This window comes from Streptomyces sp. NPDC057638, from assembly GCF_042800315.1.
In the GTDB taxonomy this organism is placed as follows: Bacteria; Actinomycetota; Actinomycetes; order Streptomycetales; family Streptomycetaceae; genus Streptomyces.
This window is the reverse complement of record NZ_JBHVHF010000014.1, coordinates 1-57,671: the sequence shown is the minus strand read 5'-3', so window position 1 is coordinate 57,671 and position 57,671 is coordinate 1. Positions and strand designations below refer to the sequence as shown.

Genomic DNA, 57,671 nt, shown 5'->3' with positions numbered 1-57,671 from the left:
CCCGACACCGCCGACTCCAGCGTCGTCTATATCGAGGGCGTCACCAGCGATCTCTATCTGGAGAAGGCCAATGACGTCCACAAGTACACGGTCATGTACGAACATCTGCGCGCCCAGGGTCTGAATGTGGACCAGACGCGGGGATTCATCGAGGAGATCGCGAAACAGTACGCACAGTGAACGGGCGTCCCGCGGGACGGCTACGGCGGGCCGGGTGATTCCCGGACCCTTGCGCGGCGGGATACGGCGAACGTGCGAGGAGTCCGCGGAGACGGCGCCGAAGACGCAGGCGCGAATGTCCGGTAAACGGTGTGACGCGCGAGGCGGTCGCGGCAAAGGGGCGGCAAGGTACACCTTTCGCCATACGACACGGAAGAGCCTCAAGGCATAAGCCATCCGACCGAGTGAATGCCACCTTCAAGAAACGGTCATGGCGAGTAGCGTCGATCACATCACCGAGCACGTTGGCACCTGTGCCAACGCTCGATCCGCGCCGCGAAGGAGCGACCATGGCCATCATTCAGGGAGCCACGGACATGTGGACGAAATCCTCGTACTCCGGAGGGAACGGCGCCTGCGTGGAGGTGAGGTCACCCGATGTCCAGGAGATCGCGGTCCGCGACTCCAAGAACCCCGCCGGTCCCTCGATCGCGTTCCTCCCCGGCGTCTGGACCGCCTTCGTGAGCGAGGTCCGGCGCACGGCCGGGTAACGACCGCGCGGACGCTCCCGCGTCCCTGCCCGGCAGAGCCCTCTCGACTGGTCCGCCGTCCCGGCCGAGAGGGCTCGGGCATGTCCGCCCGGATCTCCGGTTCTCCGGCTTCTGCGGCTCTCCGGCCGCGCCTCCCCGCCGGTCTTGCCCTCGTGCCTGCTGAAGGTCCCGGTCCCGCCCTCGTACGCTCTGAGCGCCCCGGCGGCCGCCACGGCGCTCTCCGGGCGCCGGAAGGGCGGGGCCACTGACGAAAGTGCCCGCTCATCGTGGGTCGGGCCACGGGGGCCGGACAACGGGCCCGTAGGTCAAGAAGAGGCAAAATGGTTCTGCTTCCTGACCATGGTTCACATACTTGACCATCGGATGTCTTGACCCGCCCCCGGGAGGAGCGGTTCAATCCCCGCAGTCCCCGCTCCCGCACGGGGGCGCCGCTGATCGAACGGGCTTCGGACGAGCTGACGAGAGTGCTCCGGACGTTCACCAGGCGGACCCCAGGAGGGGGCACATGAACAGTCTCGACTGGACCGTGCTCATCGGCTACTTCGGCGTCATGGTCCTGATCGGCCTCTGGTCACACCGGCGCGTCGACAGTGTCAGCGACTTCTTCACCGCCGGCGGCAAGATGCCCTGGTGGCTCTCGGGCATCTCCCACCACATGTCCGGCTACAGCGCCGTGATGTTCACGGGCTACGCGGGCATCGCCTACACCTACGGCGTCACGTCCTTCGTCACCTGGTCGCTCCCCATCGCCATCGGCATCCTCATCGGCGCGAAGCTCTTCGCGCCCCGGCTGAACCGACTGCGTTCACGACTCCGTGTCGCCTCCCCGCTGGAGTATCTGAAGAACCGGTACAACCTGCGGACCCAGCAGGCGCTCGCCTGGTCCGGGGTGCTGCTGAAGATCGTCGACGTGGGCGCCAAGTGGGCCGCCATCGCCACTCTGCTCTCCGTCTTCACCGGGATCTCCCTCAACCAGGGCATCCTCATCACCGGTGTGATCACCGGCGTCTACTGCACGGTCGGCGGGCTCTGGGCCGACGCGCTCACCGAGCTGGGGCAGTTCGTCATCCAGCTCTTCGCCGGACTGGCGATGCTCCTCGCGGTCATGAACGAGCTGGACGGCTTCAGCACCCTGTGGACCGTCTGGGACGAACCCCGGCTCCAGGGCCACGGCGAGCCCACGGCCGGTCCCTTCACGGTGACCTTCCTGCTCGCGTACCTGTTCATCAAGACCTTCGAGTACAACGGCGGCATGTGGAACCAGGCGCAGCGCTATATGGCGACCGCGACGCCCCGGGAGGCCACCCGCTCGGCGCGGCTGTCGGCGTTCCTGTGGTTCTTCTGGCCGTTGGTGCTCTTCTTCCCGATGTGGTGCGCGCCGCTGCTGGTCGACCCCCGGAAGCCGGACGCCTCCGACGCGTACGCCCTGATGAGCGCAGAGCTCCTGCCGCACGGCCTGCTCGGGCTGGTCATCGTCGGGTTCTTCTCCCACACGATGGCCATGTGCTCCTCGGACGCCAACGCCATCGCCGCCGTCTTCACCCGGGACATCGCGCCCGCCCTGTCGAAGAAGGCGCGGGGCTGGAACGAGCGGGCCGGGCTGCTGGCGGCGCGGTGGTCGACCATCGCCTTCCTGGCGCTGTCGATGGCCATCGCGACCCAGGTCAACTCGCCCGCGTTCAAGGACATCATCACCGTGGTGATCAAGTGGGTGGCCGGTCTGATGGGGCCGATCGCGATCCCGTTCATGCTGGGGATGCTGCGGCCGTTCCGCAGGTCGGGCCCCACGGCGGCGCTGACCAGCTGGGCCGCCGGGCTGCTGGCCTTCTTCTTCCTCAACTACGAGCTGGACGGGACCGCCAGGACCGATGTCGCCCTCCAGTACCAGGTCTCGGTGCCGCTGGCGATCTCCCTGGTGCTGTACATCGTGATCGGGCTGATCAAGCCGGAGGACACCCCCGAGCGGGACGCGCTGATCGAGAAGATCAACGGGGACGGGGACGGGGAGGGCTCCCGGGGCGGTCGTACGGGTGGCGCGGTCGCCAGGGCGCCACGGCAGCGCGGGGCGCGGCGGGCGGCGCGGGGGGACCGGAGGTAGGGCGCTGGACCGGGGGGTCCGGGCCCGCCTTCCCGGGCAGGGGCGGGCGGGCCCGGGGCACGGCCGCTGTGGCCGGGCAGACGGGGCCCGGGGCACACCTGCTGGATCGGTGAGGCGGGCCAGGGGCACGGCTCGCGTGGCCGGTCAGGCGGAGTGGACGACGGTGATCCCCTCGGGGACGCGGAGCCGTTCCAGGAGATATCCCTCCGGGAGGACGAGGACGGTGAGCCGGGGAAAGGCGCTGAGCCACTCCAGAGGCCGTGTGATCATGCTGTGCCGGAGCCAGAGATGGGTGAGCCGCTCCGGGTCGGCGTGGGCGATCAGGTCCTCGGGCGTGCACCCCCGCCCGCGCTGGGCCCTGCCCACCTGGAGCCGGTTGTAGCGGCCCATTTCCCGCAGGACGCGCAGATGCTCCGCGTTGTGGGCGGTGAAGTAGAGGTCCCTGATATCGAGATGGGCCAGGATCTCCGCCGCGTACGGGCGGGTGTCGAAGCGGTGCCAGGACCAGGCGAGCTGGCGGCGGACCATCAGATCGGGATGGTGGCGGAACCGGGTCAGCAGGGCGAGGGCCGCGTCACCGCCGATATGCACGGCGGTGATGACGACGTTCAGCGCCTGGTCCCGGCTGAGTCCGTCCGGGCCGGGCAGCAGGCCCAGCACCCGTGGTCCGCCGAAGTCGCCGAGCGTGATCGCGAAGTGCTTGTCGCGGGGCGGGACCAGCGGGGCGAGGAGGTCCAGTACCCGTCGGCGGGTCCCGGGCGCTATCTCCGTCGCGTGCTCCAGACAGCTCGCCGCCAGCAGCACCCCGCGGAGCTGTCGCTGGTGCGCCGCCGGGATGACGGGGTCGACCCCCTGGTTCATCAAGCACGCCAGGTCCGTGGCGTCGACGCCGCCGACCAGCCCCGCCAGGATCCGCTCCCGCTCCGCCGGGCGGCCCAGGGCCACCGCCATCCGTACGACGTCCTCCCACTGGTCGTGGTGCGCGTGGTCCAGCAGAAGCGGGAAGTCGCCCTCCTCCACGATGGCCTTGGCGCCCAGATAGTCCTGGAAGGTGCGGTGGACGAAGTCGACCCGTCCCACGGCGGGTTCGCGCACCAGGCCCGAACGTTCGAGGAGATGGCGCAGCACCCGGTCGGGGGCGGCGGTGACATGCGCCATCGAGACCAGGGCCCGCTCGATCTGGGTCAGGGCGTCGGCGCGCTCCATCTCGGCCCGGTCATTGCGGATCAGCCAGTGAGCGAGCTTCTGGAGGAGCAGGATCTGGGTCTCGGAGGAGAGCCGCAGATCGGGTTCGCCCCAGACACCGCGTTCGACGTCGCGGCGCTCCAGCAGCATCCGCAGAGCGGCCTCGTAGAGGTCCTTCCGGCCGTGCGGGAGAAAGCCACGGCGCTCGCGGTGCAGGGCGCAGAGCAGCCCGCACATCAGCGGGTTGTCGGCGAGGCGGCCCAGGTCGGAGCTGGTGCGTACGGCGTCGAGGAGGGCGGTGACGAGCGCCGGGTCGGCATCGGCCGCGCGGTGCCAGCGCGCCACGAAGTGGGTCACGTCCTGGCGGGACATCGGCGCGAGCGTCAGCTCGTGGAAGCCCTCGGCGGCCAGCCAGTGCTCCTCGACGGCGGACGGCCGGGCGGTGACCAGCCAGAGGTTGCCGGGGAACTCGGCCAGCAGTTCGCGCAGCCAGCGGCGGGTCTCGTCCCGTTCGCGCCGGGGGATCTCGTCGATACCGTCGATGAGCAGCAGCGCGCGGCCCGCGCGCAGCACCCGGTCGGCCCAGCCGTCGGGCTGCGCCCCGGCGACCGCGCTGCGGACCGTGTGGAGGAAGGCGTCGGGGGTGGGCGGGGCCCCGTCCCGTATGACCCGGCGCAGCGGCAGTACGAAGGGGACCCGGCCGATCAGCGGGGTCAGCTGGTCGGTGAGTTCGGCGTACTCCTGGCGGGCGGTGGTGACGGCCAGCCACTGGACCAGGGTGGTCTTGCCGGAGCCCGCGCCGCCGCGCAGCAGGACCCGGTCCCGGCCGGAGAGGACCTGTTCGGCGGGGAGTGTGCTCTGGTCGGCGGGGATGTTCGGGCGGGACTCGTCGGCGGGGAGAGGTGCGGGGCGCTGGTGGGTGGCCTCCAGCGATACGTAGGCCGAGTCGAGGCACCATTCACGGGCGTGGTTGAGGTCGAGGCCGTAGATGGTCAGCTCGCTGTGCTTACGGGCGATGTGCTCGGCGTACCGCCGCTCGAACCGGGCGTCCTCGGCGGGCTGACGCGGTATCCGCTCCAGCAGCAGATCGGTGGTGGCCACCAGCTGGTCGAGGAGCCGGGTCTGCTCGGTGAGGGTGCGGGCGACGAAGGTGGAGCGCTGGGTGAAGAAGGTCAGGATGTGCAGACAGGCGGTGTGCAGCAGCGGGTCGTAGCGGGCCTCGGCGGCGGCCGAGAGATGGCGGGGACGGGCGAGGGCCGCCGCCAGGGCCCCGGGACCCAGGCGTACGGCCTGGACATCGTCCATGTCGAGGTCGCCGAGGCTGTGGAGGGCGGCCGTCAGCGCGTCGGTCAGCTCACGGCGCACCTCGGGGTCCGGGGCCTCGTGCGGGCCGAGCGCGGCCGCCGCGCGGGCGACCAGTTCGGCGGCGAGGGCGCGCAGTCCGCGTTCGTCGAGCGTGCGCCGCTCGCCCCGGAAGGAGACCAGGCCGCCGATGCGTACCGGACGCTCCACCAGGGCCGCGCCGGGCTCGCCCCGCACGAACAACTTCCTGACCAGCGGCGCGACGGCGCTGGACGCGAGCCGGGCGGCGAGGGTGGTGGTCGGGTCCACGAGGTGCTCCGGGGCTGCGGCGGGGTGGGCGTAGCTCTGTTGTAGTCGATGATTGTTGTCGTCGATGATCTGTTGTCGTCGGTGATCTGTTGTCGTCGGTGATTGTTGTCGTCGACGGCGGCGCGGGGCGGGGCCACCCGGGCAGGCGGCGGGCGGGACCCGGCACGCGGATGACGCCCGCCCGGGGGCGGCGGGATCCCGGGCACCGGCTGGCGCTTCCCGGACCTCGGATCGCCTCACGCGCGGGGGTAGCGCGCCAGCCAGCCCGGGGCGGAGGCCGTAGGGCCGTGGAGGGCGGGGCCCTGGGTCATCTCCATCGCGAAGTCGTCGCAGAGCTCCAGGATGGTGGCGCGTCCCTCCAGTTCGCAGAGCCAGGCCGGGGGGAGTGCGGTCTCGCCGTGGAGGGCGCCGAGCAGGGCGCCGGTGACCGTGGCGGTGGTGGCGGAGGGGCCGTCGTGGTTGACGGCCAGCCGCAGCCCGTGGCGTATGTCCTGTCCGGCGAGCGCGCAGTAGACGGCGACGGAGAGGGTCTCCTCCGCGTGCCAGTCCCCGGCGAGCGCGGAGACCCGGCCGGCGTCGGGAGCCCCCGTACGCGCCGTGTGCAGGGCCCGGCCGAGGGCGTCGCTCACGGGCTGGTGGCCGGGGCGGGCGGCCAGCGCGCCCAGGGCCGCGCGCACGGCGTCGTCGAGGCCCTCACCGCGCGCCACCGCGTGGACGATGACCGCGAGCGCCCCCGCCGACAGATACGCGGTGGGGTGGCCGTGGGTCTGTGCCGCGCACTCCAGGGCCAGCTGGCACACCAGCGCGGGCTCCCAGCCCACCAGCAGCCCGAACGGGGCGGAGCGCGCGAGGGCTCCGGAGTCCCGCGCACCAGGGTTCTTGGGGTTCTCCAGCGTGCCCATGACGGTGTCGCCGAGGCCGAGGAGGTTGGTGCGCTGGGGGTCGCGGCGGGCGTAGAGCCACTCCTGGCGGGCGAGCCAGCCGTCGTCCGCGCGGCGCTCGTCGGGGCCCCAGTCGCGCTGGGTGGTGGCCCAGCGCAGATAGGCGCGGTGGACGTCGGTGGGCGGATGCCAGGCGCCGGTGTCCCGGCGGACCTGGGCGCGGATCAGACCGTCCACCGTGAAGAGAGTGAGCTGGGTGGCCGCGGTGACGGCGCCCCGGCGGCCGTGCGCGGGTACGAGGTCGGTGAGCCCCTCCGGGCCGTGCGCCGTGCGTATCTGCGCCAGGGTGAGCGCGGTGACCCCGGCGCCGAGGGCGTCACCGAGGGCACCGCCGAGCATCGATCCGCGCACCCGGGCGCGGAAGTCCTGTTGCTCGGCGCGTCCCCAGACGGCCGTGGCTGCTGCGCTCACCGCGTGCCCCTCCCTGGACATGGAGCTGACCTCAACCTCTGTCCTGATCCGAACCCGCTGCCCGGTCCGCGTGCGCGCATGCCCGTGTGACCCTCGTGTGCCGTCCCTCCGCCGGAGTGTGGCCATGTCCATGGCCAGGGACCCCCTGCCGGGGCAGCACTGTAATCGAACGGGGAATGTGTCCATCCGCCGCGTGTCGGACAATCGCGCCCCATCGCGGTCCGGTTCGGCCCGTTGGTGTGTGGTGGGGCAGGTGCGGGGTGGGTGGGTGCGCGAGGGCGGGACGGGTGCCCGGCGGGGAGCGGGCTCGGTCAGGGGGTGGTGTGCGGCGCGGGTCGTGCTCTCGGGGCACGTGAGCTCAGCGGGATCCATCAGGAGCGCCCGGTCGGGAGCGGGTCGATATCTGGTGGCGCAGTTCGCGGGCGGCGTCCTCGCGACCCAGGTCGTCCAGCCGCTGTGCGTCGGCGAGGGCCGCCTCCGGCTGGCCCAGGCCCAGCAGGATCAGCCCCCGGGCCTGGTAGGCCCAGACGCAGCCCGGGTCCACGGCCACGAGGGAGTCGAGGATGTCCAGCGCCTCCGCCGTACGCCCCAGGCCCTCCATCGCCCAGGCCCGGCCGACCTCGGCGAACCGGTGGTCCGGCGCGTGGGTGAGGGCCTCCTCGTAGTCCGCGAGCGCCTCCGCGTACCGCTCGGCGAGCAGATGGGCGTTGCCGCGCTGGGTCAGGGCCCACTCCTTGGCGTCGTCGACCTCCACCAGACGGTCGAGGTCGGCGAAGTGGGCGCGCTCGTCGCCGCGTTCCCGGTGGAGTTCGGAGCGGCGCAGCAGGGCCCAGGAGTAGTGCGGGCGTATCTCCAGGGCACGGTCGAGGTCGGCCAGCGCCTCGGGGGTCCGGCCCAGCGCGTGGTGGGCCATGGCGCGGCTGCCGAGCGCCCAGGAGTAGTCGGGCCGGAGCGCCAGCGCGCGGTCGTAGCGGTCGATGGCCTCCTCGTGGCGGCCGAGGCGGCGCAGCAGTTCCCCGTGTTCCGCGATGGCCCAGGAGTCGTGGGGGTCCAGGTCGTAGAGGCGGTCGAGGTCGGCGAGGGCCTGGTCGTGGTCGTGGCGGGCGCGGTGGACCTGGGCGCGGCGCAGCAGGGCCCAGCGGTAGCGCGGATCGAGGGCGAGGGCCTGGTCGAGGTCGGCGAGGGCCTCCTCGTCACGGCCCAGGGCGTGGTGGGAGTGGCCCCGGCTGGCGAGGGCCCGCTGGAGGGTCGGGTCGAGGGTGAGGGCGCGGGTGAAGTGGGGCAGGGCCGCCGCGTACTCCCCGAGGAGGCGGCGGGCCTCCCCCAGGCCGTGGTGGGCGGGGGCGTGGTCGGGGTCGAGACCGGCGGCGCGGCCGAAGTCGGCGAGCGCGCGCCCGGGTTCCCCGCCGCTGATGTGGGCATGGCCGCGCACCACGTAGGCGGTGACGCGGGTGGTGTCGTCCAGCTCGGCGCGGCGCAGGATCAGGCCGAGCAGTTCGATCCCGCCGTGGCCCTCGTCCGCCAGGGCGGCGCGGCAGCGGTCACCGAAGGAGATGAGCGCGGCGTTGTCGGCGGCGGCGCCCGCGTCGGCCACGGCACGGGCCCAGAGGCGGGCCGCTCCCGCCGTGCCCGTCGCACACGCCTCGACACCCCGGCTCAGCGCCGGGGCGAGGGCGGCGGCGGGGCGGGCGCAGAGCCGGTGGTAGATCTCCTCGATCCGTGGTTCGCGCCAGCTCTCCTGGGACCAGGCGTCGGACGGGTCGAGCCCCTCACCCGCGCGGGTGCTCCACCCGGCGAACGCGTCCGCGAGCCGGGTGTGGGCGGCGGCCCAGCGCTGGGGGGAGTTGTTGCGCAGCAGCCGGAGCATGGGGTCGCGGACCACGTCGTGGTAGAGCGTGCGGCCGCCCCGGTCACTGACGAACGGGAGCGTGCGCACCCAGCCGAAGAGTTCGGCGGTCTCGGGGCCCCCGGCCGCCGCGCGGAAGATGTCCTCGTTGAGCCGGCGGGGCAGGGCGCCGTCGAGGGCGGCGGCGCGGCGGACGGGGTCCGACTCCCATCGGAGGAAACGTTCGACGGCGGTGGCGCTGGGGTCGTCCACCCCGCCGGGGCGGCCCGCGTTCTCGGCGAGGGTGGAGACGAGGACGGGCAGCCGGCCGGAGAGCCGCAGCACGTCCCGGACCACCTCCTCGTCCACCACGCGTTTGGCGGTGAGGAGCCGGCGGGCCTCCTCCTCGGTGAAGGGTGCCAGCCGCAGCTCGGTCACCAGTTCCGCGTAGTCGCCCCAGACATGGGGGTCGAGGGGGCGCTGGCCGGAGGTGGTGACGATCAGATGGCCGGGGACCGGCCCGTACCGCCCGGTCATCAGGAGGTCGCGGAGCCAGGGGTCGAGGAAGGGGCCGGTGCGTTCGTAGGTGTCGAGGAAGAGGGCGATCCAGGGCGCCTGGGCGGCGACGCGCTCCAGTTCGGCGACGAACACCGGGGTGAGCACGCGCACCGGGTCGAGGACGAGCTGGACGTCCTCCGGTTTGCCGAACCGTCTGCTGAGCGCGTTTCTCATGGAGTCGGTGGCCGCGGCGATCCGGGCGGGGTCCATGGCTCCCGCGACCGCTCCCCCGCCGGGCAGCAGCCCGAGGGCGACCAGCCCGGCGGTGGTGGCGAGGGTGGCACCGGTGCTCGGCTCCTCCGGCCCGCTCTGTTCCTCCGCGAGGACGGCCGACTCGGCCTCGTGGCGGCGCTGGCGGTAGGTGGCCAGCATCCGCTCCAGCGCCTTGAGGGTGATGCCCTGTCCGGCGAACTGGGCGGCGACCTCCTCCAGCGTCTCCGGCACCCCGGTCACCGACTCGTCGACCGTCACCGCGAGGGCGCGCCGTTCCCGGGCGGTGTGGGCGAGCCGTCGCACCAGCGACGACTTGCCCACCCCCGCCGCGCCATGGATATGGAAGACGAAGCGGTGCCCGGGGTCCTCGGGCGAGGTGTCCAGGTTGGCGCCGAAGAGCGCCAGCTCGGCACGGCGGCCGACGAACCCGGCTAACTGCCGCTCCCGCAGCAGCTCCTGCATCGATCGCGCCATGGCACTCTCCCTCCGGACCGGTGCCCTACTCCGTGACCAGCGGCAGCAGCTCGGGCAGCTGGCCGTCCGACTCCCGGGCGGTGCGCTGCCGTTCCTCGGGTACCTCGCCGTAGAGCGTGGTGCGGGCGCGGGCGGGGCGGCCCGCCAGCTCGGCGATGGCGACGAGGTCCTTGATGGAGCGGTACGAGCCGTAGCGCGAGCCCGCCATCCGGGAGATGGTCTCCTCCATCAGTGTGCCGCCGAGGTCGTTGGCGCCGGAGCGGAGCATCTCGGCGGCGCCCTCGGCGCCGAGCTTGACCCAGCTGGTCTGGATGTTGGTGATGTGCGGGTGGAGCAGGAGGCGGGCCATGGCCGTCACCGCGCGGTTGTCCCGGACGGTGGGGCCGGGACGGGCGATCCCGGCGAGATAGACCGGCGCGTTGGTGTGGATGAACGGCAGGGTCACGAACTCGGTGAATCCGCCCGTCTCCTGCTGGATGCGCGCCAGCGTACGGAAGTGACCCAGCCAGTGGCGGGGCTGGTCCACATGCCCGTACATCATCGTGGACGAGGTGCGCAGACCGAGCTGGTGGGCGGTGGTGATGACCTCGATCCAGGTCGCCGCGGGCAGCTTGCCCTTGGTGAGGATCCAGCGGACCTCGTCGTCGAGGATCTCGGCGGCGGTGCCGGGCAGGGAGTCGAGCCCCGCCTCCCGGGCGGCGGTGAGCCATTCGCGGATCGACATCCCGGTGCGGGAGGCGCCGTTGACGACCTCCATGGGTGAGAAGGCGTGCACATGGATGCCGGGTACCCGCTCCTTGACGGCACGCGCGATGTCGAAGTACGCCGTGCCGGGCAGATCGGGGTGGATGCCGCCCTGCATGCACACCTCGACCGCGCCGACCTCCCATGCCTGCGCGGCGCGGTCGGCGACCTGGTCCAGGGAGAGGGTGTAGGCGTCGGCGTCGGTACGGCGCTGGGCGAAGGCACAGAAACGGCAGCCGGTGTAGCAGACATTGGTGAAGTTGATGTTGCGCGTGACGACATAGGTGACGTCGTCGCCGACGACGGACTTGCGCAGGTCGTCGGCGATGCCGGTGAGGGCGTCGAGGGCGGGCCCGTCGGCGTGCAGCAGGGCGAGCGCCTCGTCGTCGCTGAGCCGGGTGGGGTCGGCGGCGGCCTGCCGCAGCGCCTGCCGGACGTCGGTGTCGATCCTGGAGGGCGCCATACCGGGGGCGGCGGCCTCCCGCAGCGCCTCCCAGTCGCCGTAGACATGGTCGAAGTCCTCCCGGCGGTCCCCGGTGCGGCCCTCGGTGTCGATGGTGCGGTGCAGATCGGTGCGGCCGCTGGCGCCGAAGGACTCGTCGGGCTCCTGCCAGGGCAGGCCCTGGGGCAGGGCGCCGGGCCGGGCCAGTCCGGTCTCCGGGTCGGCCAGCGCCCGGACATGGGGCAGCAGCCTCGGGTCGAGCCAGGGTTCGCCGCGCTGGACGAACTCCGGGTAGACGCAGAGCCGCTCCTCCAGCCGGAACCCCGCCTCGGCCGACCGCTCGGCCAGGACGTCGATCTGGGGCCAGGGCCGCTCGGGATTGACATGGTCGGGCGTCAGCGGGGAGACGCCGCCCCAGTCGTCGACCCCCGCGGCGATCAGCCGCCCGTACTCCGCGTCCACCAGGTTGGGCGGCGCCTGGAGGCAGGCGGAGGGGCCCATGATGTGCCGGGCGACGGCGACGGTGGCGACCAGCTCGTCCAGCTCGGCGTCGGGCATGGCGCGCATCGCCGTGTCCGGCTTGGCGCGGAAGTTCTGCAGGATCAGCTCCTGGATGCCGTGATAGGCGCGCGCCACACGGCGCAGCGCGAACAGGGACTCGGCGCGCTCCTCATAGGTCTCGCCGATGCCGATCAGCAGTCCGCTGGTGAACGGGACGGAGCTGCGCCCGGCGTCCTCCAGCACCCGCAGCCGCACGGCCGGTTCCTTGTCCGGGGAGCCGTAGTGCGGACCGCCGGGCTCGCTCCACAGCCGGGTCGCGGTGGTCTCCAGCATCATGCCCATGGAGGGGGCGACGGGCTTGAGCCGCTGGAAGTCGGTCCAGGTCATCACGCCGGGATTGAGATGGGGCAGCAGGCCCGTCTCCTCCAGGATCCGGATCGCCATCGCCCGCACATACGCGATGGTGTCGTCATAGCCCTCGGCGGCGAGCCACTCGCGCGCCTCGGGCCAGCGGTCCTCCGGCTTGTCCCCGAGGGTGATCAGCGCCTCTTTGCAGCCCATCTCGGCGCCGCGCCGGGCGATGGCGAGGACCTCGTCGGGCGACATGAACATCCCGTGTCCGGCGCGGCGGAGCTTGCCGGGGACCGTCGCGAAGGTGCAGTAATGGCAGGTGTCCCGGCACAGACGGGTGAGCGGGATGAAGACGCTCTTGGAGTAGGTGATGACGCCAGGGCGGCCCGCGGCGGCCAGACCGGCGTCCCGCACCCGGGCGGCCGAGGCGCACAGATCCTCCAGGTCGGCGCCGCGTGCCCGCAGCAGGACGGCGGCCTCGGTGACGTCGAGGGCCACGCCATCCCGGGCCCGCTTGAGGGCGCGGCGCATGGCGTTCTCGGTCGGGCGGGCGGACGTGTGATCGGTCATGGAGCCGAGCATACGAGCTGATCCAGTCGGCCCTCACAGCCTGTGGATAACCCGCCATGACCAACCGGCCACGACGGTCGGGCGATGGCCGGAGTGCTGTGACCCCTTACGGAGAAACGTTTCAGCTGTGCGCGTCGAAGCCGTTGCCATGACGGGACGTGGAAGGGGCCGCACCGCGCCGGGTTCCCCCATGACCCCGGGCACCCCGCCCGATATCTCCGCACTCATTCACCCCATGTGGCGCTCTTCACCATTCTTTGCACCCCTCTGTCCTTCCGCTGAGCCCGGCCCTCGTCCCGCGAGAGGCCGGCCGTCGCTCTCTCCTTCAGTCTCTTCGTACCGCGTTCACACATCACGCGGCCGGAGGGGCGCCCACGGCGGGACGGCTGAGCGCGGACACCCTGGGAGACAGGGGTCCCGATCGCCGGGCGCCGGATCCGTTGCTTTCGAAAAATGCCACATGACAGCATGCGAACCATGGGTAACGACGGGGGCGGAACGGCGGATCACGAGCGGCCGGTGCGGCTGGCGGACCTCACGGGCGGGAACGGATCCGCGGCGGATTCCGCGCCGCCGGGAACCCCAGCGGGATCCGGCCTGTCAGACGACCGGCTCGCCGCCGCACGGGGCCGGTTCGCCGCCCTCCTCACGGAGTTCCGCCGTACGCCGGTGCTCGTGCCGATCGATCCGTACGGCAGTCTGTGGACCGCCCAGCACGGCGGGATCCGCTGGATCTGCGCCTTCTCCGGCGAGGTGGCGCTCGCCCGCTTCGCTTACGCACAGGGGGACGCGGAGCGCGAGTGGGCGTACGAGACGTTCCTCGGCGCGCGGCTGCTGGATGTGATCGCGCCCGCGTTCGGCGGACCCACGGGCGTGGCGCTGGACGCGGGCAGCGAGGGCGGGATGCTCTTCCCGCCGCTGGCGGGGATCGTGCCGGACGCGGCGGCGGCCGACGGGGGCGAGCCCGAGTAGACAGCCGCGCCGTCGGCCCGCGGCCTCACCGGCCACGCGCCCCCAGGGCGGCGCCCACGCCGGGCACCCGTCACCAGGGATCGGAACCGCGCGTTCGTCCGGCCGCGCAACGGGTCAGGCGTCAGCCCTCGCCAGAGCGTCACTCCACGGACGTCGTCGCCCGCGCGTCACCCCCAGGATGTCGCCACCGGAGCGTCACCCCCAGGACGTCGCCACCGGAGCGTCACCCCCAGGACGTCGACCTGGCCGGCGCGGAGATCGGCGGGGTGCCAAGAACGCCGCCCTCCGTCCAGGGCGCGGCCTCTGGTGGTACGGAGGGTACGGAGAGTGCGGGCGGCGGTCACCCACGGGGGACGGGCACCCAGACGGTGTGCCCACCCGTCGCCCATGGGGGCGCCGCCGCCCCGTCCTCCCCGGCGGAGGGCGAGGGCCCGCCACGCCTCGCGCACCCCCGCGGGGAGCACCACCCGCTACCAGGGCGCGCGGAACGCCGCCCCGCCGGGCGGGCGGAGCACCGCTCCACCGCCTACTCCGCCGGGCTCCACTCCGCCACCAGGGGGGCGAGGTCGTCCAGTGTCCGCAGCGCCGCCTCGCCCTCGGTCGGCAGGCTCACCACCACTTCCGTCACCCCCAGCCGCGCGTAGTGCTCCAGCTTCCCTGGTGTCGGGTTGACCGCGTACGGCACGACCTGGGGCGCCGTGGAACCGCGTCCGGCCGCCTCCCAGGCCGCGCGCAGGGCGGTGAGGGAGGCGGCGAGGCCGGAGCCGCCGATGGGGAGCCAGCCGTCGGCGTGGGCGGCGATGTCGGCGAAGAGACGCGGGCCCGCGCCGCCGCCGAAGAGGACGCGCGGGGCGCCGTTGACCGGCTTGGGATGCGCGTAGGAGGCGCGTACGGAGCCGAACGCGCCGTCGTAGGCGGTGGGTTCGGGCGCCCAGAGGGCGCGCATCAGCTGGAGGCTGTCGGCGACCTGGGCGCGCCGGGTGGCCCAGCGCACGCCGTGGTCCTCGGCCTCCTCGCGGTTCCAGCCGTGCCCGACGCCGAGGGTGAGACGGCCGCCGGAGAGGTGGTCGAGGGTGGCGACGCGCTTGGCCAGGTCGACGGGGTCGTGCTGGGCGACGAGGGTGACGCCCGTGCCGAGGGCGATCCGCTCGGTGACCGCCGCCGCTTGGGCGAGCGCGACGAAGGGGTCCAGGAGGCGCCCGTACTCCGGCGGCAGCGCGCCGCCGCCGGGAAAGGGGCTCGACCGCTCCACCGGGATATGGCTGTGCTCGGGGAGGTACAGGCCCGCGAAGCCACGGTCCTCAAGCTCCCGCGCCAACCGCACCGGCGTGATGGTCTCGTCCGTCAGGAAGATGGTCGTGGAGATGCGCATGGGGCTTCCTCCGCAGGGGAGCGCGTCGGCGCGTACGAATGGGACCCGTTCCGGGTGCGGGCGCTGAGGCTCGCGGCAGCGGCACGAGAGGTGCGGCACAGGGAAACGTACGCGGCGCCACAGGACACGACAACGTCATCAGAACGCCATCTTGGCCAACCTTCTCCCTTGCGGCGCGGTCAACGGGCCAGTACCAGGGTCAGGACGGACGCGCGCGCCGCGTCCCGCACCGGTACCCCGTCACCATGGCACCGCCCGGCGCGTGTTCCCGCTCCCCCCTCCCTCGTTACGGGAGCCGGGGCCGCGTCTCGCTCCGCCCGCTCGCCGTACCGGCCCCGCGCGCCACCGTACGACCGCGGGACGGGCCCGCGGGCCGTGGGAGTGCGGGACCGCAGGAGTGCACGACGGCAGGACCGCCACACCACCGCAGGGCCGTAACCGCAACCACCGCACCGCCAGACGACCGCCACGACCGCCACGGCACCGCCGTACGACCACCGCGCCACCACGACCACCGCGTCACCACGGCCCCCTCCCGGCGCGCGCCCGCGGGCCCCCGGCGGCCGTCCCGGCGGCGCGCCACCGAGCCATCCAGCCAGCCATCGAGGAGTCACTCCCATGAGCAACGAGGCCGCTTCCGCCATCCCCCGCCGTGGACTGCTCGCGACCGGAGCCGCCGCCGCGATGACACTGGGAGGCGTGAGCTTCGCGAACGCGGCACCGCGCGACAGCGGCGAGGTCACCAGAGTGGTGACCGGCACCCTGCCTCCGGGCGCGCCGGACTACGTCTATCTCCCCGTGGAGGTCCCGCGCGGGGTGCGCGAGATACACGTCTCCTATAGCTACGAGCGGCCCGCCGTCCCCGTCGGCACGCTGGGCAACGCACTGGACATCGGGATCTTCGACGAGCGCGGCACGGACCTCGGGGGTGAGGGGTTCCGGGGCTGGTCGGGGGGCGCGCGCTCGGAGTTCTTCGTCCGCGCGGACGACGCCACGCCCGGCTATGTCCCCGGCCCCGTGTCGGAGGGGACCTGGCACATCGTCCTGGGCCCGTACACCGTGGCGCCCCAAGGGCTCGGCTACGCGGTGACCGTGACCCTCCGGTTCGGCGAGTCCGGCGAGACGCCCGAGCCCGTCTACCCGCCGGAGCGCGCGCGGGGGCGCGGGCGCGCCTGGTACCGGGGTGACTGCCATCTGCACTCCTGGTACTCCGACGGACGGCGCACCCCCGCCGAGATCGGCGCGCTGGCCCGCGCGGCCGGGCTGGACTTCATCAACACCTCCGAACACAACACCCATGCGGCGCATCCGCACTGGGCGGCCGTCGCGGGCCCGGACCTGCTGGTGCTGACCGGGGAGGAGATCACCACGCGCAACGGGCACGTGGTCGCGCTGGGAACGGACCCGGGCACGTTCGTGGACTGGCGCTACCGGGCCGGGGAGAACCGGTTCGGCCGGTTCGCGCGGGAGATCCGGCGCGCCGGGGGCCTGGTCGTGCCCGCCCATCCGCACGCCACCTGTCTGGGCTGCAACTGGAAGTTCGGCCTCGGCGAGGCGGACGTCGTGGAGGTCTGGAACGGCTCCTGGGGCACCGACGACGAGGTCGCGGTCCAGGCGTGGGACGCGACGCTGGCCCGGGGCGGCTGGATCCCCGCGATGGGCAGCAGCGACACCCACCGCCACCCCGACCCCGTCGGCACCCCGCAGACCGTCGTCCTCGCCGAGACACTGAGCCGTGCGGCGATCCTGGAGGGCCTGCGCCGGGGCCGCAGCTACGTCGCCGAGTCCCGGGCCGTCACGCTCGCGCTCACGGCCTCGGACGGCCGCGGCCGGACCCGTGGCATGGGCGGGCGCCTCACCGTGGACGCCGACACGCCCGTGACGGTACGCGCGGAGGTCTCGGGGGCGCCGGGGACGGTGCTGCGGCTGCTGACGGACCAGGGTGTGGTGCGTACGGAGGCGGTGGGCGCGACCGGGCACGCGGTGGCGACCTGGGCGACGACGCCGCAGAACGCGGCGTACACCCGGGTGGAGGTGCGGCGGGCGGGCGCGATGGTCGCGCTGAGCAACCCGGTCTTCCTGCGGCCTGGAGAGTCCTGACCCACGGAGGCGCCGACCCACGGCAGCCGTGACCCGCGAGAAGCGTGGAAGCCGTGATCCGCGAACGTCCTGGTCCACGCGGACCCCGGCCCGGGAGGCTCTGATCCGCGAACGTCCTGGTCCACGGAGGCTCTGGCCCGGGAGGCCCTGATCCGCGAGCCTCCTGGTCCACGGACGCTCTGGCCCGGGAGGCCCTGGCCCGGGACGTCCTGGTCCACGGACGCTCCGGCCCGGGACGCCAGGGGCCGTTCCACCGCCGGGGACCGGGTCCGGTGCGGACGCGGTCCCCGGCTGGTGCCCGGCGGGGCCTCGCGGGGCCCCCACAGCCCCACAGGGCCCCACCGGGCCTCGAAGGGGCCCACGCGGAGGCTGGCAGCCCCCCAGGACCCCTGAGGTCAGTCGGCGAGGGTGAGCGAGGGGGTCTCGCGGGTGAGGACCTCGCCCCGGAAGAAGGCGGGGCTGCGGCGCCCCATCACCAGCATGATCACCAGGCCGAGCCCCAGCAGCCCCACGCCGATGGCGAAGACGGAGCCGACGCCGAAGACGGCGGAGCCGCTGCCGTAGGCCGGGTCCCACATGTCGTACAGCGTCTTGCCGAAGACGGCGGCCAGCAGCAGTCCGCCCACCACCGGGAAGACGCCCTTGAAGAGCAGGTCACGCCCGGAGCGGGTCAGCTCGCGGCGGAAGTACCAGGCGCAGGCGAGCGCCGTCAGCGAGTAGTAGAAGCAGATCATCAGGCCGAGCGCGTAGATCGTGTCGACCAGGACGTTCTCGCTGACCAGGGTCATCACCGTGTAGAAGACGCCGGTCGCGATACCCGCGACCACGGTGGCGCGTCCGGGGGTCTTGAAGCGGGGGTGGACCCGGGCGTACGAGGGCGGAAGGGCCTCGTACGTCGACATCGCCAGCACCGTGCGCGCCACCGGGATGAACGTGGTCTGGAGGCTCGCGGCGGCCGAGGCGAGCACGGCGACGAAGAGGAGGACTCCCAGGCCGGGGCCCATGACCGGCCCGGCGAGGGCGGCGAAGACGTTGTCCGAGGTCTCCGGGTTGGCCAGGCCGAGGCCCTTGTCGCCGGAGCCGACGGCCATCTGCGCGGCGATGCCGGTGGCGAGATAGGCGCCGACGAGGACGACCATCGCGACCAGGGCGGCGCGTCCGGGGGTCCTGTCGCTGCCGGTGGTCTCCTCGTTGGCGGCGAGCGAGGCGTCCCAGCCCCAGTACATGAAGATCGAGAGCGACAGGCCCGCGGTGAAGGCCGCGAAGGACTCCACGGCGAACGGGTTCAGCCACTCCGCCGAGAAGGAGAGCGAGGTGTCGAAGGAGTCCGCCTTGCCCAGCGCCATGGCGACGAAGATCCCCAGCACCAGGAGCTGGAGGCCGACGAGGGCGTACTGGACGCCCTTGGTGGCGGTCATGCCCCGGTAGCTGATCGCGGTGGCGGCGGCGATCAGGACGAGGACGGTCAGGATGTGGACGGCCTTGTTGTCGTCGAGGGCGGCGATGGACTCGCTGCCGGTGATCTCCCCGGCGAGCAGCCAGAAGAACGAGGTGGCCACGCCCGCGAGGTTGGAGAGCACGATGATCGTGGCGATCACCAGCCCCCAGCCGCACATCCAGCCGAGCCGGGGGCCGAACGCCTTCACGGTCCAGGTGAAGGAGGTGCCGCAGTCCGGCATGACCCGGTTGAGCTCACGGTAGGCGAAGGCCACCAGGAGCATCGGCAGAAAGCCCGCGAGGAAGATCGCGGGCATCTGGAGCCCGACCTCGCCCGCGGTGGAGCCGAGGGTGGAGGTCAGGCAGTAGACCGGGGCGACGGTGGAGATGCCGATGACCGCGCTGCCCGTGAGCCCGACGGAGTTCCCGCCCAGCCCCTTGGCGCGTACGGCGCGGGACGGACGGACACCGCCGTCGGGGGCGCCCCGGCCCGCGTCTCCGGCCTGCGGCCGCATATCCACCTGAGTCATGAACAGGACGTTAAATGCTGCGGTTTCCACATCTAGCGGGAAAGCTGCCGATTGCCGGACCTTGGATTCCACAAGAAGAAACGGAAAATCCCTGCGCATGTAAACCTACGATGGATTCCGGGCGCTTGTTACAAGGGATGCCGCCCTTTCCAGCAGGTGCGATAACCGCAGCGGAGCCCGTTTTGCCCCATTTCAAAATTTCCCGACGCCGTCGTCGGACCCGATGGGCCCGGCCCGCCGCACCCTCGTCACCGACCGGCACCCGGCCCGCCGCCGTACCCGGTACGCGCGGCGGTACGGGGGTGAGCGGTACGCGGCGGACTGACACCGCCGCGCGCCCGCGCGTACGCCCCCACCGAGCGTCCCTCCCGCACGGCGCGCGGCCAGCACCGCACAACCCCGGCCCCCCGTACCGCACGCCCCCCTGCCCCGCGCCCAGACACGCGCCACCGCCCGCGACGCCCCCAGAGGACGCGCCCCGCGCCCGCTATCCCGCCCACACCACCGCCTGGGTCTCGCTGTAGGCGCGCAGGGCGTACGCACCCACATCACGCCCCACCCCGCTCATCTTGAAGCCGCCGAACGGCGCCTCCATGTTCCGGCCGACCGTGTTGACGCCCACTCCGCCCGAGCGCAGCGCGGCGGCGACCCGGAAGGCGCGCGCGGAGTCCCGCGACCAGACATAGCTCATCAGCCCGTAGTCGCTGTCGTTGGCGAGCGCCACGGCCTCCTCCTCGTCGTCACAGACCAGGACGGCCACCACCGGGCCGAAGATCTCCTCCCGGACGATCCGCATCCCGCTCCCGCACCCCGTGAAGAGCGTGGGCGCCACATAGAAGCCGCGTTCCAGACCCGGCCGCTCCCCACCCGCCACCAGGGTCGCGCCCTCCGCGCGTCCCAGCTCCACATAGGACTCGACCCGCTCCCGGTGGGCGGCGGAGATCACCGGCCCCACGACGGTTCCCGGCACGGCGGGATCGCCGACCGGCAGCCGCCGCAGATAGGCGGTGAGCCGCGCGACGAGGTCGTCGTGGACGGCGCGCTGGACGATGACCCGGGTCGGTGCCGTACAGATCTGGCCGCTGTAGAAGGAGAAGGTCGTCCCGATGCCCCGGACCGCCGCGTCCAGGTCCGCGTCCTCGAAGACGAGGGCCGCGCCCTTGCCGCCCAGCTCCATCAGCTGGCGCCGCATCGCCCGGCCGCAGACCCCGCCGATCCGCCGGCCGACCGCCGTCGAACCGGTGAAGCTGACCATGTCCACGTCCGGGCAGTCGACGGCGGCCTCGCCCACGGCGGGCGAGGAGCCGCTCACCACATTGACCACCCCCGGCGGAACGCCCGCCTCCGAGAGCGCCTCGGCCATCCGGTAGACGGAGAGCGGATCCTGCGGCGCGGGCTTGACGACCACGGTGTTGCCCATGGCGAGCGCGGGGGCCACCTTGCCCGCCGCGTTGGCCCACGGGTTGTTGTACGAGGTCACACAGGTGACCACACCCACCGGGCGGCGCACGGCCAGCGCGCCGAGCAGGGCGCCCCACCCCATCGGCCCGGCGGCGGTGAGCTGCGGCGGCAGCGGCTCCTCCACGGACTCCAGCGCACCGCGCGCGTACCGGCGGAACCGGGCCGCCGCGACACCCACGTGCAGGGCCCGCGCCGTCGCGGTCGTCGCGCCGCTCTCGGCCCGCGCCAGCGCGGTGTACGGATCGGCCCGGCGCTCGATGACATCGGCCGCCGCGTCGAGGATCCGGGCGCGTTCCTCGGGCCGGGTGCGCGACCAGGCGGGGAACGCCGCACGGGCGGCGGCCGCGGCGGCGTACACCTGCTCGCGGCCGGCCTCGGGCGCCAGCCCGACAGGCCGTTCGGTCGCGGGGTCGATCACCTCGTAGTGGCCACCGTCGGGTTCGGTCCACTCGCCGCCGATGAGCAGGGACTGCGGGTCCATCGTCCGCGCACCACCTCGCGCTCGTCCCGCGCTCATGCCGCGCGCCCCTCGCGGGGGCGGCGGACGCGGGAGCCGGAAGAAGGGTTCACAAGGCATCCAGGGACGGAAGGAGACCACCCCTCGGAAGCCATCAGGGCACGGAGGCGACCCGGACTCGAAAGCCACGCGGGCGGGGAAGCGGTCCGGACGAGGGAGCGGCCCCGGCATGGACGCAGTCCAGACGCGACCACGACCGGGTCACGCGCATCACCGGGTCGCGGCACCCTGGCCGCCCGGACCCGGACCCGGACCCGGACCCGGAACCAGGCGGCCACGGACGGGAACCGTGTCATCGCGTGGCCACCGGGCCCGCTCACCGTGTGGCCACCGGGCCCGCTCACTCCATGAACCTCGCGCCCGCTCACCGTGTGGACACCGTCCTCGTGTCGCGGCCCGAGCGGAGCACACGCCCCGGCACCGCGCCCGTCGCCACGTCGTCCCGCAGCGTCTCCACCCCGTTCACCCGCACGGACACCACCCCCACCGCCTTGGCGTCCAGCCGTGGGCTCTCCCCCGGCAGGTCGTACACCAGCGTCGCCGCGCCCGCGTCGATCCGCTCCGGGTCGAAGAGCACCAGGTCCGCGTGGTGACCGGGGCGGATCCGCCCCCGCTCCCGCAGCCCGAAGAGCCGCGCGGGATCGTCGGTGAGCATCCGGACGGCCTCCTCCAGGGGCACCAGCCGACGCCCCCGCAGACAGTCGCCCAGGAAGCGTGTGGTGTAGGGCGCGCCGCACATGCGGTCGAGGTGGGCGCCCGCGTCGGAGCCGCCGAGGAGGACGTCCTCGTGGCGCCAGGTGCGCCGGCGCAGTTCCCAGGAGGCGGGGTCGTTGTCGCGGGGCATCGGCCACAGCACGGTCCGCAGCCCGTCGTCGGCGCAGATCTCCACCAGGCAGTGGAAGGGCTCCTGACCGCGCTCGGCGGCGATGCCGGAGACCACGCGCCCCTTCAGGCCCTCGTTCGCGGCACTGTAGGTGTCGCCGATGACATAGCGGCCGAAGTCGGCGAGGCGCCGGAAGATCCCGGCCTCCTCGGAGGAGGCGCGTCGCAGCATCTCCGTACGGACGGCGGGGTCGCGCAGCCGGGCGATCCGCTCCGGCACGGGCAGCGCCAGGATCTCGCCCCAGCCGGGCAGCAGGTTGAGCGCGCAGAAGGTGCCGAGGGACATGTTCATGGGCGTGAGGATCGGCATGGTGAGCGCGACGACCCGGCCCCCGGCCGCCCGGGCCCGCGCGCCGGCCTGGAGCTGGCGGGGGACGCGGGTCGGCTCGGCGGCGTCGATGGTGAGGACGTTCCAGTTGAGCGGGCGGCCCGCGACGGCGGACATCCGGGCCAGCAGGTCGATCTCCGCGTCGCCGAACCGGTCCAGACAGCCCGCGAGGATCGCCTCCAGCTGGGTGCCCTCGTGCTCGCCGACGGCACGGCACAGGGCGAGCAGTTCCTCGGGGCGGGCGTGCCGGGAGGCGACGGGCCGCCCGTCGCCGTCGGCGTGGGTGGTGGACTGGGTGGTGGACAGTCCCCAGGCGCCCGCCGCCATGGCGTCGTGCAGGAGGTCGACCATGCGCCGCAGTTGCCCGGGGGTGGGCTGGCCGCCGACGGCGTCCTCGCCCATGACGTACCGCCGCAGGGCGCAGTGGCCCACCATGAATCCGGCGTTGACGGCGATCCGCCCCTCCAGGGCGTCGAGGTACTCCCCGAAGGAATGCCAGTTCCAGGGCGCGCCCTCCTCCAGCGCGACCAGGGACATGCCCTCCACCCGGGCCATCATCCGCCGGGTGTAGTCGGCGTCCTGGGGGCGCTCGGGGTTGAGCGGGGCGAGGGTGAAGCCGCAGTTGCCCCCGGCGACGGTGGTGACGCCGTGGTTCATCGAGGGCGTGGCGTAGGGGTCCCAGAAGAGCTGGGCGTCGTAGTGGGTGTGCGGATCGACGAACCCGGGCGCCAGCACCAGCCCGTCGGCGTCCTCGCTCGTCGCCGCGGACTCCCCGACACCACCGGGCGGCCCGATGACGGCGATCCGCCCGCCCGTGATCCCGACGTCGGCCACGCGGGCGGGCGCTCCCGTGCCGTCCACGACGGTCGCCGAGCGGATGAGGTGGTCGAGCATGGTGTTCCCTTCCCTGTCTCCTGGTGGCGCGACACCCAGACACACACAGACACACACAGACGTCCCGGCATCCCCGGCGACCCTCCTGGTGACGCGGTACGCGCGGGCCCTGGTGACGTGGTGACGCGGGGCGGCCCCGGTGACGCGGCGGCACGAGAGCGGCCCCCGGCGACACGGTCCGTGTGCGGCCCCCGGGGACGCGTCTCCCGCGCGCGACTCAGGTGACGCGCCCCGTGTACGCGACCACGTGACGCGGCCCGTGTACGCGACCAGGTGACGCGCCATCCGCGCGCGCCCCGCCCGACCGCCGTGCCCCCCTCACACCCCGCGCCCCCTCACACTCCCCGCTCGACCGCCGCGTCCCGGAAGCGCCGGGTCCGGTGGACCGGCTCGGTGTCGAGGACCGGGATGACCCGCTCGCCGATCAGCCGCAGCGAGGTGAGGGTGGCCTCGTGCCCGATGTCGACGGGGACGCCGAAGACCACCTGGTCGGCCCCGGCCTGCTCCCACCGCTTGCACTGCTGGAGCACCTCGCCGGGATCACCGCAGATCAGCAGCTCCTCGGCGATCAGCAGCTCCACGACCTCCTCGGTGTACTCGGGGATCAGCTCGGGCCAGCGCGGGATGCCCTCGGGACGGGGGAAGGTGTCGTGGTAGCGGAAGACCAGCGACTGGAGGTAGTTCAGCCCGGCGCCCGCGGCGATCCGGACCGCCTCATCATGGGTCTCGGCGCAGATCGCGGTCGTGGTGACCATGAGGTTGTCGTTGACGAAGTCCCCGACGGGCTCGGCCTCGCGCACCGCCGTCTTGTAGGCGTCCAGCGCCCACGTCATGTCGGAGACCTTGGCGACGCTGAAGCCGAGGACGCCGAGTCCCTTGCGGCCCGCCATGGCGTACGAGGGCGGTGACCCCGCCGCGTACCACATGGCCGGGTGGGACCCTCCGTACGGTTTCGGCAGGATCTTGCGCGGTGGCAGCGACCAGTGGGTGCCCTGGAAGCCGGGGTACTCGTCCGCCAGCCACATCCGGGGGAACTCGGCGATCGTCTCCTCCCACATCGCCTTGGTCGCGTTCATATCGGTGATGCCTGGGAGGAAGCCGAGGATCTCATGGCTGCCCGCGCCCCGCCCGGAGCCGAACTCGAAGCGGCCCTCGGAGAGGTGGTCGAGCATGGCGACCTTCTCGGCCACCTTGACCGGGTGGTTGACGGCGGCGAGCGGGTTGAAGATGCCCGCGCCCAGGTGGATCCGGTCGGTGGCATGGGCGAGGTAGCCGAGGAAGACATCGCTGGCGGAGAGGTGGGAGTACTCCTCCAGGAAGTGGTGTTCGGTGGCCCAGGCGTACTTGAAGCCGCAGCGGTCGGCCTGGATGACGTACTCCGCCTCCCGCATCAGCGCCGTGTGCTCGGCGCGCGGATCGGACCCGGCCCGACGGCCGACGTACCCCTGCACGAAGATCCCGAACTCCACCGGGCCACCGCCCTTCCCCGCGTCACACTTCTGACGGAGCTGACGCATCGTCAGATCTCGACGGGGACGACTGTTTCACCGCAGGGGTACGCCGTCAATAGCTGACGAGCCGTCAGCTATTCCTCAGATCAGGGTGGTCCCGGCCAGCCAGCCGCCGTCGATGACGAAGGGCTGACCGGTGATGTACGAGGAGTCATCGCTGGCCAGGAAGACGGCGAGCCGGGCGACCTCCTCCGGCAGCCCCGCCCGGCCCATCGGGACCAGGCGCTTGTAGAAGCTCGCCAGCTCCCGGCCGGAGCCCGGCGGGCCCTTCTCGACCGAGGTGTCCACCAGGGAGTAGTCGGCCATGGGGGTGTCGATCGCCCCCGGGCAGATGGCGTTGACCCGGATGCCCTTCTTCGCCAGCTCCAGGGCGGCCACCTGGGTCAGTCCGATGATGGCGTGCTTGGTGGCGCCGTAGGAGGAGGTCCCGGCGACCCCGAGTATCCCGGTGACCGAGGAGATGTTGATGATGGAACCCCCGGTCGCGATCTCGGGCGCGACGGCCCGGATACCGAGGAAGGTCCCGATCTGGTTCACCCGGGTGACTAACTCGAACTCCTCCACCGGAGTGTTCACGATCTCGTTGTACCGCAGGATCCCGGCATTGTTGACCAGGCAGTCGATGGCACCGAACCGCTCCTTGGCGGCGGCCACCGCGGTCCGCCACTCCTCCTCGCTGGTCACATCGAGATGGTGGTAGGCGGCGTTGTCGCCGATCTCCTCCGCGACCTTGGCGCCCTCGTCGTCCAGGACGTCGGTGAGGACGACCCGGGCGCCCTCGGCGGCGAAGATCCGGGCCTCCTGCTCGCCCTGACCACGCGCCGCGCCGGTGATGAAGGCGACCTTGCCCGCGAGCCTGCCGGTCTCGGCTGCTGCGCCTGCTGCGTCTGACATGGGAAAACGCTCCTTCATAAGGTGAGGTGGGGGGCGACCTCGGCGGCGAAGGCGGCCATCTGGTCGAGCAGTTCGGTACGGTCACGGCTCCGGAACCGCACCTGGATCTGGTGCGCGCCCATCTCCGCGTACTCCCGCAGGGAGGCCGCGATCTCCTCCGGAGCGCCGGTCAGGGTCCGCCGCCCGACCGGCCAGGAGGGCGCGCCGACGTACAGGGGTTCGGCGATGGCCCCGATCACCAGGGGCCGCCCGGCGCCCGCACGCTCCCGCAGGGCGTGGAGCGTGGCGATCCGACCGGGCAGCCGGGAACGGGGGTCGCCCTGGGGGAGCCAGCCGTCGCCCCGGAGCGCCGCCCGGCGCAGCGCGGCGGGCGAGGACCCGCCGACCCACACCGGCACGGACGGCTGTACGGGGCGGGGCCGCTGCCCCAGTCCGGCGAAGGAGAACCGCTCCCCGTGGAACTCGGGGAACTCCTCCGGCCCGAGCGCCGCCCGCAGCGCGTCGATGGACTCGTCGAGCAGGGGACCGCGCCCGGCGAAGTCGGCGCCGAGCGCGTGGAACTCCTCCGCCACGTGCCCGGCACCGACCCCGAGGACCAGCCGGCCACCGGAGAGGTGGTCCAGCGTGGCGTACTGCTTGGCGGTGACGAGGGGATGGCGCAGCCCGACGACGGCGACATGGCTGAGCAGCCGCACCCGGGCGGTGACCGCCGCGAGATAGGCGAGGGTGGCGACCGGGTCGTACCAGACGGTCGACATGGTCCCGGCGAGCCGCCGGGGCACCGCGACATGGTCACAGACCGCGATGTAGTCGAAGCCGCCCCGGTCCGCCGCGCGGGCGACCTCGACCAGGTCATCCGGGACCGCCGTGACCTCCCAGCGCTCGGCGTAGAGCCCGCTCTGGGACTGGACGGGAAGCTGGATGCCATAGGCGAGCCGCCCCCCGGTCGGTACCCGTGTGCGCACGTTGGTCCTCCTGACGGGGGCCTGGCGTCCTGTCCCATGGCGTTCGGAGAGCGGTGGTCAGCCGCCTTCCGGGGCGGCGGTGGTCAGCCGCCTCCCGAGGCACGAGGGCCTCTCGTTCGGATCTCGCTGGGCTCGCGCGCCCCGCACCGCTCCCTCATCCAGCCTGATCGAGACGGAAGGCCCCAGGGCCCGCCTGATCCATCAGAGAGGCCCTGGTGCGGGTGGCTCGGTTCCGTAGCGCTCGGCGGCTCGGTGGTCCCCTCGCCCTGAGGTGGTGCCCTCACACATCCCGCCCGGGATGTCGTCCTCACCACCCCGTGCGGGATGTGGTCCTCACGATCCCCTCCGGGGCCGCGCTCTCGCGATCCCGCCCGCCTGGCGGGCGGAGGGCGTTTCTTCCCAAGGCCCCGGGGCCGGCGGCCTTGTCGTGACGGCTCCCGGGGGTGTCCCGGCATCCCGCCGTCATCGTGATACCTGATACCTCGTCAGGCAAGGGCCGGGGCGGCACACGGGCACACCGCCCACGCGTCCGGGCGGCGCACGGGCACACCGCCGGGCACCACGCCGGATGCCCGGGCGGGCACCGCGCCGGGCACCCACCCCACCCCCACCATCCGGCCGCGCGCCCATCTCCGGCCCACCCGCGGGCCATGACTCCCCCACTCGCGCACCACACCCCCACGGGATCCGCTTCTCCATGAGGGGCCACCCCAACCCGCCGACCACCCGCCCCATACACGCCTTTCCTCCCTGAATCGACCTGCCCTCTATGTTCCAGATATACGGAGATAAAGGGCTCGCTCGATGGCCGAATCCCAGAGGGTGTTCTCTGCCTCCTTGGCCGGGATACCCCGCCCCGACAGACTCAGCCGACCCGACGGCCCCAGGGCGCTCGAAGGTCTCCATCGATCCGGACCGAGCGGCCTGGATGGCTCGGTCGCTTCGCGGAGCGCTCCACTCCGCGCCTCCGCTCCCCGGCAACGGCCCATCTCGGCCGAACAGACGGGCGAAACAAGACAGCCATGCCAAGGCTCCCCCAGACCCCTTGGAAAACCGGGCGCCCGTGTGCTGATGTTCCCGCCCCCTCACCGGTACGGGACGCCGGCCGAGGGCCATCGACAAGGGACACACATCGAACCAACACCACAGAGGCATCGGAGGGATGCGACATCATGCGGCAGAACCACAGTCCCCAAACCAGCGGCCCGAGAACGCGATCCGGCCATGACGACGGCCCTGGCGTCCCCGTCGTGCGGGCGGACACCCTGGTGATCGACTCGGCGGGGCGGCGCGTCGCCGACGGCCTGGAACTGACCGTCGGTGCGGGAGAGGCGGTCGCGATCACCGGCCCGCCGGGAAGCGGAAAAACGGCACTCCTCAACTGCCTCGCCGGACTGGCCCGCCCCACTTCGGGCTATGTCGAGATCGCGGGAGGGCGAGTGAGCACGATGGCCGAGGACCAGGCGGCCCTCTACCGGCTGACCCACATCGGCATGGTCTACCAGTCCGACGAGCTGATCCCCGAACTGAGCGTGACGGAGAACCTCGCGTTGCCCGCGATGTTCGCCGGACACACCCGGGCCCGTGACCGGGCCCCCCATCTGCTGACCCTGCTCGGCCTCGACGGACTCGGAGACCGGGCCCCCGTCGACCTCTCCCATGACCAGTGCCGCCGGGTGGCCATCGCCCGCGCCCTGGTGTGCGACCCGGCCGTGGTACTGGCCGACAACCCCACGGGCGCCTTGCCCGAACCGGACGCCGACCTCGTGACGTCCGCCCTGGTGGCCGCCTGCCGCACCCGTGGCACGGCCCTGGTGCTGGCCACCGAGGCCCCCGCCACGGCGGCCCGGCTGGACCGCACCCTGTTCCTCCAGCACGGACTGCTCACCCCGTACCAGCCCTGATCCACGCCCTACCGCGCCGGGGTGCCGCCACGCCCCGGACGACCCCCGCCTGAGCGCCCACGCCGTCCGGGCTCCCGCGCCGCCCCACCCGGACACCGGGTCAGGGCGCCGGACCACGGCATCGGCCCAGGACGCGAGCCGGAGACGACCGGCACCCCCGCCCCGGCCCCGACCGGCCCACCGCCCCCGGCTCCCCTCCGGGGCGCCAGGCCCGGGCACCTCCTGGCCCCTGGCGCCGGAGCCGCGCGATCCCCTCCGTACCGGAACCTCCGGCGGCGCGGACCGCCCCCGCGTTCAGCGGCCGTTCATTCAGCCCACCTCAAGACCCAGCGTCGTCGCCAGCACCACCGCCTGCTGAAGGTCGATACGGGCCCCGGCGAGCCGGACCGTACGCGGGTCCAGGGCCGAGAGGTCGCTGCCGCGCAGATCCGCCCCGCTGAGGTCGGCCCGCTCCAGCTGGGCGCCCGAGAGGTCCACGGAGGTCAGACCGGCCCCCGCCAGATCCGCGCCCGTGAGGTCGCACTCCCGCAGCCGGACTCCGTCGAAGGACACCCCCCGCAGACCGGCGCCGGACAGGGTGGTGAAGGACCAGTCCCCGCCCGTCACCTTCAGCAGGCTGATGTCACAGCCCTGGAAGGTGCTGCCGACCGCCTTGCACTGGTCGAAGTGCGTGTCGAAGAAGACACAGCGATTGAAGACGCAGTTGGTGAACGCCGCGTTCCGGTGGCGTGAGGCGTTGAACCGGACGCCCGAGAAGGTGCACCCGTCGAACACCGCCCCCTCGTTCTCCACCTCCGTCCAGTCCAGGTCGTAGAAGACGGAACGGATGAACCGCTCGCCGGTCAGCACCCGCCCGTACCAGTCCTCATCCCGGATCTCCTCGTCACGGACCTCCTCATGACGGATCTCCTCGTCACGGACCTCCTCATGACGGATTCCCTCGTCATGGATCTGCTCGTCACGGGCCTGCCCGATACCCGTCTCCTCGATACGCGTCTCCTTCCGGGACCCCTCGCCCCCGGCCTCCCGGCCCTGGCCCCACCAGCCGGGACCTCCTCCCTGATCGCCGCTCCGGTGACCGCCTCCCCCGTGGGCGGCCCCCGGAGCAGCCCCCTGAGCGGCCCGCCCCGCCACTTCCGGGGAGTCACGGGACTCACGGGACTCATGGGAGGAGGACCCGCCTGCCGCACGCCCACGCCGGTTCGCCATGTCCCCATGGAACACCCCGCCACTGACAATCGCCCCTGACCTGCGAGTCAGCCGGCCCGAGCGCCAGCCGGACGAACCAGACGGAACCACCGGACCGGGCAGCGGTCAGCGGTCAGCCACCACAGCCCCTCCGCCGCCGGCCCCCGCCCGCAAGCCCCTCCGCCAGCAGCACCACGCCCTCACCCCGCCCACAGCCCCTCCGCCGTCAGCCCCAGCAGCTCGATCGCGTTCCCCCGTACGATCGCCTCCACCACCTCCGGCGCCAGGTGCGCCATCTGCTCCTCGCCCACCTGGCGCGAGTGCGGCCAGGTGGAGTCCGAGTGGGGGTAGTCGGTCTCGTACAGCACGTTCCCCGCGCCGATGGCGTCGAGGTTGCGCAGGCCGAAGGCGTCGTCGAAGAAGCAGCCGTAGACATGGCCCGCGAACAGTTCGGACGGCGGGCGCAGCACCTTGTCGGCGACACCGCCCCAGGCCCGGTTCTCGCGCCAGACGACGTCCGCGCGCTCCAGGATGTAGGGGATCCAGCCGATCTGGCCCTCCGCGTACATGATCCGGAGGCGGGGAAAGCGTTCGAACTTCCCGCTCATCAGCCAGTCGACCATCGAGAAGCAGCAGTTGGCGAAGGTGATGGTGGAGCCGACGGCGGGCGGCGCGTCGGCGGAGGTGGAGGGCATCCGGGAGGACGAGCCGATATGCATGGCGATGACCGTGCCGGTCTCGTCGCACGCCCGCAGGAAGGGGTCCCAGTCGTCGCCGTGGATCGACGGCAGCCCGAGGAAGGGCGGGATCTCGGAGAACGCCACCGCTCGCACGCCCCGCGCCGCGTTCCGCCGTACCTCCGCCGCCGCCAGGCCGGCGTCCCACAGGGGGACCAGCGTCAGCGGTATCAGCCGCCCCTGGGCCTGGGGCCCGCACCACTCCTCCACCATCCAGTCGTTGTACGCGCGGACCGCGAGCAACCCGAGTTCGCGGTCCTTGGCCTCGGTGAAGGTCTGGCCGCAGAAGCGCGGGAAGGTGGGGAAGCAGAGCGCGGACTGCACATGGTTGGCGTCCATGTCGGCGAGCCGCTCGGGGACGCTGTAGGAGCCGGGCCGCATCTGCTCGTAGGTGATGACCTCCAGCCGGATCTCGTCGCGGTCGTGGCCGACGGCGGTGTCGAGCCGGGTCAGAGGCCGCCGCAGCCCCTCGTACAGCCACCAGTCACCGACCGGCCCGTCATCGCCCTTCTCGCCCATGACCGGGGTGAACCTGCCACCGAGGAAGGTCAGTTCCTTCAGGGGCGCGCGGACGATCCGGGGCGCGACGTCCCGGTACTTCGACGGGAGCCGGTCCCGCCAGACATGGGGCGGCTCCACCGTGTGGTCATCCACCGAGATGATCTTCGGGAAGGTCTCCATGCGGTCACCGTAGCGCCGATCTGACGGTTCGTCAGTAACGCGGGACGCGGTGCGCGGCGCCACCGCTCCGGACCGCGGTACGAGGAGTCCGGGCCCGCCCCCGTACACCGACCCGCCCCGCCCTCGCCCCCACCCCCACTCCCCTGCGCGCGACCCGGCCACGCGCGCCCCGGAGCCAATGACCGGCCACGCGCCCCTCGGCCCCACCCCCGCGCCCGCCCCCGCCCCCGCCCCCGCCACGCACCGAACCCCCGACCCTCCACACAAGCAACCCAAACCGCCCTCCACCCGTCTCCCCGGGTGCCTATACATCGCGCGTATACACCGTGTGTATAGTTCGAGAGCGCCCTCCGGCCACCCATACGGACGCGGCGCGGCCCGCCATGCCCAGCACCCACCCAGGGGGATCCGCCATGCCCAGCAGAGCCCGAAAAGCGAGCCTTGTCGCCCTCGTCGCCCTCGCGGCGGCGTCGGGCCTCGTCCTCAGCAGCTGCGGCCAGGACCGGATCGAGCCCGCCGACGCCCGCGCGCAGGCCATCGAGGACGGCAAGCGGATCGACGACACGGCCGAGCCCGGCACCGGCACGGGCTCAGGCACGGACAACGCCACCACCGGCACCGGCACCGGCACCGGCACCACGGGCGCTCCCGCCACCACCCCCCGCGGCGGCGCCCGCTCCCTCCCCCTCGGCCAGCTCCCCCTGAACCAGATCCCGGTCGACTGCGAGAAGGCCAAGTGCATCGCGCTGACCTTCGACGCCGGACCCGGCAAGGACACGCCCCAACTGCTCGACACGCTGCGGCGGGAGAAGGTCCCGGCCACCTTCTTCCTGCTGGGCAAGAACCATGTGATCAAGTACCCATCGGTGGTGAAACGTATCTTCACCGAGGGGCACGAAGTCGCCAACCACACCTGGTCACATCCGCGCCTCGACAAGCTCAAGCCCGCCGAGATCCGCGAGGAGCTCTCCCGCACGCAAGATGCCATCGCAAAGATCACCGGCGAGAAGCCGACCCTGATGCGCCCGCCGCAGGGCCGGATCAACGATGACGTCACCGCCGTCAGCAAGGAACTGGGGCTGGCCCAGATCCTGTGGAGCGCCACCGCCAAGGACTACTCCACCACCGACTCCGACCTGATCAGGGAGCGGATCGTCAAGCAGGCGAGCAAGGACGGCATCATCCTGCTGCACGACATCTACGACGGAACCGTCCCCGCCGTCCCCGGCATCATCAGCGAGCTGAAGGAGCGCGGCTACACCTTCGTCACCGTCTCCCAACTGCTCGCTCCCGCAAAGGCCGAGCCGGGCGCGATCTACAAACCCTGAACCGGCGCGACCACTTCCGTAGCCCGGCGGAAGGAACGCGGAAGGAACTCGGACGAAGATCGACAGCCGCGTTATCCCCCACCCCCGCAGGGGCAAGGGCCGATGTGGAAGTGCCCCGTTGCTGACGGGGCCGCCATGCACAAGGCAGACTGTCGGGTGCGAATCGGCAGTTCGGGCAGGGGGCAGCAATGGACCGTGACAACGGGCCACGCGTACCGGAACAGCGGGGTCCGACGCCCAGTGATGTCGCTGACCTGCGTTTCAGTGTGCTCGGCCCGGTACGCGCCTGGCGAAACGGGGAGCCGGTGCCATCGGGCTCCCCCCAGCAGCGGGCCCTGCTCGTGGCCCTGCTGCTGCGCGAGGGGCGCACCGCGACCGCCGCCGAGCTGATCGACGCCATCTGGGGCGAGGATCCGCCGCCACAGGCCCTGCCCACCGTCCGTACCTACGCCTCCCGGCTGCGCAAGACCCTGGCCGCCGGGGCCCTGGTGAGCGAGTCCGGCGGCTACGCGATGCGGATCCGGCGCGAGAGCGTCGACCTGTGTGTCGCCGAGGAGCTGGCGCTGGAGGCGGAGAAGGCGCGTGCCGCCGGGTCGCCCGACCAGGCGCGGACGCTGCTGAACAAGTCGCTGGGGCTGTGGGACGGCGAACCGCTGGCGAGCGTTCCGGGTCCCTACGCGGAGCATCAGCGCGCCCGGCTCGACGAGTGGCAGCTCCAGCTGCTGGAGACCCGCCTCGATCTCGATCTGATGGTCGGGGCGCACGCCGAGGCCGTCTCCGAACTCACCGCCCTCACCGCCACCCACCCCTTGCGGGAGCGGATGCGTGAGCTGCTGATGCTCGCGCTCTACCGCAGCGGCCGCCAGGCCGAGGCCCTCGCCGTCTACACCGACACCCGGCGGCTGCTCGCCGAGGAACTCGGTGTCGACCCCCGCCCCGAACTCTCCCAGCTCCAGCAGCGCATCCTGCGCGCCGACGAGGAACTGGCGCAGCCGGTGGAGCAGCAGTGCGCCGCGCCCTTAGTCGCCCAGCCCGCCCAGTTGCCCGCCAGCGTGCCCGACTTCACCGGGCGCGCCGCCTTCGTACGGGAGCTGAGCGACCGGCTCGTCACCGCCGAGGGCGCGGTGATGGCGGTCTCCGCGCTCGCGGGCATCGGCGGCGTCGGCAAGACCACCCTGGCCGTCCATGTGGCGCACCAGGCCCGGCCCCAGTTCCCGGACGGACAGCTGTACGTCGACCTCCAGGGCACCGCGAGCCGTTCCGCGGAGCCGGTCGCCGTCCTCGGCTCCTTCCTGCGCGCCCTCGGGCTGCCGGACGCCCAGATCCCGGCCTCCCTGGAGGAGCGCGCGGCGCTCTACCGCTCCACCCTCACCGGGCGACGGATCATGATCCTGCTGGACAACGCCCATGACGCGGCGCAGATCCGGCCGTTGCTGCCGGGGTCGGCGGGGTGCGCGGCGCTGGTCACCAGCCGGGTCCGGATGGTCGATCTGGAGGGCGCCCATCTGGTCGACCTCGATGTGATGTCCCCGGAGGAGGCGCTCCAGCTCTTCACCCGGATCGTGGGTGAGGAGCGGGTCGGGGCGGAGCGGGAGGCGGCGCTGGACGTGGTCGGCGCGTGTGGGTTCCTGCCGCTGGCGATCCGGATCGCCGCCTCGCGGCTGGCGGCCCGCCGTACCTGGACCGTCTCCGTCCTCGCCGCCAAGCTCGCCGACGAACGACGCCGACTGGACGAACTCCAGGCCGGTGACCTCGCCGTCAAGGCCACCTTCGAACTCGGCTACGGACAGCTGGAACCCGCCCAGGCCCGCGCCTTCCGCCTGCTCGGCCTCGCCGACGGCCCCGATATCTCGCTCCAGGCCGCGGCGGCGTCGCTGGCGCTCAGCCCGCACGAGACCGAGGACCTGCTGGAGGTGCTGGTGGACACCTCCCTGCTGGAGTCCGCCGCGCCGGGCCGCTACCGCTACCACGATCTCGTACGCCTCTACGCCCGCGCGTGCGCCGAACGCGACGAGACCCCCGAGGCCATCGAGGGCTCCCTCTCCCGGCTGCTGGACTTCTACCTCGCCACCGCGAAGCGGGAGTACGTCTTCGAGCGGCCCGGCGACCGGCTGCCGCGCCAGCTGGAGCCCACCGAGCACCCGGGGCTGACCTTCGCCAGCCGCCAGCAGGCCCTGGACTGGCTCTACACCGAGGCCCACTCCATCCTCGCCTGCGCCCGCCAGTCCACCGTCGGCGGACGGCTGCGCCGCGCCATCGACCTGCTGTGGGCGGCGAAGGACCTGGCCGAGTCGGGCGCGAACTCCAAGCAGTACGAGTCGGCCGCGCTCACCTGCCTGGAGGCGGCCCGCGCCCGGGACGACCTGCGCGCCCAGGCCCGCGCCCACACCACCCTGACCATCGTCCACCTGGTGACGGGCAACTACCGCGAGGCCGACGACCACGCCCACCAGGCCGCCCTGCTGGCGGCGCGGGCGCAGGACATCCCGCCGCTGTACTGGGCCAACAACGACCGGGGCATCATCGCCTTCAACCGGGGCCGGTACGCGGAGGCCGAGACCTTCCACCGCCAGGCCATGGAGGACGCCCGCGCCGACGGCAACGAACACGCCGAGGCCGCCTTCCTGTGCAACCTCTCCCGGGTGACGCTGGCGCTGGGGCGGACCGAGCAGGCCATCGACTTCGTCCAGCGGGCGATCGGGATCTACGAGCGCAGCGGGACCACCCTGCGCCTCGCCAACGCCCGGTACGCGCTGGGGGTGGCCATCACCTCCGCCGGGCGCCCCGCCGAGGCGCTGGAGCAGCTCTCGCTCGCCCTGGAGGCGTTCGAGACGACCCGGCAGCGGCTATGGGAGGGGAACACCCACTTCCGTATCGCCCAGGCCCATCTGACGGCGCTGCGGCCCGCGCGGGCGGCGCAGGCGGCGGAGCAGGCACTGGCGATCGGCTGCATCGGCGGCGACCGGACCAAGGGCAGTGTGCTGATCACCCTGGGGCGGGCGCTCTCCTCGCTGGGTCAGGCGGGGCGGGCGCGGGCCTGCTGGCTGGAGGCCCTCGCCCTCCACGAGGCGTCCGGCGCGCCCGAGGCCGCCGAGGTGCGCAAGCTCCTGGACACCCCGCTCTCCGCCGTATGACCGGGCTGACCGGGCTCACCGGTCCGCCCGGTCGTCCCCGCCCCGCCCCGATGGCCCGTTCCGCGCGGGGCGGTCCCCCCACCGCGCCCGCCCGGACCACTCCACGGACGAACCCCCGCCGTCCGTCTGTCCGCACGGAATGTACGCACGGAATGTACGCACGGACGTACACAGACATACGGACCGGCATACGCACGGCCGTACGCGCGGACGTACGCGCGGACCGCTCCGCCGGTGGACCGCCTGCGGCCCGTCGCCCCCATGGGCCGCTCCCGCCCCGGCCGACGCCACCTGGGCGTACCCGGCCGACGCGGAACCTCCGCCTCCCCAAGTCGCGCCCATGAAACGGGTTGTTCGCAGGCGCGTGGGGAAGGTCACTCGGGATGAGGTGAGCCCGGGCCGGGTACGGCCCGTGGAAGAGGGTGAGACGCCCCCGCCTCCCGGGGGCCCAGCGTCCTGTGACCGCTTTCTGCCAGGACGTTCATCGAATGTTTATGCCTCTCCGCCATGCTCCTGGGTAATCGATCCGTCGCGTCGGGGGGCAGACGGATCACCAGGGACCTTGACCTCTCCGGGGGGCGAGGAAGGTCCCTCGGCCTTCCGTCCGGTGACCCTCGGGGGAGTCTCCGGGCGGAGGGCCGCTTTCCGTTCGACACCCTTGCGAACGCCGCGTCACCCCCGGGGACTTCCAGCACCACTGAGTCCCATGAGCACCACCAGCACGACGGAGCCACAAGCTCCACTGAGATCCATAGGGGGACAGCACATGAGCACCACCGAATCGTTCGACAGCGACACCACCCGTGAGGGCTTCACCACTGTGACGCCGCTGGCCGACGGTCTGCCGGCCGACCCGGTCATCTCCACGGACAACCAGATTCCCGCTCCGCCCCGCTTCCTGGCCGCGGGCCGGGATGAGGACAACCAGATCCCCGGCCCGCCGAAGCCCGCCGGGGCCCGCGACGCGGACAACCAGATCCCCGCGCCGCCCCGCAACGGCGCCACGGCCGACGCCGCGGTCCACGACACAGCCGCAGCCACGGCCGGAGCCGCAGTCCAGAACACCGTCCAGGATCAGGACAACCAGATCCCCAGCCCGCCGAAGCCCACCGCCGTGCTCGACGCGGACAGCCAGATTCCGCAGCAGCCGCGGAACGGTTCGCTCCGCGAGGACGTCATCTCCACCGACAACCAGATCCCCTCGCCGCCCCGGTTCCTCCGGGAGGACAGGGCCGACACCCCGGTGAGCTGACCGGGCGCGACGGAACGGTCGCGGATTCCGGGGCGGGCAGTGCCGTACCGCCCCGGAACCCACGCCACCGGCCCCCGTGCCACGGTGAGTGAACCGGAGACGGAGAGACCGGACCCCGGCCGGGCCACACTCCCCCGCCGCACCACACACACGACACCACCCACCCCCGTGGGGTCATCGGACGGAACCGAAGACCTGCGCGGGACATCACCCACAGCGGTACGGCCGCGAGGGCTCCACACGATGCCCTCGCGGCCTTCGCCATGCCTGTTCCCGGCCCGGTGAAACCGTTCCCCGCCGCGCCAGCACTGGGGTCCGGCGCCTCTGACGCATATTCAGACACTTCGGCAGCAAGTGATCCACTCCACCCATGTGGTTCACGGGTCCACAAGCCGCTCCCCTCAAAACTCCCCGCGATCGTTCGATGACGGTGTGTACTTGGGCGGTCGCCCCCCAGGACGGCCTCGCCCCACCGCTCCCCACGAGGTCTATCGATGCTCGCAATACCGGATCCGGCCGTCGTCGGCCTCGCCGCCACGACCCTGTCGGCGCTCGTGCTGGGGGGCGGGCTGCTGCGGTACCGGCGCCGGGACCAGGATCGGGAGGACGCGGTCGGCTCCCTGCGCTCGGGACTCACCGGCACCCGCTCCGAGCTGAGGGCCGCCCGGGCGGAACTGGCCTCCGCCCGCGCCGAGGTCGAACGCGCCTCCCAGGTCTTCACCGACGAACTGCTCCATCTGGCGCGGGAGCGCATGCCCGCCGCCGCCACCCGGGCCGTGCACCCGCACTTCCAGGTGCCGGGCGCGCTGCTCCCGGACTCGGTCTGCGGGGAGCTGGGCACCAGCCTCGGCGAGGTGCTCGACTCGCTCACCACCGCGCTCGTCCGGGAACGCGTCCGCGTCGACTCCGCCGCCTGCGCGGGGATGCGCGGCGCCACCCGGGAGATCCAGGCCGGGCTCTACCGGCTCCAGGACGTGGTGCGCGGGCTCCAGCACCGCTACGACGACCCCGAGCTCTCCCACACCCTCTACTCGCTCGACCACGAGAACGAACAGTCGCTGCGCCGCGCCCAGGTCACCGCCGTGGTCTGCGGCGCCTGGGTCGGCCTCGCCCGGGACGAGTCCCATGTCGTCGACGCCGTCGTCGGGGGCCAGTCACGGCTCATCGGCTACCACCGGATCAAGGTGGGCAACCATCTGGAGGAGGGCACCGCCCTCATCTCCCACGCCGTCGAGCCCGTCGCGATCATCGTCGCGGAACTGCTCGACAACGCGCTGCGCCACTCCGCCGCCGACGCGGAGGTCATGGTGACCCTGGCCCACGCGCACCACGGCATCACCATCACCGTGGACGACGCCGGGGTGGGCATGGGCGAGGAAGAACGTGCCTACGCCCAGCGGATGGTGGCGGGCAGCGATCCGATCCTCCTCTCCGAGCTGGGCGACCCGCCCCGGATGGGTCTCGCGGCGATCGGACAGCTCACCCGGCAGTTCGACCTCTCCGTCGACCTGTCCTCCCGCTCCCCCTACGGCGGGGTGCGCGGCGTACTGATGGTCAAGAACCACCTGGTCACGCGGCTGGACCCGGTCCGGTTCCCGCCATCCCCCGCCTCGCCGCGGTCCACGCTCAAGTCCCGCCCGGTGGGCCGCTTCCCCGCCCCCCCGCGTACGGGGCCGGACGGCCCCGTCTCCCCTCCGGGCGCGGTCGGCACCCCCCGTGGCGTCCGTCCGTCCCCGCGTCCCTCCTCGCCCCACCGGCCCGCCTCCCCTCCCTCTCCCCATGCCCCAGCGGCTCCCCACTCCCCACCGTCCACCCGTGCCCCGCTCCCCTCGCGGACGCCGGTCACGGCGGCCGACCCCGGCCGCCCCGGCGCCCACTCCTTCGACGCCATCACCCATGAGCCCGCACCCGCGCCCGGGGCGGCGCCCGACGACGGTCTCCTACCCCGGCGCCGTCGCCGTGTCCGTCCGGCCGCGCATCCCGCCGAAGTACAGCTCCGGCCCCCGGCTCCGCCTCGACGCACCCCCGAAGAGGCGGCCGCAGCGCTCGGCGCGCTGCAAGCCGGAACCACCGCCGCTCGTAACGCCGCCGACTCCGAAGGGAACGACCCCTGATGACCAGCCGCACCTCCCGCGACACCGGTGACACCGCGTGGGTGCTGGATCCGATTCTGGAGATCCCCCATGTCCGCGCCGCCGTTCTGCTGACCAGGGACGGCCTGGTCTCCGGCTACTCCGACGACCTCACCCAGCCGTCCGCCGAGCGGGTCGCCGCCATCGCCAGCACGGTGCAGGGTGCGTGCCGTACGGCCGCCGCCGCCTTCGCCGACCGGGACAGCGCCGAAGTGCGCCAGGTCGTCGTCGAGTCCGACCACGGCTACATCCTGGTGGCCCCCACCGCCCACGGCACCTGCGTCGCCGCCTACGGCGACCCCGAGGTACGTCTCGACCTGCTGGCCCACCGGGTGCACTCCCAGGTGGCCCGGCTCGGCCAGCGGGCCATGACCGCCGCGCCCCGGGCGTCGGCCGGACATGCGACGGGGCGCTCACCGGTATGACCGAGAGTCGTGCCGGCCGACCCCTGGTCCCCGCCTATCTGGCGACGGACGGCGAGACCCGGCCGAGCCGTCCCACCCTGGAACGGCTCTCGGTACTCACGGGACTCACGAGCTACGGGGACCCCCCTTTACCGGGCGCCCCGGACGCCCCGGCCACGGCCGGGGCGTCGGCCCAGCTGACCGTCGCCCAGCGCTCCGTCCTGGAGGTGCTGGACGGCGGCTCGCTGACCGTCGTGGAGACGGCCGCCCTGCTGGAGCTGCCCGTCTCCGCCGTCCGTGTGCTCGCCGCCCAGCTCATCGACCTGGCGCTGGTGAGCACCCGCCCGCCCATTCCGTACGCCGTCCAGCCCGATCAAGAACTGTTGGAGAGAGTCGCCGATGGCCTCCGCGCCCTCAAGCTCTAGCGGCCTGCACCTGCCGGACAGCGCCCGTGAACTGGTGAAGATCCTGGTCGCCGGCCCCTTCGGGGTCGGCAAGACCACCCTGATCGACTCCGTTTCCGAGATCCGGCCGCTCCACACCGAGGAGCAGCTGACCGAGGCGTCCGCCACCGTGGACGACCTCGCCGGAGTCCGGGAGAAGACCACGACCACCGTCGCCATCGACTTCGGACGGATCTCCCTCGACGGAGGGATCGTGCTCTACCTCTTCGGCACCCCAGGACAGGAGCGCTTCCGCTCCCTGTGGGCGGACATCGCCTACGGGGCACTGGGCGCGCTGGTGCTGGTGGACACCCGGCGCATCAACGACTCGTTCGAGGTGCTGGGGATGGTGGAGGACGCGGGGCTCCCGTACGCGGTGGCCCTCAACACCTTCCCCGACTCCCGCAGCTACACCGAGGACCAGTTGCGCAGCTCCCTCGACCTGGAGCCGGGCACCCCCATGGTGGTCTGCGACGCGCGGGACAGGCGTGCCTCCGTCGACGCGCTGCTCGCGCTGGTCCAGCACGTACTGGACCAGCGCGTACAGCGGGAGCAGGCCGGGGCGGGACCCGGCTGCGCCCCGGGCGAGGTGCCGCCGCCACCGGGCACCGACCCCCCGCCGGAGGGCCCGCCAGGACGCCCGGCGGACCGGCCGGGCCACACCCGGATCGTCCCCGAGTGGGTCGGCGGTGAGCCCGTCCACGCCGTACGGCGCAGACGCGGCGTGTCCGGCCTGTCGGGGCTCCCGGGGATCCCGGGCCAGGGCGGCGCGCCCCGGGCCCAGGAGTACCGCCACCACGAGGAGGGCTGAGCGGATGACGGCCACCCCGGCCACGGACCCGGCGCACTCCGGGGAACCGTCCGCCGCCCCCACCGACCCGCCGGTGGACATCAGCGCGCTCGTGCCACCCGTACGGCTCTGGGAGGACGGTTTCGCCACCGATCCCCACCGCTACTACGAGGAACTGCGCTCCCACGGCCCCGTCGGCTGGTGCGAGCTGGCGCCCGGGGTCGCCGCCTATCTGGTGACCGGCCACCGGGCCGCGCTCGACCTGCTCCAGAACCCGGAGATCTGGTCCCACGACCCGCGCCCCTGGGAGACCACCGTCCCCGGCGACCCACCCGTCCTCGGGATGATGCGCTGGCGCCCCAACACCCTCTTCGCCGACGGCGAGGCGCATCTGCGCTACCGCCGCACCCTGGTCGACGCCTTCAGCCTGGTCGAACCGCACGACCTGCGGGAACGGGTGCGGCGCGCGGTGGAGATCCTGGTCTGCCGGTTCGGCCCCAAGGGCCGGGCCGACCTGGTCTCCGACTTCTGCCGCCCGCTGATGGCCATCGTCTTCAACGACCTCTTCGGCCTGCCGATGTGCGAGAGCGAGCGCCTGGACGCGGCGCTCGCGCTGCTGATCGAGGGCGGGGAGCGGGCGGCGGCGGGCGAACGGGACTACTTCCGCTATGTCGCCGAACTCATCGACACCAAGACCGCCAAGCGCGGCAAGGACCTCACCAGCTGGCTGCTGGACCACCCCTTGCGGCTCACCCCCGAGGAGGTCACCTGGCAGGTCTTCCTCACCCTGGGCACCGGCCATGAGCCGGTCGCCAACCTCGTCTCCAACGCCCTCTCCCGCATCCTGGGCAACCCCGACTACTACCAGACACTCACCCGGGGCGCCCGCCCGGTGATGGAGGCGGTCACCGAAGTCCTGCGGTACGAGCCACCGCTGGCCAACTACGCCATCTACTACTCCCGCCGCACCTTCGGCTTCCACGGCACCTGGGTGCGTTCGGCCGTCCCTGTCGCGATCTCGTTCGGCGCCCTCGCCTACTTCGCGGAGAAGGAGTACGAAGGAGGGCACCATCCGCGCGACGCGTCCCATGTGACCTGGGGCGCCGGTCCCCATGTCTGTCCCGTCAAACAGCACACCCTGCTGATCGCCATCGAGGCCATCGAGCGGCTGACGCAGTGGCTGCCCGATCTGGACCCGGTCCTCCCCCGGGAGCGGCTCAGCTGGCGGCCCGGTCCGTTCCACCGCTCGCTGACCGCCCTCCCAGTACGCTTCACCCCTCGTACACCCGAACCCTCAGGAGAGCGTCCATGACCCTGTCAGCACCGGTGGCGATAGATCCGTTCGGCACGGACTTCCCGGCGGAGATAGCCCGGTTACGGGAACGGGGTGCCATCGTCCCGATCGTGCTGCCGGGTGGCATACCCGCCTGGGCCCCGACCGGCTACCAGCCGCTGAAGACCCTCCTCCTGGACGACCGCGTGAGCAAGGACGCGCGCCAGCACTGGTCCCGTCTCGCGGAGGCGGAACAGCGGCCGGAGTGGCAGTGGATCATCACCTGGGTCGGGGTGACCAACATGCTCGCGACCTACGGCGTCGAACACATGCGGCTGCGGCGGCTGGTGTCCCCGAGCTTCACCGCCCGACGCACCCAGATGATGCGCCCCCGGGTGGAGCGGATCACCCGCGCGCTGCTGGACGAACTCGCCGTCACCGACGGCCGAGTGGACCTCAAAGCGGGCTACGCCCACCCGCTGCCGATGCGGGTGATCTGCGAACTCGCCGGGGTCCCCGACCATCTCCAGGAGGGCATGCGCGACCTGATCGCCGCGCTGATGAACACCTCCGACGCCTCTCCCGAGCAGGCGGCGTGGAAACTGGAGCAGATCGCGACCCTGCCGCCGCGCCTGGTCGAGCACCGGCGCGCACACCCCGGCGACGACCTCACCACCGAGCTGATCCGGGTCCGCGACGAGGACGGCGACCGCCTCAGCGACCGCGAACTGTCCGACACCCTCCTCCTCATCGTCGGCGCGGGCTTCGAGACCACCGTCAACCTGATCGGCAACGCCGTCGTCACCCTGCTCCGCCACCCCGACCAGCTCGCGGCGGTCCGCGCGGGCGAGGTCACCTGGGAGGCCGTCATCGAGGAGGTCATGCGCGTCAACCCCTCGATCGCCAATCTGCCCCTGCGGTTCGCGGTCTCCGACATCGAGCTGGACGGCGTGACCATCCCGGCCGGGGACGCGATCCTGACCACCTACGCGGCGGCGGGCCGCGACACCGACCGCTACGGCGCCGACGCCTTCGCCTTCGACATCACCCGCGACGCCGAGGACCACCTCTCCTTCGGCATCGGCGTCCACCGCTGCATCGGCGCCCCCCTCGCCCGCATGGAGGCGGCGACCGCCCTGCCCGCCCTCTTCGCCCGCTTCCCGGAGATGGAACTCGCGGGCGAACTGGAACAGGTGCCGTCGTTCATCGCGGAGGGCTGGCAGAAGATACCGGTCCGGTTGTGGCGCTGATCTCGCGGGCGCGGATGCGGGAGGAGGAACGTTCCTCCATGTGAGGGCCGCGGTGCGATGCGGCCCGGGGAGGGTGTCCCCGGGCCGCGCGGGTGCCGGTCGGTGGCGGGTCAGCTCTTCAGGCTGGCGACGAAGGCCCGCCAGCTTGCGACCGTTACCGACCAGGCGACGAAGAAGCTCGCTGATCACCAGCGAGCTGACCTCTGCACCCTGGAGCACCGGCCGCGCGGGCGGGCCATCACTGTTCCGGAAGGTCATGTGACCGGCGTTGTCACGAGGCTATTCCCGGAGTGGAAGGGTGGTGTGGCGGAATCGAGGGGGCGCGGCGCGGTGCGTCGATAGTGTTCTGACCTTCCGGAGCGGCGGGTACGGTCCCGCGCTCCGGCGATGGGGAGGGCATGATTACGCAGCGTGTCCTTTGGACCGTGGGGCTGGCTGCCCGACTCCACCGATATCGCCGTAGCCTTCGCCCGCCTCCTGATGGAAGGACCCCAGCCATGACCAGCACAGACGACACCGAGCGAGCGCGGCGGCTCCGGAGCGAGCTGGCCGCTGCCGTGGTGCGCGAGGAGCGGGCCGACGGCTGGCGTCAGGCGGTGGAGACGGTCCCCAGGCACCGGTTCACCCCCGGGTTCTACCTGCCCGCCGAGAAGCCCTCACCACGGGGGTTCACCTGGTGGGAGCCCGTCACCGCCACGCTGGACCCCGAGCGGTGGCTCACCGCCGTCTACACCAATCAGAGCCTGGTCACCCAGCTTGACGGCGACGAGCCCGACTGGGACCACCCCGAGCCCCACGACGGCGGCTCCCCCACCTCCTCATCCACCTTGCCCTCCCTGGTCCTGCGGATGTGGGAGGACGCGGACCTGGCCGAAGGCCAGGACATCCTGGAGATCGGGACCGGCACCGGATACTCCACCGCGCTGGCCTGCGAACGCTATGGGTCCGACGCCGTCACCAGCGTCGAAGTCGACCATCACCGGCTCGAACAGGCGGCCACCGCGCTGTACGGCCTCGGCTACAGCCCCGATCTCGCGGTCGCGGACGGGCTGTACGGCTACTGGCCGTCGGCGCCGTTCGACCGGATCGTCGCGGCCTGCTCCGTCCGTACCGTTCCGGGGGCGTGGATGGCACAGACCCGGCCCGGCGGGAAGATCCTCGTCACGCTCGGGGGCTGGCAGTTCGGTTTCGGCCGCACCCTCCTCACCGTCCGCGAGGACGGCACCGCCGACGGCCCGCTTCTGCCGGGGACCGTGTCCTTCATGCTGGCCCGCCCCCACCAGGCCCCCGGCTTCGGGAACCCCGTCCACTGGCGCTCGCTGCTCGCGGACGCGCACCCGACCACGAGCGGCCACACCCTCGACTGGCTCACCTCGGTGACCGAGAAGGCGTTCTTCACCCGCTTCCTGATCCAGTCGGCCCTGCCGACCAGCCAGACCGCGACGGTCGACGGCACGACCTGCCTGATCGACGTCACCACCGGCTCGGTCGCCGAACTCCGCCCCGAGGGGGACCGACTGCGCGTACGACAGGCCGGACCGGTCCGTCTCTGGGACCGTGCCGCAGAAGTCCTCGACGCGCACGCCGCGGCCGGTCACCCCGGCCCGGAGGCGTTCCGCCTCACGGTCGACGCGACCGGGCAGCATCTCCAGCACCCGGCACTGCCCACCCTTTCGCTGGAGTGATCGCGACGGCTGGCTGGCGCCGGGCCTGGGACTGAACGGGCGGGTCTCCGCGCCCTGGCGTACTGCTGGGAACGTTCCGTCGTGTGAACGCCGCCGTGCGGCCCGGGGAGAGGGTCTCCCCGGGCCGCGCGGGTGCAGGTCGGGCGGTGTGGCGTCAGCCCTTCACGCTGGCGACGAAGGCCCGCCAGGCGCGGGGGCCCAGGACGATGACGGGGCCGTCCTGGACCTTGCTGTCACGGACGGGTACGGCGTGAGGCACTTCGGTGGCCACTTCCACACAGCTGCCGCCACTGGCGCCGCTGTATGAGGACTTGATCCATCCCACTTCGAGGCACTGGCCGCCGTTGGGGCTGCTGTAACTGGACTTGCGCCAGGTGGTCTGCGGGTCAGTCATTCTTCCGCCCCTGTCGATTGCCACTACGAGCGAGCGTGACCAGTCCCGTCCATGCCTGCGGAGTCAGCATGAGAACAGGACCGTCAGGCCACTTGCTGTCACGAACGGGGACGAGGTTCGCAACTCCCGCGCCGAACTCGATGCAGTTTCCGCCATTGGTGCTGTAGCTGGACTTGTGCCAAGTGGGCCTTCGGTTAGGCATTCTTCCACTCCTACTGAGTGCTACCACGAGCGAGAGTGATCAGTCCCGCCCACGCCTCCGGAGTCAGCATGAGAACAGGGCCCTCGGGGCGCTTGCTGTCACGAACAGGGACGACATCCGAGATCCCATGCCCCATTTCGAGGCACTGGCCCCCGTTGGTGCTGCTGTAACTCGACTTCTGCCAGCTGATGGACAACTTGCTTGGGTTCGTCATGACTTCAACCCTTCCAAGTGATCGCGGATTCGTACGGCTGACGCTTCAGGCGACAACGCGTAGCCGGTGAGCAGATGATAGGCCCGTACTCCCTCTGCGACTTCCTCTCTACCCAGAGCGGTCCGCCCTTGCGAAAACCCATCCACATAAAGAACTTCGCTGGGTGATTTCGATCCCTTGGTCTTGTTTGTTCTCTCTGGATCAAAAGTCAGGATCGTGAACGGTCCGGCTAGGCCCGGATGGGCCACCACTTCCTCCGGTACGACCTGAATGACTATCCGTGGCTCCTGCCCGAGCACCAGGAGCCGTTGGAGCTGGTCTGCCATGACGGCAGGTCCGCCGATCTTCCGGCGAAGGGCTTGCTCATCCACGATGAACCAGCATCGAGGTGGATCGCCTCCCTTCAGGATCTCTTGCCGGGTGAGCCGAGCGGCTACGAGATCGTCCAGGTTGTCAGGCCGCACTGCGGCAAGCATCGCGCGAGCGTACTGCTCGGTCTGGAGCAATCCAGGGATGACTTGCGTGTCGAACATGCGAATGGATACAGCATGCCTCTCCAGTTCGACATACGGCAAGAACCACGAGGGGTAGGCGTACCGCACCACGAGCGGATAGAACTCGGCGAAGAAGTCGGTATCGAATACGTGGTCGAGGTCGTGCACCAAATCCTCAGAGGGCACACGTTTGCCGTTCTCCACGTAGCTGACCATGGCGCCGGTCGTATGGGCCTTCACCGCCAGATCCGCTTGTGACCAGCCACGTTCATTGCGCAGCCGGTGCAGTCGGGAGCCTAAGAACGCCAGCAGGCTGGAGTTCGAGTCAGGTTGTCCGTGGTCTTTTTCCATGGTCATGACGCCCCCTGGATGGGCTCGGTCGCTTAACTTCATCCGTTTTAAGCCCCGTTGCCTGGTGAGCGTACGCGCGGAGCGCAACTCTTGCCGCACAGTCGGTTACTTCCCCTCTCAGGGGCGACACAGAAGCAAGAGGTATCCCGTGCCATGCACCTCCAATCCAGCATCCCGCCTGGGGCGGAACGCTGGAAAAGACGGACCACCCGATCGCACGACGGAAGGGAATCGAACGCCCGATCCGGACAGGGATTCACCGGTTCTGCGTTCGCTGCGGCAGCGCGTGCGGGAGATCAATCACCGTCGGCGGTTGCCGTGACGCGGCTCTGGGTGTGGCTCGCGCTCGCGCTGGGGGCCGCCGAGGGGCGGCTGGGGCTTGGGTTTGAGCTGATGCGGCTGCGGTGGGACGACGGGTGTGTCGATGAGTGGAGCCGGGGGCTTGAGGTCGAGGCTCGGCGGGCGCGGCTGGACGCCGAGTTGGAGCGGTTGTTGGAGGACGGTGGTCCGGCGTGAGTGGGCCGCCGGTCTCGTATCTCTGTTATGTGCTGGTCGAAGGGCCCGTACACGGGAGTGAGGTCGTGTTGCCCTATGTGCTTGATACGACCCGGACGCGGTCTCGGGAAACCGCTCTCGCGTGGTTGCGGCAGCGGGCGCGGTGGGTGGCGGATCGGCTGGATCCGGATCCGGAGGTGTCGCCGTGGGTCACTGAGCTGATGCGGATGGGGCGGGTGCCGGTGCCGGACGCGCCCACCGAGATCCGGGTGTGGTGTGACGACCCGGGTGAGGAGCGGGCGGCCTTCGCTCGGCTGGAGCAGGGCGTGCCGGTGTCCGTCGTCATTCCGGACGGGCCCGATCGGTACACGCTCGCGGTCTGTCCGCAGCGGGCCCGGGTCCTCCTCGTACAGCCCTACTCCCCTCCTCAGTTCAGGAAGCGGTGACCGCCGTGCCCCGTACCGGACGTGAGGACGTCCACGCGAGCAAGACCACCGTCATCGCGCGCTACCGCGACGGCGAGACGGCCAAGGCGCTCGCCGCCGAGTTCGGGGTGAGTGACGCCTGGCTGAAGAAGCGGCTGAGCGGCTGGGGCGTGCCCGTACGCGGGGTACGCGAGGCCCGGATCCTGCGCGCGCGACCCAAGGAGTACACCGTGGAAGAGACCCTGGTCTGCCAGATCTGCGATGACCTCGTGGCCGCCGAGCGCGCCGCCCGGGTCGTCTATGACCACTCCCGTGCCACCGACTGCCGGGTGCTGCTGCGGCGGCATATCGAGACCACCGCCGACCACCGGCCGGGGGCGGTCACTCCCCCGCGCGGAGGGAGTGTTTGAGGACCTTGCCCGAGGCGTTGCGGGGCAGGGCGGGGAGGAAGGCGACCTGGCGGGGGACCTTGTAGTTGGCGAGTTCGCGGCGGGACCAGGTGATGATCTCCTCCGGGGTGGTCCGGGCACCGGGCCGCAGGACCGCGTAGGCCTTGCCGACCTCGCCGAGGCGGGCGTCGGGGATGCCGATGACGGCGACTTCGGTGAGGTCGGGGTGGCGGGCGAGGACGTGTTCGATCTCGGCCGGGTAGGCGTTGAAGCCGCCGACGGTGAACATGTCCTTGAGGCGGTCGGTGATGCGGAGGTTGCCGTGGGCGTCGAGGACGCCCACGTCTCCCGTACGCAGCCAGCCGTCCGGGGTGAGGGCGGCGGCGGTGGCGGCGGGGTCCTCGAAGTAGCCGCTCATCACCTGGTGTCCCCGGACGAGGATCTCGCCGGGTTCGCCCGGTGCCGCGTCGATGCGGACCTCGGTGTCCGGAATCGCGCGGCCCGAGGTGGTGGCCACCGTCTCCGGGGTGTCGTCGCTGCGGCACATGGTGACGATGCCGCTCGCCTCGGAGAGGCCGTACGCGGTCAGGACGGTGTCGACGCCGAGTTCGGCGTGGACGCGTTCGATGAGGGCCGGGGGGATCTGGGCGGCGCCGGTGACCACCAGACGCAGGCTGGAGAGGTCGTGCCGGGCGCGGGCCGGGTGGTCGAGGAGCGACTGGTGGAGGGTGGGCGGGCCCGGCAGCACGGAGACGCGTTCGGTGGCGATCTGGGCCAGGACCGTCTCCGCGGTGAAGACGGGGGTGGGGATCATGGTGGCGCCCCGGGTGAGCGAGGCGATGATCCCGGCCTTGTAGCCGAAGGTGTGGAAGAAGGGGCTGACGATCAGATAGCGGTCGTCGGTCCGCAGCCCGGCGAGGTCGGCCCAGAGCGCGTAGCAGCGCAGGGTCTGGGCGTGGGTGATGGCCACGCCCTTGGGCCTGCCCGTGGTGCCGGAGGTGAAGACGATGTCGGAGGGGTCCGAGGGCATGACCGCGTCGGTACGGGCGCGGACCTCGGCGGCGGTGACGCCGTCGCCGCCCGCGAGGAACTCCTTCCAGGTCTGGTACTCCTCCGGCGCCGTGTCGGAGAGGACCACGACCTGGCGTACATCGGGAAGGTCGCGGCGGAAGCGGCGCAGGGCGGCGACATAGGACGTGCCCAGGAAGGTGCCGGTGACGAAGAGGAGTCCCACCCGGCCGCGCCGCAGCACGTCGGCGGCCTCGGCGCCCTTGAAGCGGGTGTTGAGCGGGACGAGGACCGCGCCCGCGCTGACCGCGCCGAGCGCGGAGACGATCCAGTCCAGCCCGTTGGGGGCCCAGATCGCCACACGGTCGCCAGGGCGCACCCCGGCGGCGAGACAGGCGGCCGCCGCCCGCTCCACCCGGGCGCCGAGTTCCGCGTAGGTCACGCGGACGCGTCCGTCCACGACCGCCTCACGCTCCCCGTACCGCTCGGCGGCGGACCGTACCAGTCGGCCGACGGTGCCCCATTCCAGGTCGCCGCGCATAGCGCCCCTCCCGATAGCTGACTGTTCGTCAGATTAGCGGTACCCTGACGCGCTGTCAGCAGTCGGGACCGAACGGCGGAGGTATGCCCGTGACCGGCCTGAAGGACACGACCGCGATAGCCGGGATAGGCCAGACCCCCTTCGCCAAACGGCTCCCCGAGTCCGAGAAGGCGCTGGCCTGCCGGGCGATCGTCGCCGCGCTGGACGACGCGGGCCTGCACCCCTCCGAGGTGGACGCCTTCGCCTCGTACACCATGGAGGAGACCGACGAGGTCGAGATCGCCAAGGCCATCGGCGCCGGGGACGTCACCTTCTTCAGCAAGGCCGGCTACGGCGGCGGCGGCTCCTGCGCCACCCTCGCCCATCTCGCCGCCGCCATCACCACCGGACAGGCGAGCGTCGGCGTGGCCTGGCGCTCCCGTAAACGCGGCAGCGGACCGCGCCCCTGGCGCGACACGGCCGCCCAGCTCCCCACCCCCGCCCAGTGGACCCGCCCCTTCGGACTCCTGCGCCCCGCCGACGAGATCGGCATGCTGGCCCGCCGCTATATGCACGAGTACGGCGCCACCCGCGACCACTTCTTCAACGTCGCCCTCGCCTGCCGCAACCGGGCCAACCAGAACCCGGCCGCGATGATGTACGACCGGCCGCTGACCCGCGAGATGTATATGACCTCCCGCTGGATCAGCGAGCCCCTCTGCCTCTTCGACAACTGCCTGGAGACCGACGGCGCCCTCGCCTGCGTCCTCGTCCCCGCCGCCCGCGCCCGCGATCTGCGCCAGCGGCCCGTCTACCTCCACTCCGTCGCCCAGGGCCTGCCCGCCCAGCACCACGGCATGGTCAACTACTGGAACGACGACCCCCTCACCGGCCCCGCCTGGACCGCCGCCCGCCAGCTCTGGAAGACCGCCGACCTGGGCCCCGCCGACGTGGACGTCGCCCAGATCTACGACGCCTTCACCCCGCTGATCCCCCTCTCCCTGGAGGGATACGGATTCTGCGGGCGCGGGGAGGGCGCCGCCTTCACCGAGGGCGGCGCCCTGGAGATCGGCGGGAGGCTGCCGCTGAACACCGCCGGGGGCGGGCTCAGCGAGGCATACGTCCATGGCTTCAACCTGATCACCGAGGGGGTGCGGCAGCTGCGCGGCACCGCGACGGCACAGGTGCCCGGGGCGGCGACCTGCCTGGTCACGGCCGGGGAGGGCGTGCCCACCTCGGCCCTGCTGCTGAGGAGCTGAGATGACCGCCGCCCACCTGCTTCCGCCGGTTCCCGACGACGACGGCGCGCCCTTCTGGGAGTACGCCGCCCGGGGCGAACTACGCGTCCAGCACTGCGCCGACTGCGGCGAACCCCGCTTCCCGCCGCGCCCCTGCTGCCCCCACTGCCACTCCTTCACCAGCGACTGGCGCCCGACCAGCGGACGCGGCCGGATCTGGTCCTTCGTCATCCCCCACCCCCCGCTGCTGCCGGGATACGCGGAACTGGCGCCCTACAACGCCGTCGTCGTCGAACTCCTGGAGACCCCCCGGATCCGGCTCGTCGGCAATGTCGTCGCCGCGCCCGACGCCCCGCTGAACTCCGTACCGCCCGCGCGGCTGCGGATCGGCGCCGGAGTACGGGCCGTCTTCACCTCACCCGGCCAGGACGGGCTGCGGCTGCCGCGCTGGCTGCTGGAGCGGTCATGACCGTACGGGTCGACGCCGACGCGGTCCCCGGCGCGGGCGTCGCCCTCGTCACCCTCGACCGCCCCGAACGCCACAACGCCATCGACCTGCCCACCGCCCGCGCCCTCGCCGACATCTGGCGCTCCTTCCGCCAGGACACCTCCGTCCGCGCCATCGTCCTCACCGGTACGGGCACCCGGGCGTTCTGCTCCGGCTTCGACCGTACGGAACAGGTGCCGCAGCCGCCGTCCCCGTACACCGTCGACGACCCCCTCCTCACCATCGGCCCCAAGGCCAACGACCTCTGGAAACCCGTCATCGCGGCGGTGGAGGGAATCGCCTGCGGCGGCGCGTTCTACCTGCTCGGCGAGAGCGAGTTCATCATCGCCTCCCGCGCGGCGACCTTCTTCGACCCCCACACCACCCACGGCATGGTCAGCGCCTACGAATCCACCTACCTGGCCCAACTGCTCCCCTACGGGGAAGCCGCCCGGATCGCCCTCATGGGCGCGGCGGAACGCGTCACCGCGACCAGGGCGTACGAGACCGGGCTGGTCACCGAGGTGACGGAGCCGGGGGAGGCGGTGGCCGCGGCGGTGCGGGCGGCGGAGGTGGTGGCGGGGTATCCGACGGCGGGGGTGCAGGGGACGGTGCGGGCGCTGTGGGGGGTGCGGGAGGCGGGGCGGGCGCGGGCGTTCGGGTTGGCGCCCCACCTGATCGAACTGGGCAACCCCCCGTCCCCCGGTCCCGGGATCACCCGTCCCCCGTACCGCCTCCGCTGACCCGGGCGGGTCCGCGCCCCGGCCCCTGCGAGGGCGTGCCCCCGCACCCGGAGGTGCACCCTTCAGCGGGGATCCGTTCCGGTGGCGCGGGTCCGTTGCCGGGGAGGCCGGGTACGGGGCTGGGCGGGTGGGGATGCCTGCCCGGCAGGGGGTTCCGTGTGCCCACCCTCCCCCAGCCTTCGGCCGGGGGGACCCCCATCGCCCCGCGGAACGCCTGCCCACACGGAGATGTGTAACCCGTGCCCACAATGGGGGCCAGGGCCGCGCGGGGATGGTGTCCCCCCGGCCGAGGGCTGCGGGCCGGGTCCGATGGCGGTGGGGCGGGGGGCGGCGTAGCGTCGGACGCGGCGGCCGCCGTCCCGACGCCCTTCCGTGACCGTGACGACGGCCGTCCCCGCCCCATGAGCTGCCGCTCAGCCGATCGCGAGACCGGCCGGCCACCCCCGCGCGGGCGTCCGGGCCCGCTAGCGGGGGCGGACCGTGGCGGTGCCCTTGATCGCGTCGAGGGCGTAGACGCAGCGGTCCTTGGAGCAGGCGTAGACGACTCCGCCCCGCACCACCGGGGATCCGGTGATCTCCCCGCCGGTCGCCAGCTTCCAGCGCAGCTGGCCCCCGGCGGCGTCGAGGGTGTAGAGGACGTGGTCGGCGGAGCCGAAGTGGACCCGGCCGTCGGCGACGACGGGGGCGCCGATGACCTCGCCTCCGGCGGCGAACCGCCACAGGGGTGTACCGGTGACGGCGTCGAGGGTGTAGAGGGCGCTGCCGCTGCCGACGTGGACGTTGCCGGCGGTGACGAGGACCGGTTCGGCGGACTGGCGCATCTCGGTCGCGATGCGCCAGCGGTCCTTGCCGGTGGCGGCGTCGAGCGCGTACACCATGCCGAGGTGGTCGGCGAGGTAGACCCCGCCGCCGGTGACGGCGGGTCCTGGGGCGAAGGCGGGCGGGCTGAGGAAGACGGCGGGTGCCTCGAAGTGCCAGCGGGCGCGGCCTCCGGCGGTGTCGAGGGCGAGGACCCGGGTGCCCGCGGCGACGTAGACGAAGCCGTCGGGCGCGGGCCGCACCCGGACGGGTACGCCGCCGCAGGAGGCGGCGTCACCGACGAGGGCGGACCAGCGTTCGCGGCCGGTGCGGGCCTCCAGGGCCCGCAGGCTGGTGCCCTGGCGTACGTAGACGGTGCCGTCGGCGAGTACGGGTCCGGCCTCGGGTGTCTCGAACTCGGTCTGGGCGCCGGTCAGCTCCCAGAGCTTCTCGCCGGTGGCGGCCTCCCAGGCCTGGACTCCGCCGCCCCGGGTGCCGGTGATCAGGACTCCGTGTTCGATCCGGAGCGCGTACACCCACGCCTCGGTCTGGAGCCGCCAGCGTTCCTGTCCGGTGGCCGCGTCGAGCGCGTACAGGGTGGGTCCGTCGGAGGCGTGGATACGGCCGTCCTCGACCGCCATGGTCCAGGCGACGTCCCGGGTCTTGAACTGGCGCCGTCCGGTGCCGACGTCGAGCGCGTGGACCTCGAAGGAGGTGACGTAGAGCAGGTCGCCCGCGACGGCCGGGGTCCCCCAGACGTCGTTGGACATCCGGAACCGCCAGGGCCGCCAGTGCGCGGGGGCCTTCGGGGTGGGGTGGGGTGCCGATGTCGCCGACGAGGGCGGCGAGGAGGGCAGCGCGCCGGGCGCGTGGGAGGGGGGCGGGGGAACCGCCGCGAGGGGGACGGGCGCGGGCGTCAGCCCGCCCGGGGGCCGGACCCATCCGGTGGCGTGACCGGCGCCGCCGACGGCGATCCGTCCGGTGTCGGCGACCCGGGGGCCGGGGCCGATCGGCACTCCGGCGCCGGTGAGCCGGACCGAGCCGCCGTGCTGCCCGACCGGGGCGGCCGGCGCGGGTGGCGGGGGCGGCGCGGGGGTGCGCGGGTCGGCACCGTGGTGAGCGCCACCCGGATGGCCGCCGCCGGAGCGCCCGGGGCCACCGTGCCAGGAGCCCGGTACCGCGCCCGGTCCTGGCGGGGGCCCGCCCCACTCGGGGGAGGGCGCGGGCGGCAGCGGCGGTGGCGGCGGGACCGGGCCGCGCTGCGGCGGCTCCCCGGCCGGGGCCAGGGTCCGCCCGCCGCCCTTGCGCTGCTCGATCATCGCCATGGTCCGGCCGGGCAGCCAGGCCGACGCGGTCCCGCCGTCGTCCCCGGCGGCGAAGAGGTGCGGGGAGAGCTGCGCCTGGAGTTCCTCGGGTGTGGGCCGCCGGGTGGCGTCCATCCGCATACAGGACTCGATCAGCGGTCTCAGCTCGTCGGGCAGCCCCTCCAGGTCGGGTTCCTCCCGCAGCAGCATGAAGACCGTCTCCACCGGGTTGGCGCCGTGGAAGGGCGCGTGCCCGGTGGCGGCGAAGACCAGGGTGGAGCCGAGGGAGAAGACATCGCTGGCGCCGGTGACGCTGCGTGAGTCGCGGGCCTGCTCGGGCGACATGTAGGCCGGGGTGCCGACGGCGACGTTGGTCATGGTCAGCCGGGTGTTGGAGACCCCGGAGGCGATGCCGAAGTCGATGACGCGCGGCCCGTCCTCCACCACCAGGACGTTGGAGGGCTTCAGATCGCGGTGGACGAGTCCGGCGCCGTGGATCGACTGGAGCGCCTCGGCGATCCCGGCCGCGAGCCAGCGCACGGCCTTCGCGGGCAGCGGCCCGCACTCGGTGACGATCTCCTCCAGGGAGGGCGCGGGCACATAGGCGGTGGCCAGCCAGGGCACGGCGGCCCGGGGGTCGGCGTCGACCACGGCCGCGGTGTAGAAGCCGCTGACGGCGCGGGCGGCCTCCACCTCGCGTGTGAAGCGCACCCGGAAGAGCTGGTCCTCGGCCAGTTCGGTGCGCACGGTCTTGATCGCCACTCGCCGTCCGGAGGCCGAGCGGGCGAGATAGACCAGCCCCATTCCCCCGGCGCCCAGCCGGGCGAGCACCTCGAACGGGCCGATCCGCCGTGGATCGTGCTGCGTCAGCTGCTCCATGCCCTGCCTGCCACCTCCCCGTAACGGACCCCCCGCCCGGGCGGTCCGTCCCTCACCAGCTATCCGCGGCGTCCGACCGCCCGGGACTCTCGGCGACTCCCGGCGGCGGTCCCGCCCTGATTCTTCCTGTCGGAGGCGACCCTGGCGAACCCGGGGGCGTTTCGGGGTGTCCGCCGTGGGGACCCCGTCCGCGCGCCGCGAAGCCGTTCCGGGCGGATCCGGCGAGCGGGCCGGCTGTCGTGCTCCGGCTCCACGCTCCTCGCGTACCGCCCCGGTGGTGCCTTCGTATCGTCTCAGGACCGCCTCAGGACCGCCTTCGTACCGCCTCCGTATCCCTGGGCATCCATTTGCTTGACGCGGAAACGGACGGGTCGGTTGCGGGTTCGGGGGGAGTCCACTGGACCGGCCGAGAGTTTTCGAACATATGACCTTGTATCGAACGGCCTGCGGAGAGGCGGGGCGCACCCCATTTGCAGTCGGCCGAATCGCGCCCCGATCACCCGTCGGTAAGCTGACGGCATGACAGGACAAGTTCGCACTGTCGACGGCCGCGTGGCCGGACGACGCGGCCAGGCGACGCGGCAGAAGCTGCTCGACTGCCTCCGCGAGATGCTCAGCTCGTCGCCCTACCGCGACGTCAAGGTCATTGACGTGGCCCGCAAGGCGGGTACCTCTCCGGCCACCTTCTACCAGTACTTCCCCGACGTCGAGGGTGCCGTCCTGGAGATCGCCGACGACATGGCCAAGGAGGGCGCGCAGTTGACCGCCCTCGTCTCGGACCGCTCCTGGGTCGGCAAGTCCGCCTGGCAGACGTCCGAGGAGCTGGTCGACGGCTTCCTGGACTTCTGGCGGCGCCATGACGCCATCCTCCGGGTGGTCGATCTGGGGGCCGCCGAGGGTGACAAACGGTTCTACAAGATCCGTATGAAGATCCTGAACTCGGTCACCAACTCCCTGACCGCCGCGGTCAAGGAACTCCAGGCCAAGGGCAGGGTCGACAAGGACGTCAACCCGGCCGCCGTCTCCGGTTCGCTGGTCGCGATGCTCGCCGCGGTCGCCGCCCACCAGAAGGGCTTCACCACCTGGGGCGTCAAGCAGGCCGACCTCCGCCCCAATCTGGCGCTCCTGGTCCACCTCGGCATCACGGGCCGCAAGCCGGTGAAGTAGGGGCCCGGGTCCGCCCGGGCCCCCCGCCGAACCCCTCCCCCGCTCACTCCCCCGCCGTCCCCGGCTTGACCCCCCAGATATAGAGCTGGTCACCGATGCCCAGCAGATTCCACAGCTGCTCCGCGTCGGCCAGCCGCAGGTTCACACAGCCCGCGGAGCCCCCGCCGTCGTAGAGGTCGTCCGGACGGCCGTGCAGGGCCTGCCCCCCGTTGAAGAACTGCGCGTACGGCATCGGCGCGTTGTCGTACAGCGTCGAGACGTGGTCACGGCTGCGCTGGTAGATCCGCTGCCAGCCGAGCCGCGTCTCCTGGCTGTCGCGTCCCGTACGGGTGGGTACGGGGCCGAAGAGGACCTTCTCGTCCTGCTGGACCCACAGCAGCTGCCGGTCCAGGTCCACACAGGTCACCCGGTGGGCGCGGACCGGGCAGTGGCCCGCCGCGTTCGGGTCGGCGCGGGCTTCGAGGGTGACGCTCCAGCGGTACGTGGCGAGATCGGCGTACCCCTCGGCGGGGGTGAGGCCCTCGGTGCGCTGGAACGCGCGGATCGCCTCGCAGTCGGCGATGGACTGGACCCCGTCGACGGGCCGCTGGAGATAGCGCTCCAGGGGGCGCTGGTAGGGGCCGGTCCTGGCGGTGCACGGGGTCTCCTCCCTGGCGGGGGCCGCCGGAGCCACCAGAGCGGTCGGGGCCGCCGGGGCCGTCGAGTTCGCCGCAGCGGCCGTTCCGCCGAGGAGCGTGGTGGTCAGGGCCACCGCGAGACCGAGGGCGCCGGGGGCGGCTCCCCGTCCGCGTACCGCCGTGTTCACCGTGGTCCGTATCGCGGTCCGTATCGCACCCATGAGTACTCCCGTCCCTGTGGAGGCTGGGGGAGGGTCCCCGCTCCTCCCACAGGTATCAGCGGGCGGGCGGTACCGCGATTGGGTGCGGGCCGAACCGGTGAACGGCGCGGGGGGCGCGGACACCCCCCGAGGGGACCTCAGACGGTGGGGTCACCGGCCCGGGGGCCGGTGACCGGTGTCAGCCCTGGTGGGGCATGACCGTCTTCTTGCCTCCCTTGCCGTGCTCACCTCTCTGGTTGCCGATCTTGACGGTCACGCCCTGGCCGGAGTTGGCCGTCGTGACCGTGTACGGGCCGAAGACCGGGTTCTCCGGGAGGACGTACCCCTCGGGGACGGCGGTCTCCAGCAGGTAGTACTGACCGTTCTCCAGCTCGTCGAAGAGGCATCGCCCCTGCTCGTCGGTGGAGCAGCCGCTGCCGATCCGGGTGTCCGGGTCGGCGCCCGTGGTCTGGAGACCGCGGATGCCGTTGGTCTCCTCCCACAGCTCGAAGACCGCTCCGGCGAGGGGCTCGCCGTTCTTGGCGTCGGTCTTGTGCAGCTTGATCTTGCCGTTGCCCGCCGGGGTGCGGGTGTTGTCGGCGTTGACCTGCACGCCCTGCGCGGCGTTCTCGGCCGTCAGCACCAGCGCACCGAAGACCGCCGGAACCGGGAGGTCGTACCCGGGCGGGGCCGCCGTCTCCTGCCAGTAGTAGGTGCCGGGCTCGACCGTCCGCGAGCAGATGCCGTTCGCGGGGGTCGTGCACGGAGCACCGACGGTGGTGTCGGGGTCGGCACCCGTGGTCTGGAGACCGGGAATCCCGTTGGTCTCCTCCCACAGCTGGAACACGGCACCGGAGAGCGGGGCACCCGTGATGGAGTCCCGCTTCAGCACCCGGACATCGCCGGTGACCACGGGGGTCGCGGTGTTGTCGGCGGTCACCTGGACACCCTGCGCGGCGTTGTCGGCCGTCAGGACCAGCGGACCGAAGACCGCCGGGACCGGGAGCTGGTAGCCGGGCGGGGCCGCCGTCTCCTGCCAGTAGTACTC

The 57,671-nt window shown here is 72.4% G+C and carries 43 protein-coding genes and 1 pseudogene (1 of these 44 running past the window's edge); 23 read left to right on the top strand and 21 right to left on the bottom strand.

The features are described from left to right. The 3 genes from ACFVIM_RS03765 to ACFVIM_RS03755 form a co-directional block, all read left to right on the top strand. Positions 1 to 180: the 3' portion of a helix-turn-helix domain-containing protein gene (locus ACFVIM_RS03765; protein WP_384297943.1), read on the top strand. 678 nt of this gene lie to the left of the window's left edge; 180 of the gene's 858 nt are visible here — the last part of the coding sequence; the start codon falls outside the window, past its left edge; the stop codon is at positions 178 to 180. 329 nt (positions 181 to 509) lie between these two features. Then, on the top strand, positions 510 to 710 hold the full coding sequence (locus ACFVIM_RS03760) for a DUF397 domain-containing protein (RefSeq protein WP_384297940.1): 201 nt from the start codon (positions 510 to 512) through the stop codon (positions 708 to 710). Between the two features lie 505 nt (positions 711 to 1,215). Next, on the top strand, positions 1,216 to 2,808 hold the full coding sequence (locus ACFVIM_RS03755) for a sodium:solute symporter family protein (RefSeq protein ID WP_384297938.1): 1,593 nt from the start codon (positions 1,216 to 1,218) through the stop codon (positions 2,806 to 2,808). 144 nt (positions 2,809 to 2,952) lie between these two features. Here the strand turns inward: ACFVIM_RS03755 and ACFVIM_RS03750 are convergent, their stop codons facing one another. The 4 genes from ACFVIM_RS03750 to ACFVIM_RS03735 all read right to left on the bottom strand — a co-directional run bounded on the left by ACFVIM_RS03750 (position 2,953) and on the right by ACFVIM_RS03735 (position 12,634). Next, positions 2,953 to 5,604, bottom strand: a complete 2,652-nt coding sequence (locus ACFVIM_RS03750; RefSeq protein ID WP_384297936.1) for an NACHT domain-containing protein — start codon at positions 5,602 to 5,604, stop codon at positions 2,953 to 2,955. Positions 5,605 to 5,840: 236 nt separating this feature from the next. After that, on the bottom strand, positions 5,841 to 6,956 hold the full coding sequence (locus tag ACFVIM_RS03745; RefSeq protein ID WP_384297933.1) for an ADP-ribosylglycohydrolase family protein: 1,116 nt from the start codon (positions 6,954 to 6,956) through the stop codon (positions 5,841 to 5,843). A 358-nt stretch (positions 6,957 to 7,314) separates the two neighbouring features. Next, positions 7,315 to 10,026, bottom strand: coding sequence for a tetratricopeptide repeat protein (locus ACFVIM_RS03740; protein ID WP_384297930.1), 2,712 nt, complete (start codon positions 10,024 to 10,026; stop codon positions 7,315 to 7,317). A 25-nt stretch (positions 10,027 to 10,051) separates the two neighbouring features. Then, the gene (locus ACFVIM_RS03735) at positions 10,052 to 12,634 is read right to left on the bottom strand and encodes a bifunctional FO biosynthesis protein CofGH (RefSeq protein WP_384297927.1); all 2,583 of its coding nucleotides are present in this window, start codon (positions 12,632 to 12,634) and stop codon (positions 10,052 to 10,054) included. Between the two features lie 477 nt (positions 12,635 to 13,111). Between ACFVIM_RS03735 and ACFVIM_RS03730 the strand changes: the two genes are divergently transcribed. Beyond that, positions 13,112 to 13,606 carry an SseB family protein gene (locus ACFVIM_RS03730; RefSeq protein WP_384297924.1) on the top strand — a complete coding sequence of 165 codons (495 nt, stop codon included), beginning with the start codon at positions 13,112 to 13,114 and terminating at the stop codon, positions 13,604 to 13,606. Between the two features lie 526 nt (positions 13,607 to 14,132). On the opposite strand, the gene ACFVIM_RS03725 is transcribed toward ACFVIM_RS03730, so the two are convergent. Further along, on the bottom strand, positions 14,133 to 14,978 hold the full coding sequence (locus tag ACFVIM_RS03725) for a TIGR03619 family F420-dependent LLM class oxidoreductase (RefSeq protein WP_384297922.1): 846 nt from the start codon (positions 14,976 to 14,978) through the stop codon (positions 14,133 to 14,135). Positions 14,979 to 15,596: 618 nt separating this feature from the next. On the opposite strand from ACFVIM_RS03725, the gene ACFVIM_RS03720 reads away from it, so the two are divergent. Further along, entirely contained in the window at positions 15,597 to 17,078 is a 1,482-nt protein-coding gene (locus ACFVIM_RS03720) for a CehA/McbA family metallohydrolase (protein ID WP_384297920.1), read from the top strand. A 395-nt stretch (positions 17,079 to 17,473) separates the two neighbouring features. Here ACFVIM_RS03720 and ACFVIM_RS03715 read toward each other — a convergent pair whose 3' ends face one another. The 6 genes from ACFVIM_RS03715 to ACFVIM_RS03690 all read right to left on the bottom strand — a co-directional run bounded on the left by ACFVIM_RS03715 (position 17,474) and on the right by ACFVIM_RS03690 (position 26,497). Continuing rightward, entirely contained in the window at positions 17,474 to 19,045 is a 1,572-nt protein-coding gene (locus ACFVIM_RS03715; RefSeq protein WP_384297917.1) for an APC family permease, read from the bottom strand. Between the two features lie 487 nt (positions 19,046 to 19,532). Beyond that, positions 19,533 to 20,987, bottom strand: coding sequence for an aldehyde dehydrogenase family protein (locus ACFVIM_RS03710; protein ID WP_384297914.1), 1,455 nt, complete (start codon positions 20,985 to 20,987; stop codon positions 19,533 to 19,535). A gap of 400 nt (positions 20,988 to 21,387) precedes the next feature. Continuing rightward, positions 21,388 to 23,127, bottom strand: coding sequence for an amidohydrolase family protein (locus tag ACFVIM_RS03705; protein ID WP_384297911.1), 1,740 nt, complete (start codon positions 23,125 to 23,127; stop codon positions 21,388 to 21,390). 335 nt (positions 23,128 to 23,462) lie between these two features. Continuing rightward, the gene (locus tag ACFVIM_RS03700; RefSeq protein WP_384297953.1) at positions 23,463 to 24,596 is read right to left on the bottom strand and encodes an LLM class flavin-dependent oxidoreductase; all 1,134 of its coding nucleotides are present in this window, start codon (positions 24,594 to 24,596) and stop codon (positions 23,463 to 23,465) included. Between the two features lie 123 nt (positions 24,597 to 24,719). Then, the gene (locus ACFVIM_RS03695) at positions 24,720 to 25,532 is read right to left on the bottom strand and encodes an SDR family NAD(P)-dependent oxidoreductase (RefSeq protein ID WP_384297908.1); all 813 of its coding nucleotides are present in this window, start codon (positions 25,530 to 25,532) and stop codon (positions 24,720 to 24,722) included. Between the two features lie 14 nt (positions 25,533 to 25,546). Continuing rightward, positions 25,547 to 26,497 (bottom strand): LLM class F420-dependent oxidoreductase, encoded by a 951-nt coding sequence (locus ACFVIM_RS03690; RefSeq protein WP_384297905.1) that lies wholly within the window; start codon positions 26,495 to 26,497, stop codon positions 25,547 to 25,549. Positions 26,498 to 27,669: 1,172 nt separating this feature from the next. On the opposite strand from ACFVIM_RS03690, the gene ACFVIM_RS03685 reads away from it, so the two are divergent. Then, a complete protein-coding gene (locus ACFVIM_RS03685) occupies positions 27,670 to 28,401 on the top strand; it encodes an ABC transporter ATP-binding protein (RefSeq protein WP_384297902.1) in 732 nt (243 codons plus the stop codon). Positions 28,402 to 28,710: 309 nt separating this feature from the next. Here the strand turns inward: ACFVIM_RS03685 and ACFVIM_RS03680 are convergent, their stop codons facing one another. Both ACFVIM_RS03680 and ACFVIM_RS03675 read right to left on the bottom strand, forming a co-directional pair. Continuing rightward, a complete protein-coding gene (locus tag ACFVIM_RS03680; RefSeq protein ID WP_384297901.1) occupies positions 28,711 to 29,610 on the bottom strand; it encodes a pentapeptide repeat-containing protein in 900 nt (299 codons plus the stop codon). A 179-nt stretch (positions 29,611 to 29,789) separates the two neighbouring features. Continuing rightward, positions 29,790 to 31,007, bottom strand: a complete 1,218-nt coding sequence (locus ACFVIM_RS03675) for an amidohydrolase family protein (protein WP_384297898.1) — start codon at positions 31,005 to 31,007, stop codon at positions 29,790 to 29,792. A 413-nt stretch (positions 31,008 to 31,420) separates the two neighbouring features. On the opposite strand from ACFVIM_RS03675, the gene ACFVIM_RS03670 reads away from it, so the two are divergent. The 10 genes and pseudogenes from ACFVIM_RS03670 (at position 31,421) to tgmC (ending at position 44,698) form a co-directional block, all read left to right on the top strand. After that, positions 31,421 to 32,335 (top strand): polysaccharide deacetylase family protein, encoded by a 915-nt coding sequence (locus ACFVIM_RS03670; RefSeq protein WP_384297896.1) that lies wholly within the window; start codon positions 31,421 to 31,423, stop codon positions 32,333 to 32,335. Positions 32,336 to 32,523: 188 nt separating this feature from the next. Beyond that, entirely contained in the window at positions 32,524 to 35,469 is a 2,946-nt protein-coding gene (locus ACFVIM_RS03665) for a BTAD domain-containing putative transcriptional regulator (RefSeq protein ID WP_384297894.1), read from the top strand. Positions 35,470 to 36,235: 766 nt separating this feature from the next. Further along, positions 36,236 to 36,721 carry a hypothetical protein gene (locus ACFVIM_RS03660; protein WP_384297891.1) on the top strand — a complete coding sequence of 162 codons (486 nt, stop codon included), beginning with the start codon at positions 36,236 to 36,238 and terminating at the stop codon, positions 36,719 to 36,721. Between the two features lie 494 nt (positions 36,722 to 37,215). Next, positions 37,216 to 38,835: an ATP-binding protein gene (locus ACFVIM_RS03655; RefSeq protein ID WP_384297889.1), complete on the top strand. Its 1,620-nt coding sequence runs from the start codon at positions 37,216 to 37,218 to the stop codon at positions 38,833 to 38,835. After that, entirely contained in the window at positions 38,835 to 39,278 is a 444-nt protein-coding gene (locus ACFVIM_RS03650) for a roadblock/LC7 domain-containing protein (protein WP_384297887.1), read from the top strand. Before ACFVIM_RS03655 ends, ACFVIM_RS03650 begins: the two co-directional genes overlap by 1 nt. Next, positions 39,275 to 39,682 (top strand): DUF742 domain-containing protein, encoded by a 408-nt coding sequence (locus ACFVIM_RS03645; RefSeq protein WP_384297885.1) that lies wholly within the window; start codon positions 39,275 to 39,277, stop codon positions 39,680 to 39,682. The genes ACFVIM_RS03650 and ACFVIM_RS03645 overlap by 4 nt, the downstream gene beginning before the upstream one ends. Then, positions 39,657 to 40,238: pseudogene (locus ACFVIM_RS03640) on the top strand (ATP/GTP-binding protein); the annotation flags it as partial. The gene ACFVIM_RS03645 and the pseudogene ACFVIM_RS03640, both read left to right, overlap by 26 nt. Before the next feature lie 277 nt (positions 40,239 to 40,515). Continuing rightward, complete coding sequence (locus ACFVIM_RS03635) at positions 40,516 to 41,802, top strand: cytochrome P450 (RefSeq protein ID WP_384297882.1); 1,287 nt, start codon at positions 40,516 to 40,518, stop codon at positions 41,800 to 41,802. Next, the gene (locus ACFVIM_RS03630) at positions 41,799 to 43,013 is read left to right on the top strand and encodes a cytochrome P450 (RefSeq protein WP_384297880.1); all 1,215 of its coding nucleotides are present in this window, start codon (positions 41,799 to 41,801) and stop codon (positions 43,011 to 43,013) included. The genes ACFVIM_RS03635 and ACFVIM_RS03630 overlap by 4 nt, the downstream gene beginning before the upstream one ends. A gap of 497 nt (positions 43,014 to 43,510) precedes the next feature. Further along, positions 43,511 to 44,698: an ATP-grasp peptide maturase system methyltransferase gene (gene tgmC / locus ACFVIM_RS03625; RefSeq protein ID WP_384297877.1), complete on the top strand. Its 1,188-nt coding sequence runs from the start codon at positions 43,511 to 43,513 to the stop codon at positions 44,696 to 44,698. A 154-nt stretch (positions 44,699 to 44,852) separates the two neighbouring features. Here the strand turns inward: tgmC and ACFVIM_RS03620 are convergent, their stop codons facing one another. The 4 genes from ACFVIM_RS03620 to ACFVIM_RS03605 all read right to left on the bottom strand — a co-directional run bounded on the left by ACFVIM_RS03620 (position 44,853) and on the right by ACFVIM_RS03605 (position 46,359). Further along, on the bottom strand, positions 44,853 to 45,092 hold the full coding sequence (locus tag ACFVIM_RS03620) for a DUF397 domain-containing protein (protein ID WP_384297876.1): 240 nt from the start codon (positions 45,090 to 45,092) through the stop codon (positions 44,853 to 44,855). Then, a complete protein-coding gene (locus ACFVIM_RS03615; RefSeq protein ID WP_384297874.1) occupies positions 45,085 to 45,294 on the bottom strand; it encodes a DUF397 domain-containing protein in 210 nt (69 codons plus the stop codon). Before ACFVIM_RS03615 ends, ACFVIM_RS03620 begins: the two co-directional genes overlap by 8 nt. Before the next feature lie 10 nt (positions 45,295 to 45,304). After that, positions 45,305 to 45,430, bottom strand: a complete 126-nt coding sequence (locus ACFVIM_RS03610; protein WP_384297950.1) for a DUF397 domain-containing protein — start codon at positions 45,428 to 45,430, stop codon at positions 45,305 to 45,307. A gap of 74 nt (positions 45,431 to 45,504) precedes the next feature. Further along, on the bottom strand, positions 45,505 to 46,359 hold the full coding sequence (locus ACFVIM_RS03605) for a Scr1 family TA system antitoxin-like transcriptional regulator (RefSeq protein WP_384297871.1): 855 nt from the start codon (positions 46,357 to 46,359) through the stop codon (positions 45,505 to 45,507). A gap of 312 nt (positions 46,360 to 46,671) precedes the next feature. On the opposite strand from ACFVIM_RS03605, the gene ACFVIM_RS03600 reads away from it, so the two are divergent. The 3 genes from ACFVIM_RS03600 to ACFVIM_RS03590 all read left to right on the top strand — a co-directional run bounded on the left by ACFVIM_RS03600 (position 46,672) and on the right by ACFVIM_RS03590 (position 47,683). Beyond that, positions 46,672 to 46,869, top strand: a complete 198-nt coding sequence (locus tag ACFVIM_RS03600) for a hypothetical protein (protein WP_384297869.1) — start codon at positions 46,672 to 46,674, stop codon at positions 46,867 to 46,869. Between the two features lie 146 nt (positions 46,870 to 47,015). Further along, positions 47,016 to 47,294 (top strand): hypothetical protein, encoded by a 279-nt coding sequence (locus ACFVIM_RS03595; RefSeq protein ID WP_384297866.1) that lies wholly within the window; start codon positions 47,016 to 47,018, stop codon positions 47,292 to 47,294. 5 nt (positions 47,295 to 47,299) lie between these two features. Continuing rightward, the gene (locus tag ACFVIM_RS03590) at positions 47,300 to 47,683 is read left to right on the top strand and encodes a hypothetical protein (protein WP_384297864.1); all 384 of its coding nucleotides are present in this window, start codon (positions 47,300 to 47,302) and stop codon (positions 47,681 to 47,683) included. Here ACFVIM_RS03590 and ACFVIM_RS03585 read toward each other — a convergent pair. After that, positions 47,655 to 49,211 (bottom strand): FadD3 family acyl-CoA ligase, encoded by a 1,557-nt coding sequence (locus tag ACFVIM_RS03585; protein ID WP_384297862.1) that lies wholly within the window; start codon positions 49,209 to 49,211, stop codon positions 47,655 to 47,657. The genes ACFVIM_RS03590 and ACFVIM_RS03585 overlap by 29 nt on opposite strands. A gap of 89 nt (positions 49,212 to 49,300) precedes the next feature. Between ACFVIM_RS03585 and ACFVIM_RS03580 the strand changes: the two genes are divergently transcribed. Genes ACFVIM_RS03580 through ACFVIM_RS03570 form a run of 3 tightly spaced genes read left to right on the top strand, consistent with a single transcriptional unit; the run spans position 49,301 to position 51,658 of the window. Then, positions 49,301 to 50,449 carry a lipid-transfer protein gene (locus tag ACFVIM_RS03580; protein WP_384297859.1) on the top strand — a complete coding sequence of 383 codons (1,149 nt, stop codon included), beginning with the start codon at positions 49,301 to 49,303 and terminating at the stop codon, positions 50,447 to 50,449. A gap of 1 nt (position 50,450) precedes the next feature. Continuing rightward, a complete protein-coding gene (locus ACFVIM_RS03575) occupies positions 50,451 to 50,897 on the top strand; it encodes a Zn-ribbon domain-containing OB-fold protein (protein ID WP_384297857.1) in 447 nt (148 codons plus the stop codon). Beyond that, entirely contained in the window at positions 50,894 to 51,658 is a 765-nt protein-coding gene (locus ACFVIM_RS03570) for an enoyl-CoA hydratase/isomerase family protein (RefSeq protein ID WP_384297854.1), read from the top strand. The genes ACFVIM_RS03575 and ACFVIM_RS03570 overlap by 4 nt, the downstream gene beginning before the upstream one ends. 464 nt (positions 51,659 to 52,122) lie before the next feature. Here ACFVIM_RS03570 and ACFVIM_RS03565 read toward each other — a convergent pair whose 3' ends face one another. Then, positions 52,123 to 54,639 carry a PQQ-binding-like beta-propeller repeat protein gene (locus ACFVIM_RS03565; protein WP_384297852.1) on the bottom strand — a complete coding sequence of 839 codons (2,517 nt, stop codon included), beginning with the start codon at positions 54,637 to 54,639 and terminating at the stop codon, positions 52,123 to 52,125. A gap of 519 nt (positions 54,640 to 55,158) precedes the next feature. Between ACFVIM_RS03565 and ACFVIM_RS03560 the strand changes: the two genes are divergently transcribed. Next, positions 55,159 to 55,806: a TetR family transcriptional regulator gene (locus tag ACFVIM_RS03560; RefSeq protein ID WP_384297850.1), complete on the top strand. Its 648-nt coding sequence runs from the start codon at positions 55,159 to 55,161 to the stop codon at positions 55,804 to 55,806. A 43-nt stretch (positions 55,807 to 55,849) separates the two neighbouring features. Here ACFVIM_RS03560 and ACFVIM_RS03555 read toward each other — a convergent pair whose 3' ends face one another. Together ACFVIM_RS03555 and ACFVIM_RS03550 are read right to left on the bottom strand one after the other, a co-directional pair. Further along, complete coding sequence (locus tag ACFVIM_RS03555; protein ID WP_384297947.1) at positions 55,850 to 56,557, bottom strand: L,D-transpeptidase; 708 nt, start codon at positions 56,555 to 56,557, stop codon at positions 55,850 to 55,852. A 265-nt stretch (positions 56,558 to 56,822) separates the two neighbouring features. After that, a partial coding sequence (locus tag ACFVIM_RS03550; RefSeq protein WP_384297847.1) for a collagen binding domain-containing protein occupies positions 56,823 to 57,671 on the bottom strand: 849 nt, incomplete at its 5' end.

Coding starts and splice junctions, on each gene's coding strand:
- ACFVIM_RS03630 (WP_384297880.1), top strand. CDS start 41,799: ATGACCCTGTCAGCACCGGTGGCGATAGATCCGTTCGGCACGGACTTC.
- ACFVIM_RS03675 (WP_384297898.1), bottom strand. CDS start 31,007: ATGGAGACCTTCCCGAAGATCATCTCGGTGGATGACCACACGGTGGAG.
- ACFVIM_RS03615 (WP_384297874.1), bottom strand. CDS start 45,294: ATGCCTAACCGAAGGCCCACTTGGCACAAGTCCAGCTACAGCACCAAT.
- ACFVIM_RS03725 (WP_384297922.1), bottom strand. CDS start 14,978: ATGCGCATCTCCACGACCATCTTCCTGACGGACGAGACCATCACGCCG.
- ACFVIM_RS03710 (WP_384297914.1), bottom strand. CDS start 20,987: ATGGACCCGCAGTCCCTGCTCATCGGCGGCGAGTGGACCGAACCCGAC.
- ACFVIM_RS03685 (WP_384297902.1), top strand. CDS start 27,670: ATGCGGCAGAACCACAGTCCCCAAACCAGCGGCCCGAGAACGCGATCC.
- ACFVIM_RS03605 (WP_384297871.1), bottom strand. CDS start 46,359: ATGACCATGGAAAAAGACCACGGACAACCTGACTCGAACTCCAGCCTG.
- ACFVIM_RS03665 (WP_384297894.1), top strand. CDS start 32,524: ATGGACCGTGACAACGGGCCACGCGTACCGGAACAGCGGGGTCCGACG.
- ACFVIM_RS03715 (WP_384297917.1), bottom strand. CDS start 19,045: ATGACTCAGGTGGATATGCGGCCGCAGGCCGGAGACGCGGGCCGGGGC.
- ACFVIM_RS03670 (WP_384297896.1), top strand. CDS start 31,421: ATGCCCAGCAGAGCCCGAAAAGCGAGCCTTGTCGCCCTCGTCGCCCTC.
- ACFVIM_RS03755 (WP_384297938.1), top strand. CDS start 1,216: ATGAACAGTCTCGACTGGACCGTGCTCATCGGCTACTTCGGCGTCATG.
- ACFVIM_RS03660 (WP_384297891.1), top strand. CDS start 36,236: ATGAGCACCACCGAATCGTTCGACAGCGACACCACCCGTGAGGGCTTC.
- ACFVIM_RS03645 (WP_384297885.1), top strand. CDS start 39,275: ATGACCGAGAGTCGTGCCGGCCGACCCCTGGTCCCCGCCTATCTGGCG.
- ACFVIM_RS03635 (WP_384297882.1), top strand. CDS start 40,516: ATGACGGCCACCCCGGCCACGGACCCGGCGCACTCCGGGGAACCGTCC.
- ACFVIM_RS03735 (WP_384297927.1), bottom strand. CDS start 12,634: ATGACCGATCACACGTCCGCCCGCCCGACCGAGAACGCCATGCGCCGC.
- ACFVIM_RS03720 (WP_384297920.1), top strand. CDS start 15,597: ATGAGCAACGAGGCCGCTTCCGCCATCCCCCGCCGTGGACTGCTCGCG.
- ACFVIM_RS03650 (WP_384297887.1), top strand. CDS start 38,835: ATGACCAGCCGCACCTCCCGCGACACCGGTGACACCGCGTGGGTGCTG.
- ACFVIM_RS03740 (WP_384297930.1), bottom strand. CDS start 10,026: ATGGCGCGATCGATGCAGGAGCTGCTGCGGGAGCGGCAGTTAGCCGGG.
- ACFVIM_RS03585 (WP_384297862.1), bottom strand. CDS start 49,211: ATGCGCGGCGACCTGGAATGGGGCACCGTCGGCCGACTGGTACGGTCC.
- ACFVIM_RS03560 (WP_384297850.1), top strand. CDS start 55,159: ATGACAGGACAAGTTCGCACTGTCGACGGCCGCGTGGCCGGACGACGC.
- ACFVIM_RS03575 (WP_384297857.1), top strand. CDS start 50,451: ATGACCGCCGCCCACCTGCTTCCGCCGGTTCCCGACGACGACGGCGCG.
- ACFVIM_RS03570 (WP_384297854.1), top strand. CDS start 50,894: ATGACCGTACGGGTCGACGCCGACGCGGTCCCCGGCGCGGGCGTCGCC.
- tgmC (WP_384297877.1), top strand. CDS start 43,511: ATGACCAGCACAGACGACACCGAGCGAGCGCGGCGGCTCCGGAGCGAG.
- ACFVIM_RS03760 (WP_384297940.1), top strand. CDS start 510: ATGGCCATCATTCAGGGAGCCACGGACATGTGGACGAAATCCTCGTAC.
- ACFVIM_RS03655 (WP_384297889.1), top strand. CDS start 37,216: ATGCTCGCAATACCGGATCCGGCCGTCGTCGGCCTCGCCGCCACGACC.
- ACFVIM_RS03680 (WP_384297901.1), bottom strand. CDS start 29,610: ATGGCGAACCGGCGTGGGCGTGCGGCAGGCGGGTCCTCCTCCCATGAG.
- ACFVIM_RS03610 (WP_384297950.1), bottom strand. CDS start 45,430: ATGGGGCATGGGATCTCGGATGTCGTCCCTGTTCGTGACAGCAAGCGC.
- ACFVIM_RS03565 (WP_384297852.1), bottom strand. CDS start 54,639: ATGGAGCAGCTGACGCAGCACGATCCACGGCGGATCGGCCCGTTCGAG.
- ACFVIM_RS03730 (WP_384297924.1), top strand. CDS start 13,112: ATGGGTAACGACGGGGGCGGAACGGCGGATCACGAGCGGCCGGTGCGG.
- ACFVIM_RS03705 (WP_384297911.1), bottom strand. CDS start 23,127: ATGCTCGACCACCTCATCCGCTCGGCGACCGTCGTGGACGGCACGGGA.
- ACFVIM_RS03620 (WP_384297876.1), bottom strand. CDS start 45,092: ATGACTGACCCGCAGACCACCTGGCGCAAGTCCAGTTACAGCAGCCCC.
- ACFVIM_RS03695 (WP_384297908.1), bottom strand. CDS start 25,532: ATGTCAGACGCAGCAGGCGCAGCAGCCGAGACCGGCAGGCTCGCGGGC.